General features: G+C 44.0%; 71 protein-coding genes and 2 other annotated features (1 of these 73 cut by a window edge). Of the genes, 69 read left to right on the top strand and 2 right to left on the bottom strand.

The window, feature by feature from the left end; translation table 11 throughout:
* The 68 genes from clpC to BTA30_RS17275 form a co-directional block, all read left to right on the top strand.
* Positions 1–1,637 carry the 3' portion of an ATP-dependent protease ATP-binding subunit ClpC gene (gene clpC, locus BTA30_RS17615; protein ID WP_076762611.1) on the top strand. Its footprint begins 793 nt before the window's first position, so 1,637 of the gene's 2,430 nt are visible here — the last part of the coding sequence; its start codon lies off the left edge, out of view; the stop codon is at positions 1,635–1,637.
* A 77-nt stretch (positions 1,638–1,714) separates the two neighbouring features.
* Positions 1,715–3,094 carry a DNA repair protein RadA gene (radA, locus tag BTA30_RS17610; protein ID WP_076762610.1) on the top strand — a complete coding sequence of 460 codons (1,380 nt, stop codon included), beginning with the start codon at positions 1,715–1,717 and terminating at the stop codon, positions 3,092–3,094.
* A gap of 3 nt (positions 3,095–3,097) precedes the next feature.
* The gene (gene disA / locus BTA30_RS17605) at positions 3,098–4,174 is read left to right on the top strand and encodes a DNA integrity scanning diadenylate cyclase DisA (RefSeq protein ID WP_076762609.1); all 1,077 of its coding nucleotides are present in this window, start codon (positions 3,098–3,100) and stop codon (positions 4,172–4,174) included.
* Between the two features lie 128 nt (positions 4,175–4,302).
* Positions 4,303–5,391, top strand: a complete 1,089-nt coding sequence (locus tag BTA30_RS17600; protein ID WP_076762608.1) for a PIN/TRAM domain-containing protein — start codon at positions 4,303–4,305, stop codon at positions 5,389–5,391.
* Between the two features lie 15 nt (positions 5,392–5,406).
* A complete protein-coding gene (ispD, locus tag BTA30_RS17595; RefSeq protein WP_076762607.1) occupies positions 5,407–6,102 on the top strand; it encodes a 2-C-methyl-D-erythritol 4-phosphate cytidylyltransferase in 696 nt (231 codons plus the stop codon).
* Positions 6,095–6,571, top strand: coding sequence for a 2-C-methyl-D-erythritol 2,4-cyclodiphosphate synthase (ispF, locus tag BTA30_RS17590; protein ID WP_076762606.1), 477 nt, complete (start codon positions 6,095–6,097; stop codon positions 6,569–6,571). The genes ispD and ispF overlap by 8 nt, the downstream gene beginning before the upstream one ends.
* A 79-nt stretch (positions 6,572–6,650) precedes the next feature.
* On the top strand, positions 6,651–8,108 hold the full coding sequence (gene gltX, locus BTA30_RS17585; protein WP_076762605.1) for a glutamate--tRNA ligase: 1,458 nt from the start codon (positions 6,651–6,653) through the stop codon (positions 8,106–8,108).
* Positions 8,109–8,339 (top strand) — a binding site (T-box leader).
* Positions 8,340–8,415: 76 nt separating this feature from the next.
* Positions 8,416–9,066: a serine O-acetyltransferase gene (gene cysE, locus BTA30_RS17575; RefSeq protein WP_076762603.1), complete on the top strand. Its 651-nt coding sequence runs from the start codon at positions 8,416–8,418 to the stop codon at positions 9,064–9,066.
* Entirely contained in the window at positions 9,063–10,466 is a 1,404-nt protein-coding gene (cysS, locus tag BTA30_RS17570; RefSeq protein ID WP_076762602.1) for a cysteine--tRNA ligase, read from the top strand. The genes cysE and cysS overlap by 4 nt, the downstream gene beginning before the upstream one ends.
* 2 nt (positions 10,467–10,468) lie before the next feature.
* Complete coding sequence (locus BTA30_RS17565) at positions 10,469–10,885, top strand: Mini-ribonuclease 3 (protein WP_076762601.1); 417 nt, start codon at positions 10,469–10,471, stop codon at positions 10,883–10,885.
* A complete protein-coding gene (gene rlmB, locus BTA30_RS17560) occupies positions 10,882–11,631 on the top strand; it encodes a 23S rRNA (guanosine(2251)-2'-O)-methyltransferase RlmB (RefSeq protein WP_076762600.1) in 750 nt (249 codons plus the stop codon). The genes BTA30_RS17565 and rlmB overlap by 4 nt, the downstream gene beginning before the upstream one ends.
* 6 nt (positions 11,632–11,637) lie before the next feature.
* The gene (rae1, locus tag BTA30_RS17555) at positions 11,638–12,150 is read left to right on the top strand and encodes a ribosome-dependent mRNA decay endonuclease Rae1/YacP (RefSeq protein ID WP_076762599.1); all 513 of its coding nucleotides are present in this window, start codon (positions 11,638–11,640) and stop codon (positions 12,148–12,150) included.
* Between the two features lie 63 nt (positions 12,151–12,213).
* On the top strand, positions 12,214–12,885 hold the full coding sequence (gene sigH / locus BTA30_RS17550) for an RNA polymerase sporulation sigma factor SigH (RefSeq protein ID WP_026586080.1): 672 nt from the start codon (positions 12,214–12,216) through the stop codon (positions 12,883–12,885).
* An 82-nt stretch (positions 12,886–12,967) separates the two neighbouring features.
* A complete protein-coding gene (gene rpmG / locus BTA30_RS17545) occupies positions 12,968–13,117 on the top strand; it encodes a 50S ribosomal protein L33 (RefSeq protein WP_006640304.1) in 150 nt (49 codons plus the stop codon).
* Positions 13,118–13,151: 34 nt separating this feature from the next.
* On the top strand, positions 13,152–13,322 hold the full coding sequence (gene secE, locus BTA30_RS17540) for a preprotein translocase subunit SecE (protein WP_076762598.1): 171 nt from the start codon (positions 13,152–13,154) through the stop codon (positions 13,320–13,322).
* Between the two features lie 166 nt (positions 13,323–13,488).
* Complete coding sequence (nusG, locus tag BTA30_RS17535; protein WP_076762597.1) at positions 13,489–14,022, top strand: transcription termination/antitermination protein NusG; 534 nt, start codon at positions 13,489–13,491, stop codon at positions 14,020–14,022.
* Between the two features lie 169 nt (positions 14,023–14,191).
* Positions 14,192–14,617 (top strand): 50S ribosomal protein L11, encoded by a 426-nt coding sequence (gene rplK, locus BTA30_RS17530; protein WP_003178300.1) that lies wholly within the window; start codon positions 14,192–14,194, stop codon positions 14,615–14,617.
* A gap of 102 nt (positions 14,618–14,719) precedes the next feature.
* Positions 14,720–15,418 carry a 50S ribosomal protein L1 gene (rplA, locus tag BTA30_RS17525; RefSeq protein WP_076762596.1) on the top strand — a complete coding sequence of 233 codons (699 nt, stop codon included), beginning with the start codon at positions 14,720–14,722 and terminating at the stop codon, positions 15,416–15,418.
* 47 nt (positions 15,419–15,465) lie between these two features.
* Positions 15,466–15,607, top strand: a sequence feature (ribosomal protein L10 leader region).
* 69 nt (positions 15,608–15,676) lie between these two features.
* Positions 15,677–16,177 carry a 50S ribosomal protein L10 gene (gene rplJ, locus BTA30_RS17520; RefSeq protein ID WP_076762595.1) on the top strand — a complete coding sequence of 167 codons (501 nt, stop codon included), beginning with the start codon at positions 15,677–15,679 and terminating at the stop codon, positions 16,175–16,177.
* Positions 16,178–16,220: 43 nt separating this feature from the next.
* Positions 16,221–16,592, top strand: a complete 372-nt coding sequence (rplL, locus tag BTA30_RS17515; RefSeq protein WP_076762594.1) for a 50S ribosomal protein L7/L12 — start codon at positions 16,221–16,223, stop codon at positions 16,590–16,592.
* A gap of 139 nt (positions 16,593–16,731) precedes the next feature.
* Entirely contained in the window at positions 16,732–17,337 is a 606-nt protein-coding gene (locus BTA30_RS17510) for a class I SAM-dependent methyltransferase (protein ID WP_076762593.1), read from the top strand.
* Between the two features lie 250 nt (positions 17,338–17,587).
* On the top strand, positions 17,588–21,169 hold the full coding sequence (gene rpoB / locus BTA30_RS17505) for a DNA-directed RNA polymerase subunit beta (RefSeq protein WP_076762592.1): 3,582 nt from the start codon (positions 17,588–17,590) through the stop codon (positions 21,167–21,169).
* A 60-nt stretch (positions 21,170–21,229) separates the two neighbouring features.
* Complete coding sequence (gene rpoC, locus BTA30_RS17500) at positions 21,230–24,829, top strand: DNA-directed RNA polymerase subunit beta' (protein ID WP_076762591.1); 3,600 nt, start codon at positions 21,230–21,232, stop codon at positions 24,827–24,829.
* Positions 24,830–24,950: 121 nt separating this feature from the next.
* Positions 24,951–25,199 (top strand): 50S ribosomal protein L7ae-like protein, encoded by a 249-nt coding sequence (locus BTA30_RS17495; RefSeq protein WP_076762590.1) that lies wholly within the window; start codon positions 24,951–24,953, stop codon positions 25,197–25,199.
* A 103-nt stretch (positions 25,200–25,302) separates the two neighbouring features.
* Positions 25,303–25,719, top strand: coding sequence for a 30S ribosomal protein S12 (gene rpsL, locus BTA30_RS17490; protein ID WP_076762589.1), 417 nt, complete (start codon positions 25,303–25,305; stop codon positions 25,717–25,719).
* A 124-nt stretch (positions 25,720–25,843) separates the two neighbouring features.
* The gene (gene rpsG, locus BTA30_RS17485; protein ID WP_076762588.1) at positions 25,844–26,314 is read left to right on the top strand and encodes a 30S ribosomal protein S7; all 471 of its coding nucleotides are present in this window, start codon (positions 25,844–25,846) and stop codon (positions 26,312–26,314) included.
* Positions 26,315–26,363: 49 nt separating this feature from the next.
* The gene (gene fusA, locus BTA30_RS17480; protein WP_076762587.1) at positions 26,364–28,442 is read left to right on the top strand and encodes an elongation factor G; all 2,079 of its coding nucleotides are present in this window, start codon (positions 26,364–26,366) and stop codon (positions 28,440–28,442) included.
* A gap of 120 nt (positions 28,443–28,562) precedes the next feature.
* Complete coding sequence (tuf, locus tag BTA30_RS17475; RefSeq protein WP_076762586.1) at positions 28,563–29,753, top strand: elongation factor Tu; 1,191 nt, start codon at positions 28,563–28,565, stop codon at positions 29,751–29,753.
* 350 nt (positions 29,754–30,103) lie between these two features.
* On the top strand, positions 30,104–30,412 hold the full coding sequence (gene rpsJ / locus BTA30_RS17470) for a 30S ribosomal protein S10 (protein WP_003156464.1): 309 nt from the start codon (positions 30,104–30,106) through the stop codon (positions 30,410–30,412).
* A gap of 38 nt (positions 30,413–30,450) precedes the next feature.
* Positions 30,451–31,080, top strand: a complete 630-nt coding sequence (gene rplC, locus BTA30_RS17465; RefSeq protein ID WP_076762585.1) for a 50S ribosomal protein L3 — start codon at positions 30,451–30,453, stop codon at positions 31,078–31,080.
* A 27-nt stretch (positions 31,081–31,107) separates the two neighbouring features.
* Positions 31,108–31,731: a 50S ribosomal protein L4 gene (gene rplD, locus BTA30_RS17460; protein ID WP_076762584.1), complete on the top strand. Its 624-nt coding sequence runs from the start codon at positions 31,108–31,110 to the stop codon at positions 31,729–31,731.
* A complete protein-coding gene (gene rplW / locus BTA30_RS17455) occupies positions 31,731–32,018 on the top strand; it encodes a 50S ribosomal protein L23 (RefSeq protein WP_026586066.1) in 288 nt (95 codons plus the stop codon). The genes rplD and rplW overlap by 1 nt, the downstream gene beginning before the upstream one ends.
* Before the next feature lie 31 nt (positions 32,019–32,049).
* On the top strand, positions 32,050–32,883 hold the full coding sequence (rplB, locus tag BTA30_RS17450; RefSeq protein WP_076762583.1) for a 50S ribosomal protein L2: 834 nt from the start codon (positions 32,050–32,052) through the stop codon (positions 32,881–32,883).
* A 57-nt stretch (positions 32,884–32,940) separates the two neighbouring features.
* Positions 32,941–33,219: a 30S ribosomal protein S19 gene (gene rpsS, locus BTA30_RS17445; protein ID WP_076762582.1), complete on the top strand. Its 279-nt coding sequence runs from the start codon at positions 32,941–32,943 to the stop codon at positions 33,217–33,219.
* Positions 33,220–33,236: 17 nt separating this feature from the next.
* The gene (rplV, locus tag BTA30_RS17440) at positions 33,237–33,581 is read left to right on the top strand and encodes a 50S ribosomal protein L22 (RefSeq protein ID WP_076762581.1); all 345 of its coding nucleotides are present in this window, start codon (positions 33,237–33,239) and stop codon (positions 33,579–33,581) included.
* A gap of 3 nt (positions 33,582–33,584) precedes the next feature.
* Complete coding sequence (gene rpsC, locus BTA30_RS17435) at positions 33,585–34,241, top strand: 30S ribosomal protein S3 (protein WP_076762580.1); 657 nt, start codon at positions 33,585–33,587, stop codon at positions 34,239–34,241.
* A 1-nt stretch (position 34,242) separates the two neighbouring features.
* Positions 34,243–34,677 carry a 50S ribosomal protein L16 gene (rplP, locus tag BTA30_RS17430; RefSeq protein ID WP_076762579.1) on the top strand — a complete coding sequence of 145 codons (435 nt, stop codon included), beginning with the start codon at positions 34,243–34,245 and terminating at the stop codon, positions 34,675–34,677.
* The gene (rpmC, locus tag BTA30_RS17425) at positions 34,667–34,867 is read left to right on the top strand and encodes a 50S ribosomal protein L29 (RefSeq protein WP_003178343.1); all 201 of its coding nucleotides are present in this window, start codon (positions 34,667–34,669) and stop codon (positions 34,865–34,867) included. Before rplP ends, rpmC begins: the two co-directional genes overlap by 11 nt.
* A 24-nt stretch (positions 34,868–34,891) precedes the next feature.
* Positions 34,892–35,155, top strand: coding sequence for a 30S ribosomal protein S17 (gene rpsQ / locus BTA30_RS17420; protein ID WP_003178345.1), 264 nt, complete (start codon positions 34,892–34,894; stop codon positions 35,153–35,155).
* A gap of 41 nt (positions 35,156–35,196) precedes the next feature.
* Complete coding sequence (gene rplN / locus BTA30_RS17415; protein ID WP_076762578.1) at positions 35,197–35,565, top strand: 50S ribosomal protein L14; 369 nt, start codon at positions 35,197–35,199, stop codon at positions 35,563–35,565.
* Between the two features lie 37 nt (positions 35,566–35,602).
* Positions 35,603–35,914 carry a 50S ribosomal protein L24 gene (gene rplX / locus BTA30_RS17410; RefSeq protein ID WP_076762577.1) on the top strand — a complete coding sequence of 104 codons (312 nt, stop codon included), beginning with the start codon at positions 35,603–35,605 and terminating at the stop codon, positions 35,912–35,914.
* A gap of 25 nt (positions 35,915–35,939) precedes the next feature.
* The gene (gene rplE, locus BTA30_RS17405) at positions 35,940–36,479 is read left to right on the top strand and encodes a 50S ribosomal protein L5 (protein WP_076762576.1); all 540 of its coding nucleotides are present in this window, start codon (positions 35,940–35,942) and stop codon (positions 36,477–36,479) included.
* A gap of 22 nt (positions 36,480–36,501) precedes the next feature.
* On the top strand, positions 36,502–36,687 hold the full coding sequence (rpsN, locus tag BTA30_RS17400) for a 30S ribosomal protein S14 (RefSeq protein ID WP_076762575.1): 186 nt from the start codon (positions 36,502–36,504) through the stop codon (positions 36,685–36,687).
* A gap of 31 nt (positions 36,688–36,718) precedes the next feature.
* Positions 36,719–37,117, top strand: a complete 399-nt coding sequence (rpsH, locus tag BTA30_RS17395) for a 30S ribosomal protein S8 (RefSeq protein WP_076762574.1) — start codon at positions 36,719–36,721, stop codon at positions 37,115–37,117.
* Positions 37,118–37,146: 29 nt separating this feature from the next.
* Positions 37,147–37,683, top strand: coding sequence for a 50S ribosomal protein L6 (rplF, locus tag BTA30_RS17390; protein ID WP_076762573.1), 537 nt, complete (start codon positions 37,147–37,149; stop codon positions 37,681–37,683).
* Positions 37,684–37,714: 31 nt separating this feature from the next.
* The gene (gene rplR / locus BTA30_RS17385) at positions 37,715–38,077 is read left to right on the top strand and encodes a 50S ribosomal protein L18 (RefSeq protein WP_076762572.1); all 363 of its coding nucleotides are present in this window, start codon (positions 37,715–37,717) and stop codon (positions 38,075–38,077) included.
* A gap of 24 nt (positions 38,078–38,101) precedes the next feature.
* Entirely contained in the window at positions 38,102–38,602 is a 501-nt protein-coding gene (rpsE, locus tag BTA30_RS17380) for a 30S ribosomal protein S5 (RefSeq protein WP_023855910.1), read from the top strand.
* Between the two features lie 13 nt (positions 38,603–38,615).
* Positions 38,616–38,795 carry a 50S ribosomal protein L30 gene (gene rpmD / locus BTA30_RS17375; RefSeq protein WP_006640333.1) on the top strand — a complete coding sequence of 60 codons (180 nt, stop codon included), beginning with the start codon at positions 38,616–38,618 and terminating at the stop codon, positions 38,793–38,795.
* 30 nt (positions 38,796–38,825) lie between these two features.
* Complete coding sequence (gene rplO / locus BTA30_RS17370; RefSeq protein ID WP_076762571.1) at positions 38,826–39,266, top strand: 50S ribosomal protein L15; 441 nt, start codon at positions 38,826–38,828, stop codon at positions 39,264–39,266.
* Position 39,267: 1 nt separating this feature from the next.
* A complete protein-coding gene (gene secY / locus BTA30_RS17365; protein ID WP_076762570.1) occupies positions 39,268–40,563 on the top strand; it encodes a preprotein translocase subunit SecY in 1,296 nt (431 codons plus the stop codon).
* 54 nt (positions 40,564–40,617) lie between these two features.
* Positions 40,618–41,271 carry an adenylate kinase gene (locus BTA30_RS17360; protein ID WP_076762569.1) on the top strand — a complete coding sequence of 218 codons (654 nt, stop codon included), beginning with the start codon at positions 40,618–40,620 and terminating at the stop codon, positions 41,269–41,271.
* Positions 41,268–42,014 (top strand): type I methionyl aminopeptidase, encoded by a 747-nt coding sequence (map, locus tag BTA30_RS17355; RefSeq protein ID WP_076762568.1) that lies wholly within the window; start codon positions 41,268–41,270, stop codon positions 42,012–42,014. Before BTA30_RS17360 ends, map begins: the two co-directional genes overlap by 4 nt.
* Positions 42,015–42,024: 10 nt before the next feature.
* Positions 42,025–42,354 (top strand): KOW domain-containing RNA-binding protein, encoded by a 330-nt coding sequence (locus tag BTA30_RS17350; RefSeq protein ID WP_076762567.1) that lies wholly within the window; start codon positions 42,025–42,027, stop codon positions 42,352–42,354.
* Positions 42,332–42,550, top strand: coding sequence for a translation initiation factor IF-1 (gene infA / locus BTA30_RS17345; protein ID WP_003156508.1), 219 nt, complete (start codon positions 42,332–42,334; stop codon positions 42,548–42,550). Before BTA30_RS17350 ends, infA begins: the two co-directional genes overlap by 23 nt.
* A gap of 30 nt (positions 42,551–42,580) precedes the next feature.
* Entirely contained in the window at positions 42,581–42,694 is a 114-nt protein-coding gene (gene rpmJ, locus BTA30_RS17340; protein ID WP_003156543.1) for a 50S ribosomal protein L36, read from the top strand.
* Positions 42,695–42,717: 23 nt separating this feature from the next.
* A complete protein-coding gene (rpsM, locus tag BTA30_RS17335) occupies positions 42,718–43,083 on the top strand; it encodes a 30S ribosomal protein S13 (protein WP_076762566.1) in 366 nt (121 codons plus the stop codon).
* 20 nt (positions 43,084–43,103) lie between these two features.
* The gene (gene rpsK / locus BTA30_RS17330; protein ID WP_076762565.1) at positions 43,104–43,499 is read left to right on the top strand and encodes a 30S ribosomal protein S11; all 396 of its coding nucleotides are present in this window, start codon (positions 43,104–43,106) and stop codon (positions 43,497–43,499) included.
* Positions 43,500–43,673: 174 nt separating this feature from the next.
* On the top strand, positions 43,674–44,618 hold the full coding sequence (locus BTA30_RS17325; RefSeq protein WP_076762564.1) for a DNA-directed RNA polymerase subunit alpha: 945 nt from the start codon (positions 43,674–43,676) through the stop codon (positions 44,616–44,618).
* A 76-nt stretch (positions 44,619–44,694) separates the two neighbouring features.
* A complete protein-coding gene (rplQ, locus tag BTA30_RS17320) occupies positions 44,695–45,057 on the top strand; it encodes a 50S ribosomal protein L17 (RefSeq protein ID WP_076762563.1) in 363 nt (120 codons plus the stop codon).
* Positions 45,058–45,198: 141 nt separating this feature from the next.
* Positions 45,199–46,044: an energy-coupling factor ABC transporter ATP-binding protein gene (locus BTA30_RS17315; protein WP_076762562.1), complete on the top strand. Its 846-nt coding sequence runs from the start codon at positions 45,199–45,201 to the stop codon at positions 46,042–46,044.
* Complete coding sequence (locus tag BTA30_RS17310) at positions 46,020–46,889, top strand: energy-coupling factor ABC transporter ATP-binding protein (protein ID WP_076762561.1); 870 nt, start codon at positions 46,020–46,022, stop codon at positions 46,887–46,889. The genes BTA30_RS17315 and BTA30_RS17310 overlap by 25 nt, the downstream gene beginning before the upstream one ends.
* Positions 46,886–47,683: an energy-coupling factor transporter transmembrane component T family protein gene (locus tag BTA30_RS17305; RefSeq protein ID WP_076762560.1), complete on the top strand. Its 798-nt coding sequence runs from the start codon at positions 46,886–46,888 to the stop codon at positions 47,681–47,683. The genes BTA30_RS17310 and BTA30_RS17305 overlap by 4 nt, the downstream gene beginning before the upstream one ends.
* A gap of 9 nt (positions 47,684–47,692) precedes the next feature.
* Positions 47,693–48,436, top strand: coding sequence for a tRNA pseudouridine(38-40) synthase TruA (truA, locus tag BTA30_RS17300; protein ID WP_076762559.1), 744 nt, complete (start codon positions 47,693–47,695; stop codon positions 48,434–48,436).
* Positions 48,437–48,595: 159 nt separating this feature from the next.
* Positions 48,596–49,033, top strand: coding sequence for a 50S ribosomal protein L13 (gene rplM, locus BTA30_RS17295; protein WP_026586045.1), 438 nt, complete (start codon positions 48,596–48,598; stop codon positions 49,031–49,033).
* Positions 49,034–49,053: 20 nt separating this feature from the next.
* Entirely contained in the window at positions 49,054–49,446 is a 393-nt protein-coding gene (gene rpsI / locus BTA30_RS17290) for a 30S ribosomal protein S9 (RefSeq protein ID WP_076762558.1), read from the top strand.
* A 611-nt stretch (positions 49,447–50,057) separates the two neighbouring features.
* The gene (locus BTA30_RS17285) at positions 50,058–50,501 is read left to right on the top strand and encodes a YbaK family protein (RefSeq protein ID WP_076762557.1); all 444 of its coding nucleotides are present in this window, start codon (positions 50,058–50,060) and stop codon (positions 50,499–50,501) included.
* 103 nt (positions 50,502–50,604) lie between these two features.
* A complete protein-coding gene (gene cwlD / locus BTA30_RS17280) occupies positions 50,605–51,318 on the top strand; it encodes an N-acetylmuramoyl-L-alanine amidase CwlD (protein ID WP_076762556.1) in 714 nt (237 codons plus the stop codon).
* Positions 51,319–51,405: 87 nt separating this feature from the next.
* Complete coding sequence (locus tag BTA30_RS17275; RefSeq protein ID WP_076762555.1) at positions 51,406–52,467, top strand: Mrp/NBP35 family ATP-binding protein; 1,062 nt, start codon at positions 51,406–51,408, stop codon at positions 52,465–52,467.
* A gap of 70 nt (positions 52,468–52,537) precedes the next feature.
* On the opposite strand, the gene gerD is transcribed toward BTA30_RS17275, so the two are convergent.
* Entirely contained in the window at positions 52,538–53,119 is a 582-nt protein-coding gene (gene gerD / locus BTA30_RS17270) for a spore germination lipoprotein GerD (protein ID WP_076762554.1), read from the bottom strand.
* 113 nt (positions 53,120–53,232) lie between these two features.
* On the opposite strand from gerD, the gene BTA30_RS17265 reads away from it, so the two are divergent.
* On the top strand, positions 53,233–53,832 hold the full coding sequence (locus BTA30_RS17265) for a KinB-signaling pathway activation protein (protein WP_076762553.1): 600 nt from the start codon (positions 53,233–53,235) through the stop codon (positions 53,830–53,832).
* Between the two features lie 5 nt (positions 53,833–53,837).
* Here the strand turns inward: BTA30_RS17265 and pdaB are convergent, their stop codons facing one another.
* The gene (pdaB, locus tag BTA30_RS17260) at positions 53,838–54,602 is read right to left on the bottom strand and encodes a polysaccharide deacetylase family sporulation protein PdaB (protein ID WP_076762552.1); all 765 of its coding nucleotides are present in this window, start codon (positions 54,600–54,602) and stop codon (positions 53,838–53,840) included.
* Positions 54,603–54,868 lie beyond the last annotated feature (266 nt).

The raw sequence follows: 54,868 nt of genomic DNA, 5'->3' as shown, positions 1-54,868 counted from the left end.
ATGAAATCCGTCAGGCCGGAAATATCATTCTGTTTATCGATGAACTGCATACTTTAATCGGAGCCGGCGGAGCAGAAGGCGCCATCGATGCATCCAATATCCTGAAACCGTCACTGGCACGGGGCGAGCTGCAATGCATCGGTGCTACAACCCTTGATGAATACCGTAAATATATCGAAAAAGATGCTGCCCTTGAACGGCGTTTTCAGCCGATTCAAGTCGATCAGCCGTCACCTGAAGAAAGCATTCAAATTTTAAGAGGGCTCAGGGACCGCTATGAAGCTCACCACCGCGTATCGATTACAGATGAAGCGATCGAGGCGGCTGTAAAGCTGTCAGACCGCTATATTTCAGACCGTTTCCTGCCTGACAAAGCGATCGATCTAATCGATGAGGCCGGTTCAAAAGTTCGCCTGCGTTCATTCACAACACCTCCTAATTTAAAAGAGCTTGAACAAAAATTGGATGAGGTGCGTAAAGAAAAAGATGCCGCTGTCCAAAGCCAGGAATTTGAAAAAGCAGCATCTTTACGTGATACAGAACAGCGTCTGCGGGAACAGGTGGAAGAAACAAAGAAAACATGGAAAGAAAAGCAAGGTCAAGAAAACTCCGAAGTAACGGTTGAGGATATCGCGATGGTCGTATCAAGCTGGACTGGAGTGCCGGTTTCAAAAATCGCGCAAACTGAGACAGATAAACTGCTGAACATGGAGAGCATTCTCCATTCACGGGTAATCGGCCAGGATGAAGCCGTTGTCGCGGTAGCCAAAGCTGTCAGACGTGCGCGTGCCGGATTGAAAGATCCAAAGCGTCCGATCGGCTCATTTATTTTCCTTGGTCCTACAGGGGTAGGTAAAACAGAGCTTGCCCGCGCGCTTGCCGAATCTATTTTTGGCGATGAAGAAGCGATGATTCGCATTGATATGTCAGAGTACATGGAGAAACATTCAACATCAAGACTCGTCGGTTCACCTCCGGGATATGTCGGCTATGATGAGGGAGGACAGCTGACTGAAAAAGTGAGAAGAAAACCTTATTCAGTCGTCTTGCTCGATGAGATTGAAAAAGCGCACCCTGACGTCTTCAATATTTTGCTTCAAGTGCTTGAAGACGGACGTTTGACTGATTCAAAAGGGCGCACAGTAGACTTTAGAAATACGATTCTCATCATGACATCCAATGTAGGAGCCAGCGAGCTGAGAAGAAATAAATACGTCGGGTTCAACGTGCAGGATGAAACCCAGACATACAAAGATATGAAAGATAAGGTCATGGGTGAATTAAAACGCGCTTTCAGACCAGAATTCATTAACCGGATTGATGAAATCATCGTCTTCCACTCTTTGGAGAAAAAACACTTAAAGGATATCGTCTCGCTCATGTCAGAACAATTGACAAAGCGTCTTAAAGAACAAGATCTTTCAATTGAGCTGACGGAAGCGGCAAAAGAAAAGATTGCCGAAGAAGGAGTGGACCTTGAGTACGGAGCCCGTCCACTCAGAAGAGCCATCCAAAAACATGTCGAAGACCGGCTGTCTGAGCAACTTCTGAAAGGTCAAATCGATAAAGGGCAGAACATTGTTCTCGACGTAGATAATGGAGAATTTGTCGTAAAAACAGAAGCAAAAACGAATTAATATAGAGACAAAGGACAGAGGCATACGTTTCATAAGTATGCCTCACTTTCTTATAAAGGGAGCGTTTTGAAAAACCAATGGCTAAAACAAAAACTAAATTTATCTGTCAATCATGCGGCTATGAATCTGCCAAGTGGATGGGGAAGTGTCCGGGATGCGGCGCATGGAACACGATGGTCGAAGAAACGGTTAAGAAACCGGCCGCCAACCGAAGAACCGCTTTTTCGCATTCCGTTCAAACGGTGCAGAAGCCTTCCCCTATTACATCAATTGAAACGACGGAAGAGCCGAGGATACAAACGAAATCGGGCGAATTTAACCGCGTATTGGGCAATGGCATCGTCAAAGGTTCGCTTGTGTTAATCGGCGGCGACCCCGGCATCGGAAAGTCGACTTTGCTGCTGCAGGTGTCTGCCCAGCTTGCTGATTCGAAGGAAAATGTCTTGTACATATCAGGGGAAGAGTCAGTTAAACAAACAAAGCTGAGGGCGGACCGATTAGGAATCAACAGTCCAACTCTTCACGTTTTATCTGAAACCGATATGGAGTATATTACGTCTTCTATAGAAGAGATGAATCCTTCATTTGTGGTGGTTGACTCGATTCAAACCGTTTATCAAAGCGATATCACTTCAGCCCCGGGCAGTGTGTCCCAAGTCAGAGAATGCACCGCAGAGCTGATGAGAATGGCCAAAACAAAAGGGATTCCTATATTTATCGTCGGGCATGTGACGAAAGAGGGTTCGATTGCGGGGCCGAGACTGCTGGAACATATGGTCGACACCGTCCTTTACTTTGAAGGGGAGAGACACCATACTTTCCGCATTCTGAGAGCCGTCAAAAACCGTTTCGGCTCGACAAATGAGATGGGAATTTTTGAAATGAGGGAAGAAGGTCTGACAGAGGTTCTGAACCCGTCAGAAATTTTTCTGGAAGAACGCTCGGCGGGGGCGGCCGGATCAAGTGTCGTCGCTTCAATGGAAGGCACGAGGCCGGTCTTAGTCGAAATACAGGCGCTCATCTCACCTACGAGCTTTGGAAACCCGCGCCGGATGGCAACGGGAATTGATCATAATCGCGTCTCATTGCTCATGGCGGTCTTGGAAAAAAGAGTGGGCCTTCTTCTTCAAAATCAGGATGCCTATTTAAAAGTGGCCGGCGGAGTGAAGCTGGATGAACCGGCAATTGACCTTGCCGTTGCGGTCAGCATCGCTTCAAGCTTCAGAGATACCCCGCCTCATCCGACAGATTGTTTTATCGGAGAGGTCGGCTTAACAGGAGAGGTCCGAAGAGTATCTAGAATTGAACAGAGGGTTCAGGAAGCCGCAAAGCTTGGCTTTAAGAGAATGATTATTCCTTCTGCGAATGCGGAAGGCTGGACCAAGCCGAAAGGAATTGAGATCGTCGGCGTTGAAAATGTAGCTGAGGCGCTTCGGGCTTCATTAGGAGGATCATGATAAATGGAAAAAGAAAAAAAAGGAGCGAAACAGGATCTTTCGGAAATATTGCAGTTTGTCGCCCCCGGCACGCCTCTTCGCGAAGGAATTGAAAATGTACTGCGGGCAAAAACGGGCGGATTAATTGTTGTCGGCTTTAACGATAAAGTAAAAGAAGTGGTTGACGGAGGATTTCACATTAACTCTGCTTTTTCTCCGGCCCATTTGTACGAGCTGGCTAAAATGGACGGCGCAATTATTCTCAGCGATTCAGGACAAAAGATCTTATATGCCAATACGCAGCTCATGCCCGAGGCAACGATTCCCTCTTCAGAAACAGGGATGAGACACAGGACAGCTGAACGTGTGGCCAAGCAGACCGGTTGTCTGATCATCGCAATATCTGAAAGGCGGAATGTCATTACGCTCTATCAGGAAAATATGAAATATATTCTTAAGGATATTGGCTTTATTTTGACAAAAGCCAATCAGGCTATTCAGACTCTTGAAAAATATAAATTAATTTTGGACACCGCGATTGCCACTTTGAGCGCTTTAGAGTTTGAAGAGCTTGTCACATTCGGAGACGTCATTTCCGTTATGCATCGATATGAAATGGTGCTGCGAATCAAAAATGAAATTAATATGTATATTAAAGAGCTCGGAACGGAAGGCCACCTTATCAGGCTTCAAGTAAGCGAGCTGATCACAGATATGGAGCAGGAAGCGGCGCTGTTTGTAAAAGACTATGTCAAAGAAAAAATTAAAGACCCATTCGTCCTGCTGAAACAGCTTCAAGATATGTCGAGCTTTGAATTGCTGGATGATGTCATTCTGCTGAAGCTTCTCGGTTATTCAGCTTCAACGAATATGGAGGAATACGTATTTCCTCGAGGCTTCAGACTGCTTCACAAAATTCCCCGGCTGCCTATGCCGATTGTCGAAAATGTTGTCGAAGCGTTTGGCCATTTAAAGCTCATCATCGAAGCGGATGTAAAAGAATTGGATGAAGTGGAAGGAATTGGGGCTGTTCGTGCCCAAAAGATAAAGAAGGGTTTAAAAAGACTTCAAGAAAAACATTATATTGACAGGCAGCTGTAAGAAATTTTTCTAAAAGCGATTAAAATATGCAATTTATGGGTATATTATTCTTACTTTTTGTTTTCCCTTTACAGATTGACACAGCTGCATTTATAAAAATCTAACCATAAATAAAAGGAGGTGAAGGTATGTTAAAACGAATAGTTCAATCGTTCTTTGCGATTTTGGGAGGCGTTATCGGTATTTTTCTCATACCGGAATTGTTTGTACTGTTAAATGTACAGGACATACCTTTAGTAACAAACCCGTATGCGTCCGCTTGTTTGGGAGCTATCATCTTTTTTCTTCTGGGCATCTGGTGTGCGGATCATGTCATTAACTGGGTGAAACGGATTGAGGATTCTCTAATAAAAGCTCCAGTATCAGACTTGTTGTTTGGCTCTTTGGGATTAATCTTCGGACTTATGCTAGCTTATCTTATCGTCAACGTTATTCCGTTAAAAGACTTCCCATATCAGCTGATCAGCACGGTGATTCCGATTGTGCTTGCAGCTTTCCTGGGCTACCTTGGATTCCGGGTCGGCTTTAAGAAAAAAGACGAGATGCTCACCCTTTTCTCTTCCCGAAAGAAAAAAGGCACGACTGAAGAAGAGCGTACAGAAGAAGACAAAAAGCTGAAAATTTTAGATACAAGTGTTATTATAGATGGGAGAATTGCTGATATTTGTCAGACCGGTTTTCTTGAAGGCGTCATCGTGATTCCGCAGTTTGTACTGGAGGAACTTCAGCATATCGCCGACTCTTCCGATGTCCTCAAACGCAACAGAGGACGACGAGGGCTTGATATTTTAAACCGGATCCAAAAAGAACTTGATATCAAAGTGGAAATTTACGAAGGCGATTTTGAAGACATTCAAGAAGTTGACAGCAAACTCGTCAAACTTGCAAAGCTGACTTCAGGTGTCGTCGTCACAAACGATTTCAACTTGAACAAAGTATGCGAACTTCAGAAGGTAGCCGTATTAAACATAAACGACCTTGCCAATGCCGTCAAACCTGTCGTGCTTCCGGGAGAAGAAATGAAGGTACAGGTGATTAAAGACGGAAAAGAACATAATCAGGGCGTGGCTTATTTGGACGATGGCACAATGATTGTCGTTGAAGAAGGACGAAACTATATCGGCAAACATATCGACGTGCTTGTGACCAGTGTGCTGCAGACAGCAGCCGGCAGAATGATATTCGCCAAGCCGAAACTGCTGGAAAAGGCGCTTTAAAAAGGGAGAAAGCAGATGAATTATGAAGTCGTTATTCCTGCTGCCGGACAAGGTAAACGAATGAATGCCGGGAAAAACAAACTGTTTATCAAGGCAAAAGGAATACCAGTTATTATTCATACACTAAAGGTGTTTGAAGAGCATGATGCCTGTAAAAGGATCATTCTCGTCATCAATGAACAAGAGTTCAGCGAATTCAGCACCCATTTAAAACAACATCATTTTACAACTCCGATCGAGGTCGTACCTGGCGGCAAAGAGCGCCAGCAAAGCGTATTTCAAGGCATTAAAGCTGCCGGACAAGAGGAGATGGTCCTTGTTCATGACGGAGCGAGGCCCTTTATTAAACAGAAACATATCGAACAGCTAGTTAATAAAGCCAAACAAACAGGTGCAGCCATCGTTGCTGTACCTGTTAAAGACACGATAAAACGCGTTCAAAACGATGAGGTAGCCGGAACGATTGAACGCTCAAGCTTGTGGGCCGCGCAAACCCCACAAGCTTTTCGTCTTTCTATTCTGATGAACGCTCATCTTGAAGCTGAAGCAAAGGGCTTTTTGGGAACGGATGATGCCAGTCTGGTCGAGGAAGCGGGAGGCAAGGTTTCGATCGTTGAGGGGGATTATCAAAACATCAAACTGACGACTCCCGATGATCTGCTTGTCGCCGAAGCGATATTAGAAGCGGAAAAGAGGAATGAACATGTTTAGAATTGGACAAGGGTTTGACGTTCATCAGCTTGCAGAAGGCAGGCCGCTCATTATAGGAGGGATCACGATTCCTTATGAGAAAGGCCTTCTCGGACATTCAGATGCTGATGTGCTTTTACATACGATTGCGGATGCTTGTCTCGGTGCAATTGGCGAAGGCGATATTGGAAAGCATTTTCCCGATACCGATCCGGAATTCAAAGATGCCGATTCATTCAAGCTCCTTCGCCACGTCTGGTTGCTTGTGAAAGAAAAAGGCTATACACTTGGAAATCTTGATTGTACAATCATCGCCCAAAAACCTAAGATGGCCCCATATATTGAAGACATGAGAGCCAGAATTGCCGAAGGATTGGAAGCGGAGGTTTCCCAAATTAACGTAAAAGCGACCACGACAGAAAAGCTCGGGTTTACGGGAAGAGCTGAAGGAATTGCCGCTCAGGCTTCCGTTCTGCTCCAAAAGGCATAATTCATTTTGAAGACCGATTCATTTGATGATAGAATAAGAATAAATTTGAACTCTGATTGAGACGAAAGGAAGTAGACAGATGGGAAACGAAGTTCGGGTTCGTTATGCGCCGAGTCCTACAGGCCATTTACATATCGGCAATGCAAGAACTGCACTCTTTAATTATTTGTTTGCCCGGAGCCAAGGCGGGAAATTCATCATCCGTATTGAAGATACAGACCGAAAGCGCAACATTGAAGGCGGGGAGCAAAGCCAGCTTAACTACTTAAAGTGGCTCGGCATCGACTGGGATGAAAGTGTGGATGTCGGCGGAGACTATGGACCATACCGCCAATCCGAAAGAAATGACATTTACAAAACATATTATGATGAGCTTCTTGACAAAGGTCTCGCTTATAAGTGCTACTGTACAGAAGAAGAGCTTGAGAAAGAACGGGAAGAACAGACGGCCCGCGGAGAAATGCCGCGCTACTCCGGCAAATGCCGCAGCTTGACAAAAGAAGAGCAGGACAAGCTGGAAGCTGAAGGAAGACAGCCGAGCATCCGCTTCAAAGTTCCCCAAGGAGAAGTCATCAGCTTCAACGATATCGTAAAGGATGACATTTCTTTTGAAACGGACGGTATCGGCGATTTTGTCATCGTGAAAAAAGATGGAACTCCAACTTACAATTTCGCTGTAGCTGTCGATGACTATTTAATGAAAATGACACATGTGCTTCGGGGAGAGGACCATATTTCAAACACGCCGAAGCAGATTATGATATACAATGCGTTTGGCTGGGATGTTCCGACATTTGGACACATGACACTGATCGTCAACGAAAATCGCAAAAAACTCAGCAAACGGGATGAATCCATTATTCAGTTTATTGAACAGTATGAGGAGCTTGGCTATTTGCCGGAAGCGCTCTTTAACTTTATCGCGCTGCTTGGCTGGTCCCCGGCAGGAGAAGAAGAGCTGTTTACAAAAGAACAATTTATTGAAATATTTGATGTGAAGCGTTTGTCAAAATCACCAGCTGTGTTTGACACGCATAAACTGAAATGGGTTAATAACCAGTATGTGAAAAAGCTTGACCTTGATCAGGTCATCGAACTGACTGTTCCTCATTTGCAGAAAGCCGGCAAGGTATCAAAAGAACTTTCCGGAAGCGAAAAAGAGTGGGTTGGCAAGCTGATTTCACTTTATCAGGAGCAGCTAAGCTTCGGTGCAGAAATTGTCGAGTTAACAGAGTTGTTCTTTAAAGAGGAAATCCAGTATAATCGTGAAGCAAGAACAGTTTTAGATGAAGAACAGGTTCCGGAAGTGCTGCGGGTGTTTTCTGAAAAGCTTGAACAGCTGGAGGAATTCACGGCAGACGAGATCAAAGCGTCGATCAAAGCCGTCCAAAAGGAAACGGGGCATAAAGGGAAAAAGCTGTTTATGCCGATCCGCGTGGCGACAACCGGCCAGTCCCATGGGCCTGAGCTGCCTCAGTCCATTGAGCTATTAGGAAAAGACACCGTTTTGAAACGGCTGAATAACATTAATCAATAAGATAAATCGTTGATAGGGAAAAGTATAAAGCTATGGCCTTTAAAGAGAGAGTCTTCATCGGCTGGAAAAGACTTAAGTGCCCGGCTTTAGAAATGCGCCTCTTGAGACCTTTGAAGAACGTTTGATGACAAGTATTCAAAGGCGGTATCCGCCGTTATGGATCAAAGTTGAGGAAACAGCTGTGCCGTTTTCTAAACAGAGTGGAACCGCGCGTCAAAAAGCGTCTCTGTCATCAGACAGAGGCGTTTTTTATATGGTTTGATAAAAAGATGAGAGACAGAAGGAAGCGGGGAACGGGGGGAATCATGTGTTCTTTAAAATGTTGAAAGAAGATGTAGATGTCGTTTTTGACCAAGATCCGGCTGCGAGGAGCTATATCGAAGTCATATTAACATATTCGGGTTTGCATGCTATATGGGCGCATCGAATTGCACATGCTTTATATAAAAGAAAAAGATTTTTCATGGCCAGATCAATCTCTCAAATCGCCCGCTTCTTTACGGGAATCGAAATTCATCCGGGCGCAAAGATCGGCAGGAGGTTTTTCATTGACCACGGGATGGGGGTCGTGATCGGCGAAACCTGTGAGATCGGAAACAATGTCACGGTTTTTCAGGGAGTAACGCTCGGGGGAACAGGCAAAGAAAAAGGAAAAAGGCATCCCACAATCGAGGATGATTCGCTGATATCAACGGGAGCCAAAGTGCTTGGCTCCATTACGATCGGAAAAGGGTCGAAGATCGGCGCAGGCTCCGTCGTCCTGCACGATGTGCCTGAATGCTCCACCGTTGTTGGCATCCCGGGACGCGTCGTTGTGCAAAACGGCAAGAAAATCAGGCGCGACCTGAATCATCAGGATTTGCCGGATCCGGTGGCTGACCGCTTTAAAGAATTGGAAAATGAAATCAGGCAGCTGAAACAAGAGCTCCAGAGAAAAGAAAGGGAAGATGAGCTGTGACACTTACACTGTATAATACACTCACACGAAAAAAAGAGCCGTTTGTGCCTCTTGAAGAAGGAAAGGTTAAAATGTATGTATGCGGTCCGACCGTATATAATTACATTCATATCGGAAATGCAAGGCCGGCTATCGTTTATGATACGGTCAGAAAATATTTGGAGTATAAAGGCTATGACGTTCACTACGTCTCCAATTTTACAGATGTGGACGACAAATTAATTAAAGCGGCTAACGAGCTTGGTGAAGAGGTGCCTGTCATTGCTGAACGCTTTATCAATGCATATTTCGAGGATGTCGGTTCACTTGGCTGCACAAAAGCGGACTGCCATCCGCGCGTCACTGAAAACATGGACGATATCATCGACTTTATCCGGACGCTGATTGACAAGGACTATGCTTATGAAGCGGACGGTGATGTTTATTACAAAACAAGGTCGTTTGAAGGCTATGGAAAACTATCGCATCAATCGATCGACGAGTTGAGAACAGGCGCGCGGATACAAGTAGGCGAGAAAAAAGATGACGCTCTGGATTTCGCATTATGGAAAGCGGCCAAAGATAACGAAATCTCTTGGGATAGCCCTTGGGGCAAAGGGCGCCCGGGCTGGCACATTGAGTGCTCTGCAATGGCGAGAAAATATTTGGGCGATTCAATCGACATTCATGCGGGCGGCCAGGATTTAACCTTCCCTCACCACGAAAACGAAATTGCTCAATCAGAAGCCTTAACAGGAAAGCTTTTTGCGAAGTATTGGCTTCATAACGGCTATATTAATATTGATAATGAAAAAATGTCAAAATCACTCGGCAATTTTGTGCTTGTGCATGACATTATTAAAGAGCATGATCCCCAAGTGCTGCGGTTTTTCATGCTGTCCGTTCATTACAGACATCCGATCAATTATTCGGTTGAGCTTCTGGAGAACACAAAAAACGCTTTTGGCCGCTTAAAAACCGCTTATAGCAATTTGCAGCATCGGCTGAAAAGCAGTACAAATTTAACAGAGGGCGATTCCGAGTGGCTCGAAAAAATCGACGGGCAGCGAAAAGCCTTCGAAACGGCAATGGATGATGACTTCAATACAGCGAATGCGATCTCCGTCTTGTTTGATCTGGCTAAACACGCCAACTACTATCTGCAGGAAAAGAACACCGCTGAACATGTGATTCAAGCATTCCTTCAGCTGTTTGATGAGATTTGCTCTGTGCTCGGCTTCTCACTGAAGGAGCAAGAGCTTTTGGATCAGGAAGTCGAGGAGCTTATCGAAAAGAGAAATGAAGCTCGCAGAAACAGGGACTTTGCTACATCTGACCAAATTCGCGATCAGCTGAAAAGCATGAACATCATCTTGGAGGATACTCCTCAGGGGACACGCTGGAAAAGAGGAGAATCATAAAGATGAATTTAGAAACCATAAAAGACGCCAAACAATTAAATGGTTTGGCGCTTGCTTATATGGGTGATGCCGTTTTGGAAATATACGTAAGGCATCACCTGTTAAAGAAAGGCATGACCAAGCCTAATGATCTGCACAAGCAGTCGAGCCGCTATGTCTCAGCAAAATCACAGGCAAACATGCTGTTTGCCCTTGAGGAGCAGGGATTTTTCACCGAAGAAGAGAAGGCTGTGCTAAGAAGAGGGCGGAATGCAAAATCCGGAACGGTGCCTAAAAACACGGATGTCCAAACGTACCGTTACAGCACAGCTTTTGAAGCCGTTATTGGGTATCTTTTTCTTGAGAACAAGGAAGCGAGGCTTGATGAGCTCATCAAAAAAGCGTTGGAAAAACGGGACGGCAGGGAGGAAATCAAATGAGCCAGCAGCATGATTACGTCATAGGAAAAAACGCGGTCATTGAAACGTTAAAATCCGGCCGTGAACTGTATAAGCTTTGGATGGCGGAAAACACAGTAAAGGGACAGGCTCAGCAAGTCATTGATCTCGCAGTCAAAAAAGGCATCACGATTCATTATGTCCCGAGAAAAAAACTCGATCAAATGGTCACTGGCCAGCATCAAGGTGTCGTCGCCCAAGTGGCGGCTTACGAGTATGCCGAACTGGACGACCTGTTTCAAAAGGCCGAAGACAGAAATGAACAGCCGTTTATTCTCGTGCTAGATGAAATCGAAGATCCGCATAACCTAGGATCGATCATGAGGACGGCTGACGCGGTCGGCGCCCACGGCATCATCATTCCAAAAAGGCGTGCCGTCGGCCTTACGACGACTGTCGCCAAAGCCTCGACTGGTGCGATTGAACATATTCCGGTGGTAAAAGTGACGAATCTATCGCGGACATTGGAAGAAATGAAAGAGCGGGGCGTCTGGGTCGTCGGCACAGATGCATCGGGGCAGCAGGACTACAGGTCGCTGGACGGAAACATGCCTCTTGCGCTGGTCATCGGAAGTGAAGGAAAAGGTATGGGAAGGCTGGTTAAAGAAAAATGCGACTTTCTCATCCGTCTGCCGATGGCTGGAAAAGTCACATCACTGAACGCCTCTGTCGCAGCCGGTCTGCTGATGTATGAAGTGTACCGGAAGCGAAGCCCTTTAGGGGAATAGAAAAGGATGGATATCCTGCTAGTCGACGGTTATAACATGATTGGGGCATGGCCTCAGCTGAAAGACCTAAAAGCAAACAGCTTTGAAGAAGCAAGGGACCTTTTGATTCAAAAAATGGCGGAATATCAATCATATACCGGTTTTCGTGTCATAGTTGTCTTTGATGCACATCTTGTCAAAGGGATTGAGAAAAAAAGAATCAATCATCGCGTAGAGGTGATTTTCACAAGGGAAAATGAAACGGCCGACGAACGGATTGAGAAGCTTGCGTCAGATTTAAATAATATTCAAACACAGATCCATGTTGCCACATCCGATTATACTGAGCAGTGGGCAATCTTTGGGCAGGGAGCGCTGCGCAAGTCGGCCAGGGAGCTGCTCAGGGAAGTTGAAGCGATTGAAAGGAAAATCGAAAAGAGGGTGAAAAAAATCACCTCAGAACGTCCTGCCGGGAAAATTCCTTTATCAGAAGATGTCCTGAAGATATTTGAAAAATGGCGGCGGGGCGATTTGGATTAGGTTGACGCTTTTTTGTCCATTACTGTATAATATTTCTATCTACGTGCGGTCGGGGGGATCGGAGTGAACTTACAAAACAACCAGGGAAAATTCAGCAAAGAGCAGTTCAGCAAAGAACAGTTTTGCCAGTTGGAGGACGAGCAGGTCATTGAAATGGTTCATGTCGGAGACAGTGATGCGTTAGATTATTTGATTACAAAATACCGTAATTTTGTAAGGGCAAAAGCAAGATCCTACTTTCTGATTGGGGCTGATCGGGAGGACATCGTTCAGGAAGGCATGATTGGACTCTACAAATCTATCCGCGATTTTAGAGAGGACAAGCTGACTTCATTTAAAGCTTTTGCAGAATTATGCATTACCCGCCAGATTATTACCGCTATAAAAACAGCTACTCGCCAGAAACATATTCCGCTCAATTCTTATGTGTCGCTGGACAAGCCCATTTATGACGAGGAGTCAGACCGGACGCTTCTCGACGTGATTTCAGGAGCCAAGGTCATGAATCCTGAAGAGCTGATCATCAATCAGGAAGAATTCGATGATATCGAGCTGAAAATGGGAGAATTGCTCAGCGATTTGGAAAGAAAAGTTCTTGCGCTCTATCTCGACGGAAGATCCTATCAGGAAATATCTGAAGAATTAAACCGCCATGTAAAATCAATCGATAATGCGCTCCAGCGTGTCAAAAGAAAGCTGGAAAAGTACCTGGAGCTCCGCGAAATCAGCCTGTAGCAGCTGCTTATGGCATATTGACAGTAATTTTAGGACTGTGATATGTTACTTAAGAAATGATAGTCCAGAAAAAGGTGTAAACATGAAGAAAAAAATAACGTTGGCCTGTAAAAATTGCGGGAACCGTAATTATACGACAATGAAAAGCTCCGCAGCTTTGGCTGAACGGCTCGAAGTAAAGAAATACTGCAATAACTGCAATTCACATACAGTACATCTGGAAACAAAATAGGTTTTGTTTTTGGGTTGTGGAGGTTTCTTATATTATGAAATTCTTGAAGAATGTCGGAAAAGAAATGAAAAAGGTCACATGGCCTAAAGGAAAAGACTTAACGCGCTATACGATCACTGTCATCACCACTGTTATCTTTTTCGCCATCTTTTTTGCACTAATCGATTCGGGTATTACGCAATTAATTCGTTTAATAGTTGAATAATGATCAGCATAACGTGTTATAATAGATCTAAATATGACTTGCCAAAAAACCCGTTTTACGGGTTTTTTCATTGTTTCGAAATATGAGGCTCGTATAAAAGAAGTGTCAATTTCCAATAAACTTTTAAGGTGTGGGGAGGGAAGGACTTAAAGAGTCCTGAATGAGAATGGAAAAGAAATGGTATGTTGTTCACACGTACTCCGGCTACGAAAATAAGGTAAAGGCGAATTTGGAAAAACGGGTTGAATCGATGGGAATGCAGGATAAGATTTTCCGCGTCGTTGTGCCTGAGGAAGAAGAGACAGATTTTAAAAACGGCAAGAAAAAGGTTGTCAAAAAGAAGGTATTCCCAGGCTATGTTCTTGTGGAACTGGTCATGACGGACGATTCCTGGTATGTTGTTCGGAATACGCCGGGTGTGACAGGTTTTGTCGGTTCAGCGGGATCTGGTTCAAAACCGACGGCTTTGCTTCCGGGCGAAGCAGAAAGAATTCTGAAGCGAATGGGTCTTGAAGAACGTAAAACAGAAATTGACTTTGAATTGAAAGAAACCGTTAAGGTCATTGACGGTCCGTTCGCTGATTTCACAGGGACGATTGAGGAAATCGACCATGACAAAAATAAGGTCAAAGTATTTGTTAACATGTTCGGAAGAGAGACCCCGGTTGAACTCGAATTTACTCAAGTTGACAAATTGTAATGGAAAAGCGCTTGAAATCACTATATAAAAGTGGTAATATACAAAGGTGCGTCTTGGCAAAATGGCCAAGGCAGCTAGCTTGATATTTTCATCATTCATATAAAGAATGAGACCTTGAGTGGGAGGGTTCACCCTATTACCACATCACGGACTTAAGGAGGTGTGTCTCGTGGCTAAAAAAGTAGTTAAAGTTGTAAAATTGCAAATTCCTGCTGGGAAAGCGAATCCAGCTCCGCCAGTTGGACCTGCATTAGGTCAAGCCGGTGTTAACATCATGGGATTCTGTAAGGAGTTTAACGCTCGTACATCTGACCAGGCTGGTCTTATCATTCCTGTAGAAATTTCGGTTTACGAAGACCGTTCATTTACATTTATTACAAAAACTCCGCCTGCTGCTGTATTGCTTAAAAAAGCGGCTGGGATTGAGTCGGGTTCTGGTGAGCCTAACCGTAATAAAGTCGCAACCGTTAAACGCGATAAAGTACGTGAAATCGCCGAAACAAAAATGCCTGACTTAAATGCGGCAGATGTTGAAGCGGCTATGCGTATGGTTGAAGGAACTGCCCGCAGTATGGGTATTGTGATCGAAGACTAATTTTTTGTTTCTTTGATGGGTTGCGAGTTTGGATCAGACAAGTTCGCAACCCTTATTCGTGGGAGGTTATTCCGCTAAAACCACTAAGGAGGAAATTTTCAAATGGCTAAAAAAGGTAAAAAATACGTCGAAGCTACCAAGCTTGTAGAGCGTACAAAAGCTTACGATGTAAATGAAGCGATTGAGCTTGTGAAGAAAACAAACACAGCTAAATTCGATGCTACTGTTGAAGCGGCATTTCGTTTAGGTGTTGACCCTCGTAAAAACGACCAGCAAATCCGCGGTGCAGTTGTTCTTCCAAACGGAACAGGCAAAACTCAGCGCGTCCTTGTTTTCGCTAAAGGAGAGAAAGCGAAAGAAGCAGAAGCTGCTGGTGCAGACTACGTAGGCGATGTTGATTACATCAACAAAATTCAGCAAGGCTGGTTTGACTTTGATGTCATCGTTGCGACTCCTGACATGATGGGTGAAGTCGGTAAAATCGGACGCGTGCTTGGACCAAAAGGTCTAATGCCAAACCCTAAAACAGGAACAGTTACATTCGAAGTTGAAAAAGCAGTAAAAGAAATCAAAGCCGGTAAAGTTGAATACCGCGTTGATAAAGCAGGGAACATCCATGTTCCAATCGGAAAAGTGTCATTCGAAGAAGGCAAACTTGTTGAAAACTTTGCAACAATGTATGACACAATTTTGAAAGCAAAACCTGCTGCCGCTAAAGGCGTATACGTGAAAAACGTATCTGTTACATCTACAATGGGACCTGGAATCAAAGTGGACCCATCAACTTTCAACGTAAAATAATATTGACTCTTATTATACGTTCTGATATAATTCAAAACGTTGTATAATAAAATATGTCATTTATACCGTAGACAGTAGGTGCCCCCAAGGCTTAATTTCCTACCGAGGTGTATATATATCACAGCTCTTACGTTACGTATGCTTGTATATACAGCCTCCATGTCGAATGGAGGCTTTTTATATGGACCCCGTCGTTCAAGAACGTGATCACCAAACGGTATAAGTGTTACACAGATGAATCTTACAGGAGGTGTAACCATGAGCAGCGCAATTGAAACAAAAAAAGTTGTTGTTGAAGAGATTGCTTCTAAACTGAAAGAAAGTAAATCAACGATCATCGTTGATTATCGCGGCCTTACCGTATCTGAAGTAACAGAACTTCGCAAACAGCTTCGCGAAGCTAACGTTGAGTTCAAAGTTTATAAAAACACAATGACTCGCCGTGCGGTTGAACAAGCTGAACTTGATGGTTTAAACGATTTCTTAACTGGACCGAATGCAATTGCATTCAGTACTGAAGATGTTGTTGCTCCAGCTAAAGTTCTTAACGAGTTTGCTAAAAAGCACGAAGCGCTTGAAATCAAAGCCGGTGTTATCGAAGGCACAGTTTCTACTGTTGAAGAAGTGAAAGCTCTTGCTGAACTTCCATCCCGCGATGGCTTGCTTTCTATGTTGCTTAGCGTACTTCAAGCTCCAGTTCGCAACCTTGCTCTTGCAACTAAAGCTGTTGCAGAACAAAAGGAAGAACAAGGCGCTTAATGTAATCAGTATTTAAAAAATAAACAAAATGGAGGAATTACAAATGGCTTTAAATATCGAAGAAATCATTGCTTCCGTTAAAGAAGCAACTGTACTTGAATTGAACGACTTAGTAAAAGCAATTGAAGAAGAATTTGGCGTAACTGCTGCTGCTCCTGTAGCTGTAGCTGGCGGAGCTGCTGGCGGCGGTGCTGCTGAAGAACAAACTGAATTTGATCTTGTTCTTGCTGGTGCAGGAGACCAAAAAATCAAAGTCATCAAAGTTGTTCGTGAAATCACTGGTCTTGGCTTGAAAGAAGCTAAAGAACTTGTTGACAACACTCCAAAACCTCTTAAAGAAGGTATTGCGAAAGAAGAAGCTGAAGAGCTTAAAGCTAAACTTGAAGAAGTTGGCGCTTCTGTAGAAGTTAAGTAATCTTCACCTAATCTTTAGGGGAAAGCTCGCTTTTAAAAGCGAGCTTTTTCTTTGCTAATTAATTGTAGTCCCTTCCGCATAAGAAAAGCCATCTTGTTTCAAGATATCTGGAGAGTTCACCAACTGAGGAGGTTCTGTGATGACTGACCATTATTATTCGGAAAAACCTTCAGCAAAAAGCAGCAGAAAAACGTGGACATTTCGTTTAAGAAACCGGACGTTTACTTTTATCAGCGACAGCGGGGTCTTTTCAAAAAAAGAGGTTGATTTTGGTTCAAGACTGCTGATTGAAGCTTTCCGTGAACCTGATGCAGAAGGTGATTTTTTGGATGTAGGCTGCGGCTATGGCCCGATTGGTCTTTCGCTTGCTGCGGATTTCGAAGATCGAATGGTTCACATGGTTGATGTCAATGAAAGAGCTGTCGAACTTTCGAAGGAAAACGCGTTAAATAATCAGATCGAAAATGTTGAGGTATACCAAAGCGATCTGTTTTCAAACGTCGAACCTGCAAAAAAATTCGCTTCCATTATTACAAATCCCCCCATACGAGCCGGGAAAAAAACTGTACACGCCATTTTTGAAAAAAGCGCTGAATATTTGCGGCCTTCAGGCGACTTATGGGTCGTCATTCAGAAAAAACAAGGCGGGCCTTCTGCCATTGATAAATTAAAAGAACTTTTTGCGAACGTAGAAGTCGTTCAAAAAAAGAAAGGGTACTATATCATCAAAGCAAAAAAAGTTTGACTCGGATTTTCAGCTATGTTAATATTATAAAATGCCAATGTATATATTTTGCTGACATTTTTAAGAAACGCCTTGGTTTGTATAAAATATACATTTTTGGGAAGACTAATAAAATCGGTATTTTGTTTTTGGATGTGGTTTTCTAATAAGAAACCCTTTTTTCTTTTGTCTTGTAAAAGTATTTCTTACATATTTTTAGGAAGAAATGCTTGTTACACATATATTACGCATGATTTGAGGGGTGAATCAGTTGACAGGTCAACTAGTTCAGTATGGACGACACCGCCAGCGCAGAAGCTATGCACGCATTAGCGAAGTGTTAGAATTACCAAATCTCATTGAAATTCAAACCTCTTCTTATCAGTGGTTTCTTGATGAGGGTCTTAGAGAGATGTTTCAAGACATATCGCCAATTGAGGATTTCACTGGTAACCTCTCTCTGGAATTTATTGATTACAGCTTGGGTGATCCTAAGTATCCGGTAGAAGAATCAAAAGAACGTGATGTAACCTACTCAGCTCCGCTGCGGGTTAAAGTTCGCTTAATCAACAAAGAGACCGGCGAGGTGAAGGATCAGGATGTCTTTATGGGGGATTTCCCTATCATGACAGACACTGGAACCTTTATTATCAACGGTGCAGAACGGGTCATCGTATCTCAGCTCGTTCGTTCTCCAAGTGTATATTTTAGTGGTAAAGTAGACAAAAACGGTAAAAGAGGTTTTACCGCGACTGTCATTCCAAACCGTGGCGCATGGTTAGAATACGAAACTGATGCGAAAGATGTTGTGTATGTACGCATTGATCGCACACGTAAGTTGCCGGTTACGGTTCTTTTGCGTGCTCTTGGCTTCGGATCTGATCAAGAGATCATTGATCTTGTCGGTGAAAATGAGTATTTGCGCAATACGCTTGATAAAGATAACACTGAAAACACCGATAAAGCGCTTCTTGAAATCTACGAGCGTCTTCGTCCTGGAGAACCGCCTACAGTAGAAAACGCAAAAAGCTTGCTTGATTCAAGATTCTTCGATCCGAAAAGATATGATCTTGCAAGTGTAGGACGTTATAAAATTAATAAAAAGCTTCATATCAAAAACCGTCTTTTCAATCAGCGGCTTGCCGAAACGCTTGTCGATCCTGAAACAGGGGAAATCCTTGCCGAAAAAGGCGCGATTTTGGACAGAAGAACACTTGATAAAGTGCTGCCATACTTGGAAAGCGGAATCGGATTTAAAAAGCTTTATCCAAATGGCGGAGTAGTCGAAGATGAAGTGACACTTCAATCTATCAAAATCTACTCACCTACTGATCAAGAAGGCGAGCAGACAATCAATGTGATTGGAAATGCTTTTATCGAGGAAGGCGTTAAAAATATTACACCTTCTGATATTATCTCTTCGATCAGCTATTTCTTTAATCTGCTTCACGGAGTAGGCGATACAGATGATATCGATCATCTAGGAAACCGTCGTCTTCGTTCAGTAGGAGAGCTTCTGCAGAACCAGTTCCGCATCGGTTTAAGCCGAATGGAGCGCGTTGTTCGTGAAAGAATGTCTATTCAGGATACAAACACGATCACACCGCAGCAGCTGATTAATATTCGCCCAGTCATCGCTTCAATTAAAGAGTTTTTCGGAAGCTCACAGCTTTCTCAGTTCATGGATCAGACGAATCCGCTCGCTGAGCTGACGCACAAACGTCGTCTATCAGCGCTTGGACCTGGCGGTTTGACCCGTGAGCGCGCCGGAATGGAAGTGCGTGATGTTCACTACTCCCACTACGGCCGGATGTGTCCGATCGAAACGCCTGAGGGCCCGAACATCGGATTGATCAACTCGCTTTCTTCATTCGCGAAGGTTAACCGTTTCGGTTTTATTGAAACACCGTACCGCCGTGTTGATCCTGAGACAGGAAAAGTAACGCCGAGAATCGACTATTTGACAGCTGATGAAGAAGACAACTATGTTGTTGCACAAGCGAACGCACGCCTTAATGATGACGGCTCATTTGTAGACGACAGCATTGTCGCCCGCTTCAGAGGGGAGAACACTGTTGTTCCTAAAGATCGAGTCGATTACATGGACGTTTCGCCTAAGCAAGTTGTTTCTGCCGCGACTGCATGTATTCCTTTCTTGGAAAACGATGACTCGAACCGCGCCCTGATGGGAGCGAACATGCAGCGTCAGGCTGTGCCGTTGATGCAGCCTGAGTCGCCGGTTGTCGGAACAGGAATGGAATATGTATCTGCGAAAGATTCCGGTGCAGCCGTCATCTGCCGCTATCCGGGAATCGTGGAACGGGTGGAAGCGAAGAATGTATGGGTGCGCCGCTATGAAGAAATCGACGGCCAAAAAGTAAAAGGAAACCTTGATAAATACAGCCTGCTGAAGTTTATTCGTTCCAACCAAGGAACTTGCTATAACCAGCGTCCGATCGTAAGCGTCGGAGACGAGGTTGTAAAAGGTGAAATTTTAGCTGACGGCCCATCTATGGAAAAAGGCGAGCTCGCCCTTGGACGCAACGTCATGGTCGGCTTTATGACATGGGATGGCTACAACTATGAGGATGCCATCATCATGAGCGAACGCCTTGTAAAAGACGACGTTTATACGTCTATCCATATTGAAGAATACGAATCAGAAGCCCGGGATACTAAACTCGGACCTGAAGAGATCACACGCGATATTCCGAACGTTGGTGAGGATGCGCTCCGCAATCTGGATGAACGCGGAATTATCCGTGTCGGTGCTGAAGTAAAAGACGGAGACCTTCTCGTCGGAAAAGTAACGCCAAAAGGTGTTACCGAGCTTACAGCAGAAGAACGTCTGCTTCATGCTATCTTCGGTGAAAAAGCGCGCGAAGTCCGCGATACGTCTCTCCGTGTACCGCACGGCGGCGGAGGTATTATCCTTGACGTGAAAGTCTTCAACCGCGAAGACGGCGATGAACTGCCTCCTGGCGTGAACCAGCTTGTCCGTGTGTATATCGTTCAGAAGCGTAAAATCTCTGAAGGGGACAAAATGGCCGGACGCCACGGTAACAAAGGTGTTATTTCGAAGATTCTTCCTGAAGAAGATATGCCGTATCTGCCTGACGGAACACCGATTGACATCATGTTAAACCCGCTTGGCGTTCCATCCCGTATGAACATCGGGCAGGTATTGGAGCTTCACCTTGGTATGGCTGCACGCCGCCTTGGTCTGCATGTCGCGTCACCGGTATTTGACGGTGCCCGTGAAGAAGACGTGTGGGAAACACTCGAAGAAGCCGGCATGTCAAGAGATGCGAAAACCGTTCTGTATGACGGCCGTACTGGAGAACCATTTGATAACCGGGTTTCCGTGGGAATCATGTATATGATCAAACTGGCCCACATGGTTGACGACAAACTGCATGCCCGTTCAACAGGTCCTTATTCACTCGTTACCCAGCAGCCTCTCGGTGGTAAAGCACAGTTCGGAGGACAGCGCTTTGGTGAGATGGAAGTGTGGGCGCTGGAAGCTTACGGCGCGGCATACACGCTTCAAGAAATTCTTACTGTAAAATCCGATGATGTCGTGGGTCGTGTGAAAACTTACGAAGCCATCGTAAAAGGCGACAACGTTCCAGAACCAGGTGTTCCTGAATCGTTCAAAGTATTAATCAAAGAACTTCAAAGCTTGGGTATGGACGTTAAAATTCTGTCAAGCGATGAAGAAGAAATTGAAATGAGAGACTTGGAAGACGATGAAGATACGAAACAAAACGAAGGTCTTTCTCTGTCAAATGAAGAAGAAACCGAAGAGTTTGTTTCTGCTGATATAGAACGAGATGTCGTGACAAAAGACTAAATAAATTTTTGACGCAAGTGACATGGGTATAACCCGAAGATAAAAAGGGAGGTAGGCCCCTTGCTGGATGTGAACAATTTTGAGTATATGAACATCGGTCTCGCTTCACCTGATAAAATCCGTTCATGGTCTTACGGAGAAGTGAAAAAGCCTGAAACAATCAACTACCGTACTTTGAAACCTGAAAAAGATGGTTTGTTCTGCGAGCGCATTTTCGGTCCTCAAAAGGACTGGGAATGCCATTGCGGGAAGTACAAGCGAGTTCGTTATAAGGGCGTAGTCTGTGACCGTTGTGGAGTTGAAGTAACCCGGGCTAAAGTCCGTCGTGAGAGAATGGGGCATATCGAACTGGCAGCCCCGGTTTCTCACATCTGGTATTTTAAAGGAATCCCAAGCCGCATGGGTCTTGTGCTGGATATGTCTCCGCGTGCATTGGAAGAAGTCATTTACTTCGCTTCTTATGTCGTTACAGATCCGGCAAATACGCCGCTTGAGAAAAAACAGCTTCTTTCTGAAAAAGAATATCGGGCGTATCTTGATAAATACGGCAGTAAGTTTCAAGCTTCTATGGGTGCTGAAGCGATTCATAAGCTTCTTCAGGATATCGATCTCGTAAAAGAAGTGGATATGCTTAAAGAAGAGCTTAAAACGTCTCAAGGACAGCGCCGCACACGTGCGATCAAGCGTCTTGAAGTGCTGGAAGCATTCCGTAACTCCGGAAATAAACCATCTTGGATGATCCTTGATGTTCTTCCGGTCATTCCGCCTGAACTGAGACCAATGGTACAGCTTGACGGAGGACGTTTTGCGACATCTGACCTTAACGATCTTTACCGCCGTGTCATCAACCGTAACAATCGTTTGAAGCGTCTGTTGGATCTTGGAGCGCCAAGCATTATCGTTCAAAACGAGAAGCGCATGCTTCAAGAAGCTGTAGACGCCCTGATCGATAACGGACGAAGAGGCCGTCCTGTAACAGGTCCGGGAAACAGACCGTTAAAATCCCTTTCCCACATGCTGAAAGGTAAACAAGGCCGTTTCCGTCAAAACCTTCTCGGTAAGCGTGTTGACTATTCAGGTCGTTCGGTTATCGTCGTAGGTCCGAACCTGAAAATGTACCAATGCGGTCTGCCGAAAGAAATGGCTTTGGAACTGTTTAAGCCTTTCGTCATGAAAGAGCTTGTAGAAAAAGGTCTTGCCCACAACATAAAGAGTGCGAAGCGTAAAATTGAACGCGTTCAGCCTGAAGTATGGGATGTGCTTGAATCAGTCATCAAGGAACACCCGGTTCTTCTAAACCGTGCACCTACGCTTCACAGACTGGGAATCCAGGCGTTTGAACCAACGCTTGTTGAAGGCCGTGCCATCCGTCTTCACCCGCTTGTATGTACTGCATACAACGCTGACTTCGACGGTGACCAAATGGCGGTTCACGTACCTTTATCTGCCGAGGCGCAAGCTGAAGCGCGCATTCTCATGCTCGCTGCGCAAAACATCCTGAACCCTAAGGACGGAAAACCGGTTGTTACGCCGTCTCAGGATATGGTACTTGGAAACTACTACTTGACGCTTGAACGCCCTGGCGCAGTCGGCGAAGGCATGGTTTTCAAAGATACGGATGAAGCGCTGCTTGCTTATCAAAACGGATATGTTCATTTGCATACGAGAGTGGCCGTTGCGGTTAACTCCTTGAAAAATGAAACATTTACAGAAGAACAGCGTTCCAAGCTGCTCATTACAACTGTAGGAAAACTGATCTTCAACGAAATTCTTCCGCCGTCGTTCCCATACATGAACGAACCGACGAAGAGCAACATTGAAGAAAAAACGCCTGACCGTTTCTTCTTGGATTACGGTACAGATGTTAAAGAAGCCATTAAGAACCAGGAAATCAACGCACCGTTCAAAAAAGGCATCCTTGGTAAAGTCATTGCGGAGATCTTCAAAAGATTCCACATCACAGAAACGTCAAAAATGCTTGACCGCATGAAGAATCTCGGCTTTAAGTATTCAACAAAAGCCGGAATCACGGTCGGTGTTTCCGATATCGTCGTTTTGGATGACAAAAAGAAAATCCTTGAAGAAGCGCAAGGGAAAGTCGATAACGTTCTGAAGCAGTTCAGACGCGGTCTGATCACTGAAGAAGAGCGCTATGAACGCGTTATTTCCATTTGGAGTGCGGCTAAAGATACAATCCAAGGCAAGCTGATGAAGTCCCTGGATGAAGTTAACCCAATCTACATGATGAGTGATTCAGGAGCCCGGGGTAACGCATCAAACTTTACACAGCTTGCGGGTATGCGCGGTCTGATGGCCAACCCGGCCGGACGAATCATCGAACTTCCAATCAAATCAAGCTTCCGTGAAGGTTTAACGGTTCTGGAGTACTTTATCTCCACCCACGGTGCTCGTAAAGGTCTTGCCGATACAGCACTGAAGACAGCTGACTCAGGCTACCTGACACGCCGTCTCGTAGATGTTGCTCAAGATGTTATCATTCGTGAGACAGATTGCGGCACTGACCGGGGAATTCTTGCAGAATCTATCACAGAAGGCACAGAAGTGATCGAGCGTCTTGAAGAACGTCTCATCGGCCGTTTTGCGAGAAAACCAGTTAAACATCCGGAAACCGGCGAAATTCTCGTTAAAGAAAACGAGCTGATCGACGAAGACAAAGCATTAGAAATCGTTGAAGCCGGTATCGAGGAAGTGTGGATCCGTTCTGCATTTACATGTAATACGTCACATGGAGTATGTAAACGATGCTACGGCCGAAACCTGGCAACGGGAACCGATGTTGAAGTCGGAGAAGCGGTCGGAATCATCGCTGCCCAATCCATCGGTGAGCCTGGTACACAGCTGACAATGCGTACCTTCCATACGGGCGGGGTTGCCGGAGACGATATTACACAAGGTTTGCCGCGTATCCAGGAATTATTCGAAGCGCGTAACCCTAAAGGTCAGGCCACGATTTCTGAAATTGACGGTGTCGTAGCTGAAATCAACGAAGTGCGTGATAAACAGCAGGAAATCGTTGTACAGGGTGAAGTTGAAAGCCGTTCATATACGGCCCCATACAACGCCCGCCTAAAAGTATCTGAAGGAGATAAAATCTACCGCGGCCAGGTGCTGACGGAAGGTTCAGTCGATCCGAAAGAGCTTCTGAAAGTAACAGACATCACGACGGTTCAAGAATATCTTCTACATGAAGTGCAGAAGGTTTACCGTATGCAGGGTGTTGAAATCGGGGATAAACACGTCGAGGTTATGGTCCGCCAGATGCTTCGCAAAGTGCGTGTGATCGATGCCGGCGATACAGAAGTACTGCCTGGCACACTTCTCGATATTCATCAGTTTACTCAAGCAAACAAAAAAGTGTTGCTTAAAGGACAACGACCTGCTACAGGCCGTCCGGTGCTGCTCGGTATTACAAAAGCATCTCTTGAAACGGATTCCTTCTTGTCTGCCGCATCATTCCAGGAAACAACACGCGTCCTGACAGATGCAGCAATCAAAGGAAAACGGGATGAGCTTCTCGGTCTGAAAGAGAATGTCATCATCGGTAAGCTTGTTCCGGCTGGAACAGGAATGCTCAACTACCGCAAAGTGAAGCCGGTATTGCAAGTTCAATCTTCGGATGAAATGGTTCCGGCAGAATAAATTTAAAATGTCCTAAAGAAGGATGTCACTAAAAATTGTCATACTGTGTTGACATCCTTCTTTCAGGATGATAATATAACCAAGGTGCTCAATTTAAACCTGTTACTTTGGAGGATGTATGATGTCTTATGATAAAGTATCACAGGCTCAATCCATTATTATCGGTACGAAGCAGACAGTTAAAGCACTCAAACGCAACTCTGTAAAGGAAGTTGTCGTAGCAAAAGACGCAGATCCTTGTCTGACGGCTGGTGTCATTAACCTGGCGAATGAACAAGGCGTTCCCGTCACATTGGCAGAGTCAATGAAAAAGCTCGGCAAAGCTTGCGGAATTGAGGTCGGTGCGGCAGCTGTTGCCATTATTCAATAACGTACTCGTTGTTTTTGCTTCCATGCAAAGGCATTGTTTTTTGCTTTTAAATGAACCACCTGGGTATGTGGGTTATAAAACATGATGAAGGGAGGAATACAACATGCCTACAATTAATCAGTTGATACGCAAGGGACGCGTGAACAAAGTTGAAGCTTCTAAGTCCCCTGCACTTAACAAAGGATACAACAGCTTTAAGAAAGAGCACACTAACGTATCTTCACCACAAAAACGCGGGGTATGTACTCGTGTTGGTACAATGACACCGAAGAAACCGAACTCAGCGCTTCGTAAATATGCCCGTGTTCGCTTAACAAACGGAATCGAGGTTACGGCTTACATTCCTGGTATCGGACACAACCTGCAAGAGCACAGTGTCGTATTGATCCGCGGCGGACGTGTTAAAGACTTACCGGGGGTACGCTACCACATCGTGCGTGGCGCGCTTGATACTGCCGGAGTTGAAAACCGTGCACAAGGCCGTTCAAAATACGGTACAAAACGTCCTAAGAAAAAATAAGTCAGTTTAAATACAAATAAAAGGGTTTTTAAAAGCAAGGAGTTCTGGCAATGCTGATAAAGGCATGAGCTGCGAAATCCCTCTGCTTGTTTAAACCCGTAACAAGAGAAGGGAGGATAATCAGATGCCACGTAAAGGTCCTGTAACAAAAAGAGACGTTTTACCTGATCCGCTTTACAACTCTAAGCTTGTAACTCGTTTGATCAACAAAATGATGATCGACGGTAAAAAAGGTAAAGCTCAAACAATCCTATACAAGTCATTCGATATCATTAAAGAACGTACCGGCAACGATGCAATGGAGGTTTTCGAACAAGCATTGAAAAACATCATGCCAGTACTTGAAGTTAAAGCACGCCGTGTAGGTGGTGCGAACTACCAAGTGCCTGTAGAGGTTCGTCCTGAAAGACGTACGACTCTTGGTCTTCGCTGGTTAGTAAACTACGCTCGTCTTCGCGGAGAAAAAACGATGGAAGAGCGTTTAGCCAACGAAATTCTTGATGCAGCTAACAACACTGGTGCTGCTGTTAAGAAACGTGAAGATACGCATAAGATGGCTGAAGCAAACAAAGCGTTCGCTCACTATCGCTGGTAATCTTGTACGACAAAATATTATTCCCTAAGAAGGAAGGAGAAAAGACCCAATGGCAAGAGAGTTCTCCTTAGAAAAAACTCGTAATATCGGAATCATGGCTCACATCGATGCCGGTAAAACGACGACAACTGAACGTATCTTGTTCTACACAGGCCGTATCCACAAAATTGGTGAAACTCATGAAGGAGCTTCCCAAATGGACTGGATGGAACAGGAACAAGAACGTGGTATCACAATCACATCTGCTGCAACAACTGCACAATGGAAAGGATACCGCGTTAACATCATCGATACACCAGGACACGTAGACTTCACAGTTGAGGTTGAACGTTCCCTGCGCGTACTTGATGGTGCCGTTGCCGTCCTTGACGCACAATCAGGCGTTGAGCCTCAAACAGAAACAGTATGGCGCCAAGCAACAACTTACGGAGTTCCGCGTGTCGTATTTGTCAACAAAATGGACAAAATCGGCGCAGACTTCCTTTACTCTGTAGGTACTTTAAGAGACCGTCTTCAAGCTAACGCCCATGCAATCCAATTGCCAATCGGTGCTGAAGACAACTTCGAAGGTATCATCGACCTTGTAGAAAACGTTGCGTATTTCTACGAAGATGATCTTGGAACTCGTTCTGATGCGAAAGAAATCCCTGAAGAGTACAAAGAACAAGCCGAAGAGCTTCGTAACAGCTTAATTGAAGCTGTCGCAGAGCTTGATGAAGAGCTTATGGAAAAGTACCTCGAAGGTGAAGAAATCACAATCGACGAGTTGAAAGCTGCAATCCGTAAAGGTACTTTGAATGTTGAATTCTATCCAGTACTAGTCGGTTCTGCTTTCAAAAACAAAGGTGTTCAGCTTGTACTTGATGCAGTTCTTGACTACCTTCCTGCACCAACTGATGTTGCTGCAATCAAAGGTGTACGCCCGGAAACTGATGAAGAGATCGTTCGTCATTCTTCTGATGAAGAGCCATTCTCTGCACTTGCATTTAAAGTAATGACTGACCCTTATGTTGGTAAGCTGACGTTCTTCCGTGTGTACTCTGGAACTCTTGATTCCGGTTCATACGTGAAAAACTCAACGAAAGGCAAACGTGAGCGTGTCGGACGTATCTTGCAAATGCATGCCAACAGCCGTGAAGAGATCGCTACTGTTTACGCAGGAGATATCGCAGCTGCTGTAGGCCTAAAAGATACATCTACTGGAGATACTCTATGTGATGAAAAGGATCTTGTAATCCTTGAATCAATGGAATTCCCAGAGCCGGTTATCGATGTAGCGATTGAGCCTAAATCAAAAGCTGACCAAGATAAAATGGGTATCGCTTTAGCTAAACTTGCTGAAGAAGATCCTACATTCCGTACTCAAACAAATCCGGAAACTGGTCAGACGATCATCTCTGGTATGGGTGAACTTCACCTTGATATCATTGTTGACCGTATGAAGCGTGAATTCAAAGTAGAAGCTAACGTAGGTGCTCCTCAAGTTGCGTACCGTGAAACATTCCGTACAGGTGCAAAAGTTGAAGGTAAATTCGTACGTCAATCTGGTGGACGCGGTCAGTTCGGACACGTTTGGATTGAATTCCAACCTAATGAAGAAGGCGCTGGATTTGAATTCGAAAACGCAATTGTCGGTGGTGTTGTTCCTCGTGAATACATCCCAGCCGTACAAGCAGGTCTTGAAGACTCTCTTGAAAATGGTGTCTTAGCAGGATTCCCTCTAATTGACATCAAGGCAAAACTTTTTGATGGATCTTACCATGACGTTGACTCAAACGAAATGGCGTTTAAAGTCGCTGCTTCAATGGCATTGAAAAATGCAGTCAGCAAATGTAACCCTGTTCTTCTTGAACCAATTATGAAAGTTGAAGTTGTTATTCCTGAAGAATACATGGGAGATATCATGGGTGATGTTACTTCTCGTCGCGGACGCGTAGAAGGTATGGAAGCTCGCGGTAACGCACAAGTTGTTCGCGCGATGGTTCCTCTTGCTGAAATGTTCGGTTACGCTACTGCACTTCGTTCTAATACGCAAGGTCGCGGTACGTTCACTATGTTCATGGATCACTACGAAGAAGTACCGAAGAGCATCTCTGAAGAGATCATCAAAAAAAATAAAGGCGAATAATTGATTTTGCCTCTTCATTAAAGTATAACTACTATTGTAAGATGAGAAAGTGAAACAAAGCTTTCACTTTCTATCACTCTATATAATCAAAAATAAACCTTTTTAAGGAGGATTTTCAGAATGGCTAAAGAAAAATTCGACCGTTCCAAATCACATGCCAACATTGGTACAATTGGACACGTTGACCATGGTAAAACTACATTAACAGCTGCTATCACTACAGTACTTCATAAGAAATCTGGTAAAGGTACTGCTATGGCATACGACCAAATCGACGGTGCTCCAGAAGAACGTGAGCGTGGAATCACAATCTCTACTGCGCACGTTGAGTACGAAACTGATACTCGTCACTATGCACACGTTGACTGCCCAGGACACGCTGACTATGTTAAAAACATGATCACTGGTGCTGCGCAAATGGACGGAGCTATCCTTGTTGTTTCTGCTGCTGACGGCCCAATGCCGCAAACTCGTGAGCACATCCTTCTTTCTCGTAACGTAGGTGTGCCTTACATCGTAGTATTCTTGAACAAATGCGACATGGTAGACGACGAAGAGCTTCTTGAACTAGTTGAAATGGAAGTTCGCGATCTTCTTTCTGAGTACGAATTCCCTGGTGATGATGTACCAGTAATCAAAGGTTCTGCTCTTAAAGCTCTTGAAGGTGATGCTGATTACGAAGCTAAAATCTTCGAACTGATGGACGCGGTTGACGAATACATCCCAACTCCAGAACGTGACACTGAAAAGCCATTCATGATGCCAGTTGAGGACGTATTCTCAATCACTGGTCGTGGAACAGTTGCTACTGGACGTGTAGAGCGCGGACAAGTTAAAGTCGGTGACGAAGTTGAAATCATCGGTCTTCAAGAAGAAAACAAGAAAACAACTGTTACAGGTGTTGAAATGTTCCGTAAGCTTCTTGATTATGCTGAAGCTGGTGACAACATCGGTGCACTTCTTCGCGGTGTATCTCGTGAAGATATCCAACGTGGTCAAGTACTTGCTAAACCAGGTACAATCACTCCACACCAAAAATTCAAAGCTGAAGTTTACGTTCTTTCTAAAGAAGAAGGCGGACGTCACACTCCATTCTTCTCTAACTACCGTCCTCAGTTCTACTTCCGTACAACTGACGTAACTGGTATCATTCAGCTTCCTGAAGGCGTAGAAATGGTTATGCCTGGAGACAACATCGAAATGACTGTTGAATTGATTTCAACAATCGCGATCGAAGACGGAACTCGCTTCTCTATCCGTGAAGGCGGACGTACAGTTGGTTCTGGCGTTGTTTCTTCTATCACTGAATAATACTTATAAAATAAAAAAACGAGATCCAGCCGGGTCTCGTTTTTTATGTGCGGTCTGATTCTGGTGTTCTTCTTTTCTAAGAGGGTTTGATACAGGGATTTATTTTCCGGCTGTAAATCCTTGATTAACAATGTCTGAATCTGTATAATAAGAAAAGTGTGCAAAACCGGGTAATATTCAATATTGCCTTGCATTATGCCTATAAATTTTGTATAATAGTGCATGTTGGTCTTTGACTGCGATGAAGTGAGAGGTTGCTGACACACCCGGCCGCTTTGCCATGGCAAGGTGAATCAGGTTTTTCTCACGGAGAACTGTCTAATGTAAGTAGGCGAAAAGGAGGGAAAATAATGGCAAAACAAAAAATTCGTATTCGATTAAAAGCGTATGATCATAGAATCCTTGATCAATCTGCTGAGAAGATTGTTGAAACGGCAAAACGTTCTGGTGCCAGCGTGTCTGGTCCGATTCCGTTGCCAACTGAGAAATCAGTATACACAATTCTTCGTGCGGTGCATAAATACAAAGATTCTCGTGAGCAATTTGAAATGCGTACACATAAACGCTTAATCGACATTGTGAACCCAACACCGCAAACTGTCGATGCTTTAATGCGATTAGATTTACCATCTGGTGTCGATATCGAAATCAAACTTTAATCTAAAATATAGAATGATCTTTATAGGAGGTGTGACGAATGACCAAAGGAATCTTAGGAAGAAAAATTGGTATGACGCAAGTTTTCGCAGAAAACGGTGATCTTATTCCGGTAACTGTTATCGAAGCTGCAGCTAACGTTGTACTTCAAAAGAAAACGGCTGAAAACGAAGGCTATGAAGCGATTCAGATCGGTTTTGACGACAAGCGCGATAAGCTTGCCAACAAGCCGGAAAAAGGCCACGTCGCAAAAGCGGAAACTGCACCTAAGCGCTTCGTTAAAGAATTACGCGGAGTGGAAATGGATGCGTATGAAGTTGGTCAGGAAGTCAAAGTTGATATTTTCTCTAACGGAGAAATCGTAGATGTAACAGGAACATCGAAAGGTAAAGGTTTCCAAGGTGCAATCAAGCGCCACGGACAATCTCGCGGACCTATGTCTCACGGTTCCCGCTACCATCGCCGTCCTGGTTCAATGGGACCGGTAGACCCTAACCGTGTATTCAAAGGAAAGCTATTGCCTGGACGTATGGGCGGAGAGCAAATCACTGTTCAAAACCTTGAAATCGTAAAAGTTGATGCTGAGCGCAATCTTCTTTTAGTTAAAGGAAATGTTCCTGGTGCAAAAAAATCACTAGTCACTATTAAAAGTGCTGTTAAATCTAAATAATTCTCTTAGGAAAGGAGGAAATTGATCATGCCAAAAGTAGCATTATATAACCAAAACGGTTCTACTGCTGGCGATATCGAATTAAACGACTCTGTATTTGGAATCGAGCCAAATGAGAGCGTAGTATTCGACGCTATTTTAATGCAAAGAGCTTCCTTGCGACAAGGAACTCATAAAGTAAAAAATCGTTCTGAAGTTCGTGGCGGAGGTCGCAAACCTTGGCGTCAAAAAGGTACTGGCCGTGCGCGTCAGGGATCTATCCGTTCACCGCAATGGCGCGGAGGTGGTATCGTATTCGGTCCTACACCACGCAGCTATTCTTATAAATTACCGAAAAAAGTTCGCCGCTTGGCAATCAAATCAGCATTGTCTTCAAAAGTGAATGACAACAACTTGATCGTTCTTGAAGATCTTTCTCTTGATACGGTTAAAACAAAAGAAATGGCAGCTGTTATTAAAGGGCTGTCTATCGAGAAAAAAGCTTTAATCGTAACTGCGGATCAAAACGAAACAGTTGCATTATCTGCACGTAATCTTCCTGGAGTTACAGTTGTTGAAGCAAACGGAATCAACGTACTCGATGTTGTCGGTCACGAGAAGCTTGTGATGACGAAAGCAGCGGTTGAAAAAGTAGAGGAGGTGCTTGCATAATGAAAGATCCTCGTGATGTTCTTAAGCGCCCCGTCATTACTGAACGTTCTGCTGATTTAATGGCTGAAAAAAAATATACGTTTGAAGTAGATGTAAGAGCTAATAAAACAGAAGTGAAAGATGCAGTTGAAGAAATCTTTGGAGTGAAAGTTGAAAAAGTCAACATTATGAACTACAAAGGGAAATTCAAACGTGTCGGCCGCTACTCTGGTATGACGAACAAACGCAGAAAAGCAATTGTCAAGCTTACTGCAGACAGTAAAGAAATCGAAATTTTTGAAGCTTAATTACTTGTAAAAAGAAGGAGGGAAATTCAAAATGGCGATTAAAAAGTACAAACCGACCTCTAACGGACGTCGCGGCATGACATCTTCTGATTTTGCTGAAATCACGACAGATCAGCCGGAAAAATCCTTGCTTGCCCCGCTTCACAAAAAAGGCGGACGCAACAACCAAGGTAGATTAACTGTACGTCATCAAGGCGGCGGACATAAACGCCAATACCGCATTATCGACTTCAAACGCGATAAAGATGGTATACCTGGACGCGTTGCTACAGTTGAGTACGACCCAAACCGTTCAGCTAACATTGCTCTAATTAACTATGTAGACGGAGAAAAACGCTACATCCTGGCTCCTAAGGGGCTTCAAGTAGGCACTGAAATCATGTCAGGTCCAGAATCCGACATTAAAGTAGGGAATGCACTGCCACTGATCAACATCCCAGTTGGTACAGTTGTGCACAACATTGAAATGAAACCTGGAAAAGGCGGACAGCTTGTACGTTCAGCTGGTACATCTGCTCAGGTTCTTGGTAAAGAAGGTAAATACGTTCTTGTACGTCTTAACTCTGGTGAAGTTCGCATGATTCTTTCTGCTTGCCGCGCTACAATCGGTCAAGTAGGTAACGAGCAGCACGAACTGATCAACATCGGTAAAGCAGGACGTTCACGCTGGAAAGGCGTTCGCCCTACAGTTCGCGGTTCTGTTATGAACCCTAACGATCACCCGCACGGCGGTGGTGAAGGACGCGCTCCTATCGGACGTAAATCACCTATGTCTCCATGGGGTAAACCAACTCTTGGATTCAAGACTCGTAAGAAAAAGAACAATTCAGATAAATTCATCGTACGTCGTCGCAAAAATAAATAACGGGGTTGTCTACGGTTCATATCGGACCGTAGTGCAATCACGAAGGGAGGTTCCAAAATGGCTCGCAGCTTAAAAAAAGGACCATTTGTCGATGGACATCTAATGACAAAAATCGAGAAATTAAATGAAACGGATAAGAAACAAGTTGTGAAAACTTGGTCTCGCCGTTCCACTATTTTCCCACAATTTATCGGTCACACAATCGCAGTCTATGACGGACGCAAACATGTGCCTGTTTACATCTCTGAAGATATGGTAGGCCACAAGTTGGGTGAATTCGCACCAACTCGTACTTACAAAGGTCATGCTAGTGATGACAAAAAAACAAGACGCTAATGAGAGGAGGCTTTTAAATGCAACAAGCTAAAGCTGTCGCAAGAACAGTCCGTATTGCTCCTCGTAAGGCACGTCTAGTAATGGACCTGATTCGAGGCAAGCAAGTAGGTGAAGCAGTATCGATCTTAAATCTCACGCCAAAAGCTGCTTCCCCGATTATTGAAAAAGTTTTAAAATCTGCTGTCGCTAATGCTGAGCACAACTATGAAATGGATGCAAACAACCTGGTTGTTACTCAAGCTTACGTGAACGAAGGCCCTACGTTGAAAAGATTCCGTCCACGCGCTATGGGACGTGCAAGCCAAATCAACAAACGTACGAGCCACATTACTATCGTTGTATCAGAAAAGAAGGAGGGATAACTCGTGGGTCAAAAGGTAAATCCAGTCGGTCTTCGTATTGGGGTTATACGTGATTGGGAATCTAAGTGGTACGCTGGCAAAGATTACGCTGACTTCCTTCACGAAGATCTAAAAATCCGTGAATTTATTAATCAACGCCTGTCTGACGCTTCTGTTTCTAAAGTAGAAATCGAGCGTGCGGCAAACCGTGTAAATATTTCGATCCACACAGCTAAGCCTGGTATGGTTATCGGTAAAGGCGGTTCTGAAGTCGAAGCGCTTCGCAAAGCCCTTAACAGCCTTACTGGCAAGCGTGTACACATTAACATTCTTGAAATCAAAAGAGCTGATCTTGATGCTCAGCTAGTTGCAGATAACATTGCTCGTCAATTGGAAAACCGTATTTCATTCCGTCGTGCACAAAAGCAACAAATCCAACGCACAATGCGCGCTGGTGCACAAGGTGTGAAAACAATGGTATCCGGTCGTCTTGGCGGCGCTGACATCGCTCGTTCTGAATACTACAGTGAAGGAACTGTTCCATTGCACACATTGCGTGCTGACATCGACTATGCTACATCTGAAGCTGACACTACTTACGGTAAGCTTGGTGTGAAAGTCTGGATCTATCGTGGAGAGGTTCTTCCTACTAAGAAGAAAACTGAGGAAGGAGGAAAATAATATGTTAATGCCAAAACGCGTTAAATATCGCAGAGAGCATCGCGGAAAAATGCGCGGCCGTGCGAAAGGCGGCACTGAAGTGCATTTCGGTGAATACGGTATCCAGGCGCAAGAAGCTTCTTGGATTACAAACCGCCAAATTGAAGCTGCACGTATTGCGATGACTCGTTACATGAAACGTGGCGGTAAAGTTTGGATCAAAATTTTCCCTTCTAAGCCTTACACAGCTAAGCCTCTAGAGGTTCGGATGGGTTCCGGTAAAGGTGCTCCTGAAGGATGGGTAGCTGTTGTAAAACCGGGCAAAGTTTTATTTGAAATTTCTGGTGTGTCTGAGGAAGTCGCTCGTGAAGCTCTTCGTCTTGCATCTCACAAATTGCCAATTAAAACGAAGCTCGTAAAACGTGAAGAAATTGGTGGTGAATCAAATGAAAGCTAATGAAATTCGTGACCTTACCACTGCTGAAATTGAACAAAAAGTAAAGTCTCTTAAAGAAGAACTTTTCAATCTTCGCTTTCAATTAGCGACAGGACAACTTGAAAATACTGCTCGCATTCGTGAAGTGCGCAAGTCAATCGCGCGCATGAAAACTGTGATTCGGGAAAGAGAAATTGCTGCCAACAAATAATTCCGGAGGGAGGTTCTCTAAAACATGAGCGAACGCAATCAGCGTAAAGTCTACCAAGGACGTGTTGTTTCTGACAAAATGGATAAAACCATTACTGTCGTTGTAGAAACGTACAAAAAACATTCACTCTACGGTAAACGCGTAAAGTACTCTAAAAAATTCAAAGCACATGATGAAAATAATCAAGCTAAAATCGGTGACATCGTAAAGATCATGGAAACTCGTCCATTATCTGCGACTAAACGTTTTCGTCTAGTTGAAGTTGTCGAAGAAGCTGTTATTATCTAATAAAGTTCGGAAATCCTTTTTCCGAAGGGAGGTAACAAATAATGATTCAACAAGAGACTCGTTTAAAAGTAGCTGATAATTCTGGCGCCCGTGAAGTTCTTACGATCAAGGTGCTTGGCGGTTCCGGTCGCAAAACAGCTAACATTGGTGATGTCATTGTTTGCACGGTTAAACAAGCAACACCAGGAGGCGTTGTCAAAAAAGGTGAAGTCGTAAAAGCTGTTATCGTTCGTTCTAAGAGCGGAGCGCGCAGAAATGACGGATCTTACATCAAATTCGATGAGAATGCATGTGTTATCATCCGTGACGACAAAAGCCCGCGCGGAACTCGTATCTTCGGACCTGTTGCACGTGAACTTCGTGACAACAACTTTATGAAAATTGTTTCTTTAGCTCCAGAAGTACTTTAATGATATCAATGCCGGACTTGAAGGAGGTGCGATCAGGATGCATGTTAAAAAAGGCGATAAAGTAATGGTTATCTCTGGTAAAGATAAAGGGAAACAAGGATTGATCCTTGCAGCATTCCCTAAAAAAGACCGTGTACTTGTTGAGGGTGTCAACATGGTGAAGAAGCACGCTAAGCCGACACAAGCAAACCCTCAAGGCGGAATCTTAAACCAAGAGGCGCCAATTCATGTGTCAAACGTAATGCCGCTCGATCCTAAAACAGGTGAAGTGACTCGCGTAGGATACAAAGCAGAAAATGGAAAAAAAGTTCGTATTGCAAAAAAATCTGGGCAAGTTCTAGATAACTAGTAATAAAGGAAGGGAGGTCTATCTCATGAACCGCCTTAAAGAAAAGTACAATAAAGAAATTTCACCTGCATTAATGTCTAAGTTTGACTACAATTCTGTGATGCAAGTGCCAAAAATCGAAAAAATCGTAATCAACATGGGTGTTGGTGACGCTGTTCAAAACGCTAAAGCGATCGATAGCGCAGTTGAAGAACTAACGTTTATCGCTGGTCAGAAACCTGTCGTTACTCGTGCGAAGAAATCTATTGCTGGATTCCGTCTTCGTGAAGGAATGCCGATCGGTGCGAAAGTAACTCTTCGCGGAGAGCGCATGTACGATTTCCTTGATAAACTTATTTCTGTTTCTTTACCGCGTGTACGTGACTTCCGCGGAATTTCTAAAAAGTCTTTTGACGGACGCGGAAACTACACTCTAGGAATTAAAGAACAGCTGATCTTCCCTGAAATTGACTATGATAAGGTTACTAAGGTTCGCGGTATGGATATCGTTATTGTAACGACTGCCAATACGGATGAAGAAGCTCGTGAACTATTAACTCAATTAGGTATGCCATTCCAGAAATAATCAATGAAAGGGAGGCGAAATCGTGGCTAAAAAGTCAATGATTGCGAAACAAAAACGCTCACCGAAGTTTAAAGTACAAGAGTACACTCGCTGCGAACGCTGCGGACGTCCACACTCAGTTATTCGTAAATTTAAACTTTGCCGTATTTGTTTCCGTGAACTTGCATATAAAGGACAAATTCCTGGCGTTAAAAAAGCTAGCTGGTAATCCCCATTTATGGGAAGGAGGTTATTAAATAATGGTTATGACAGATCCGATTGCAGATATGCTGACTCGTATTCGTAATGCAAACATGGTACGTCATGAGAAGCTTGAAATCCCTGCTTCTAAGTTGAAAAGAGAAATCGCTGAAATCTTGAAAAGAGAAGGTTTCGTCCGTGACGTAGAATTTATTGAAGATAACAAACAAGGCATCATCCGTGTTTTCTTGAAATACGGACAAAACAACGAGCGTGTCATCACTGGCCTTAAAAGAATCAGCAAACCTGGTCTGCGCGTTTACGCTAAGTCAAACGAAGTGCCTCGCGTACTGAACGGACTTGGAATCGCAATTCTTTCTACATCACAAGGTGTGTTAACAGATAAAGAAGCCCGCGCTAAACAGGCTGGCGGAGAAGTATTAGCATACGTTTGGTAAGAAGTTTAACATGAATGGAGGTGTTTGGTATGTCTCGTGTAGGTAAGAAGCTACTTGAGATTCCTTCAGGCGTTACAGTTACATTGAACGACAACACTGTAACCGTGAAAGGACCAAAAGGAGAATTAACTCGTACGTTTCATCCTGATATGAAGATTAAAATTGAGGACAATGTACTGACTGTAGAACGTCCTTCTGATAATAAAGAACATCGTGCGCTGCATGGCACAACTCGCAGCATCGTCGGAAACATGGTTGAAGGTGTATCTAAAGGTTTTGAAAGAGGTTTGGAATTAGTCGGTGTCGGTTACCGTGCTTCTAAATCCGGAAACAAACTTGTTTTAAACGTTGGATACTCTCATCCAGTAGAAATCGTTCCTGAAAACGGAATCGAAATCGAAGTTCCATCTCAAACAAAAATAGTTGTTAAAGGTACAGATAAAGAACGCGTCGGTGCTACTGCTGCCAACATTCGCGCTGTACGTTCTCCAGAACCTTACAAAGGTAAAGGGATCCGCTATGAAGGAGAAATGGTTCGTCGTAAAGAAGGTAAATCTGCTAAGTAAAACCGCTTAAAGTGAGAAAGGAGTGACCCAGATGATTACGAAAACAAGCAAGAATGCTGCACGTCTTAAAAGACACGCTCGTGTTCGTGCGAAGCTTTCAGGAACGCCTGAAAGACCTCGTCTAAATGTTTTCCGTTCAAACAAACATATTTACGCACAAGTGATCGATGACGTGAACGGTGTTACACTTGTGAGTGCATCTACTCTTGATAAAGACTTTAACGCCGAAAGTAACGGCGATACGTCTGCGGCTGCAAAAGTTGGAGAGCTTGTTGCAAAACGCGCTTCTGAAAAAGGTATCACAAACGTCGTGTTCGACCGTGGCGGTTACCTTTATCATGGACGTGTAAAAGCATTGGCTGATGCTGCACGCGAGGCTGGATTAGAATTTTAATAAAAGAAGGAGGGACATATGAATATGCGTCGTATTGACCCAAGCAAATTAGAGTTAGAAGAACGCTTAGTTACCGTTAACCGCGTAGCGAAAGTTGTTAAAGGTGGTCGTCGTTTCCGTTTCGCAGCTCTAGTCGTTGTCGGTGACAAAAACGGTCACGTTGGATTCGGAACTGGTAAAGCACAAGAAGTGCCGGAAGCGATCCGCAAAGCTGTTGAAGATGCGAAAAAGAATTTGATTGAAGTACCAATGGTTGGAACTACAATTCCACACGAAATCATCGGACGTTTCGGTGCAGGCAACATCTTGTTAAAACCTGCTTCTGAAGGTACGGGAGTTATCGCTGGAGGCCCAGTACGTGCGGTACTTGAGCTTGCCGGTGTAGCTGATATCCTTTCTAAGTCTTTAGGTTCTAACACTCCGATCAACATGATCCGTGCAACAGTCCAAGGTTTAAGCGAACTGAAACGCGCTGAGGATGTTGCTAAGCTTCGTGGAAAATCTGTAGAAGAACTGTTAGGATAAGGAGGGAACATTAATGGCTAAATTAGAAATTACCCTCAAACGCAGTGTAATCGGACGCCCGGAAGACCAGCGCATCACTGTTAGAACGCTTGGTTTAAAGAAAACAAACCAAACAGTCGTTCATGAAGACAACGCTGCAATCCGCGGTATGATTAACAAAGTATCTCATTTAGTTTCTGTTAAAGAACAATAAAAATAAACGATAAGCTAAGGAGGTGTCCTAATGAAACTTCATGAATTAAAGTCCGCAGAAGGTTCACGCAAAACGCGCAACCGCGTAGGTCGTGGTATTGGTTCTGGCAACGGTAAAACAGCTGGTAAAGGTCATAAAGGTCAAAACGCTCGTTCTGGCGGCGGTGTACGTCCTGGATTCGAGGGTGGACAAATGCCTTTATTCCAACGTCTTCCTAAACGCGGTTTTACAAACATCAACCGCAAGGACTTCGCTGTAGTCAACCTAGACAAACTCAACAGCTTTGCAGAAGGGACGGAAGTTACTCCTGAACTTCTTTTAGAAACAGGTGTAATTAGCAAGTTGAAATCTGGAGTTAAGATTCTTGGCGACGGTAAATTAGAAAAAAAATTAACTGTTAAGGCCAATAAATTCTCCGCTTCTGCTAAACAAGCAATTGAGGCTGCTGGCGGTACAGCTGAGGTGATCTAACTTGTTTAAGACAATCTCCAATTTTATGCGTGTGAAGGATATTCGGAATAAGATTATCTTCACTCTTTTAATGCTTATCGTCTTTCGTCTCGGTTCATTCATTCCTGTGCCGCACGTAAACACAGAGGCTTTGAAGGCACAGGATCAAATGAGTGTATTTGGAATCCTAAACACATTTGGCGGCGGTGCATTATTCAACTTCTCCATTCTTGCGATGGGGATCATGCCTTACATCACAGCTTCAATCATCATCCAGCTTCTGCAGATGGATGTTGTGCCGAAGTTTACTGAGTGGTCGAAGCAGGGGGAAGTTGGTCGCCGAAAAATAGCTCAGTTCACAAGGTACTTCACAATTATTCTTGGATTTATCCAAGCTTTAGGTATGTCTTACGGGTTTAATAACATGGCCGGTGGCGCGTTAATCAATGACCCGGGAGCCGGTACTTATTTGATCATTGCGATTGTACTGACCGCTGGAACTGCTTTTTTAATGTGGCTTGGTGAACAAATTACGTCCCATGGAGTTGGCAACGGAATCTCGATTATCATCTTTGCTGGTATCGTTGCCGGTATTCCGCAGACGATTAATCAGATCTACGCTCAGCAGTTTGTAGATGCTGGAGATCAGTTATTCATGCAAATCTTAAAGGTTGTCATCATATTGTTTGCGATTTTGGCGATTGTCGTGGGTGTTATTTTCATTCAAGAGGCAGTAAGAAAAATCTCAATTCAATATGCGAAAGGTTCAGGCCGTTCACCTGTTCCTGGCGGTCAGTCAACACACTTGCCGCTGAAGGTTAACCCGGCGGGTGTTATTCCAGTCATCTTTGCTGTTTCGTTTATCATTACACCGCGGACTGTGGCTTCGTTCTTTGGTTCCAATGACGTTACAAATTGGATTCAAAAGACATTTGATTACACCCATCCCGTTGGAATGGCAATCTATGCAGCATTGATTATTGCCTTTACCTATTTCTATGCATTTGTCCAGGTAAACCCTGAACAAATGGCCGATAATCTTAAAAAACAAGGCGGCTATATTCCGGGAGTTCGTCCAGGAAAAATGACTCAAGATAGAATTACGAGCATTTTGTATCGACTTACATTTGTAGGCTCCATATTCTTGGCCGTGATTGCCATACTTCCTGTCTTGTTTGTTAATATTGCTGGGCTGCCTTCTTCCGCACAAATTGGCGGAACAAGTTTGCTGATTGTTATCGGTGTCGCACTTGAAACAATGAAGCAGCTTGAAAGCCAGCTGGTGAAACGAAATTATCGTGGATTTATGAAGCACTAGAGGAAATGGGGTGCGCCCATTCCCTCTTAAAATAGAGAGGACGGGGAATCCGAAATGAACTTAGTCTTAATGGGACTGCCTGGAGCCGGTAAAGGAACTCAGGCTGAACGGATTGTTGACGATTTTGGGATACCTCATATCTCAACAGGAGACATGTTCCGCGCTGCGATGAAAGAAGAAACGGATCTGGGACTCGAAGCCAAATCATATATTGATAAAGGCGAGCTTGTTCCGGATGAAGTAACAATTGGTATTGTCAGGGAGAGACTTGGCAAGAATGATTGTGACCGGGGTTTTCTTCTGGACGGATTTCCGAGAACAGTCGCTCAAGCTGAAGCACTTGAGGAAATTCTTGAAGGACTTGGCAAGTCGATAGACCATGTCATCAACATTCAAGTCGATAAAGATGCATTGATGGAACGTCTTACAGGACGCAGAATCTGCAAAAACTGCGGTGCAACATATCATTTAGTCTTTAATCCGCCTGCAAAAGAAAATGTATGCGATAAGTGTGGAGGAGAACTCTATCAGCGTGAAGATGATAACGAGGCTACTGTATCCACACGCCTTGAGGTCAACTTGAAGCAAACCCAGCCTTTACTCGATTTTTATGCGGATAAAGGGTATCTTGTAAACATTGACGGGCAAAAGCACATCAATGAAGTATACAGCGATATTAAGGAGCTTCTCGGAGGCCTGGACAAATGATTATTTGTAAAACTCCCCGAGAAATCGAAATCATGCGGGAAGCGGGACGGATTGTTGCTTTAACTCATCAGGAGCTAAAAAAACACATTAAACCCGGTATCTCGACAAAAGAATTGGATCAAATTGCCGAACGTTTTATTACAAAGCAAGGTGCAATCCCATCTTTTAAAGGGTATAATGGTTTTCGCGGGAGCATTTGCGTTTCTGTCAACGAAGAGCTGGTTCACGGGATACCGGGAAGCCGGGTGCTTCGTGACGGTGACATCATCAGCATCGATATCGGTGCAAAGCTAAACGGTTATCATGGCGACTCTGCATGGACTTATCCAGTGGGGACGGTCAGCGCTGATGATCAAAAGCTGCTGGAAGTGACAGAGGAGTCTTTATATAGAGGCTTGCAGGAAGCAAAACCGGGAGAACGTTTGTCGAATATTTCCCACGCCATACAAACGTATGTCGAAAGCGAACATTACTCAGTTGTCAGGGAATATGTAGGGCATGGGGTCGGCCAGGATTTGCACGAGGATCCGCAAATTCCTCACTACGGTCCGCCGAACAAAGGCCCGCGGTTAAAGCCCGGCATGGTCTTGGCTATTGAGCCGATGGTCAATGCAGGCACCCGGTATGTCAAAACATTGGCTGATAACTGGACGGTTGTAACAGTGGACGGGAAAAAATGTGCTCATTTTGAACACACGATCGCGATTACGGAGACGGGTTTTGATATACTGACAAAAGCCTAGGTGGAATGAGATGAATCGGAAAACGCCTGAAATTGGACAGTTCGTACGTGTTACGCGAGGAAGCGAATTGGATCAATACGCAGTTGTCATTGATATATTCGATCATCAATATGTGCTGGTAGCAGACGGAGAAAAGCGTAAATTTCATTCTCCTAAGAAAAAGAATATCAATCATTTAACCTTTTATGATTGCGTATCTCCGGAAGTTCAGAACAGTATAAATGAAACTGGGCGTGTGACAAACGGAAAATTGAGATTTTCTCTTTTGAAATTTGTCAGAAAGCAAGTTACTGATTTGAAGAAGGGAGAACACTTGAATGGCGAAAGACGATGTAATTGAAGTGGAAGGTACTATAGTCGAAACGCTGCCCAACGCAATGTTCAAAGTTGAACTTGAAAATGGCCACACGGTTTTGGCTCATGTATCTGGTAAAATCCGCATGCACTTCATTCGCATTTTACCTGGAGACAAAGTTACGGTAGAATTATCTCCATATGACTTAACTCGTGGTAGAATTACGTACCGTTACAAATAAAGCACTCCGGAAGAAGGAGGTTGGAAACACATGAAAGTGAGACCATCAGTTAAACCGATCTGTGAAAAGTGCAAGGTCATTCGCAGAAAAGGAAAAGTAATGGTGATCTGTGAGAATCCAAAGCATAAACAAAAACAAGGATAATTTTTAAGGAGGTGCCAGAGAGAATGGCTCGTATTGCTGGTGTAGATATTCCACGTGATAAGCGTGTTGTTATTTCTTTAACATACATCTTTGGAATCGGCCGTACAACGGCTCAGCAAGTTCTAACAGAAGCTGGTGTTTCTGAAGATACTCGCGTTCGCGATTTGACTGAAGAAGAACTTGGTAAAATCCGTGATGCGATCGACAAATTGAAAGTTGAAGGTGACCTTCGCCGTGAAGTGTCTCTTAACATTAAACGTCTGATCGAAATCGGAAGCTACCGCGGAATTCGTCATCGTCGCGGATTGCCTGTTCGCGGTCAAAATACTAAAAATAATGCGCGTACTCGTAAAGGTCCGCGTCGTACTGTAGCTAACAAGAAAAAATAAGTAAGGGAGGTAACTAAACTATGGCTGCTGCTCGTAAATCAAACACGCGTAAACGCCGCGTAAAAAAGAATATTGAAGCTGGAATCGCTCATATTCGTTCAACTTTTAACAACACCATCGTTACTATTACAGATGTTCATGGCAATGCTCTTTCTTGGTCAAGTGCCGGAGCTTTAGGATTTAGAGGTTCTCGTAAATCCACTCCATTCGCTGCACAAATGGCTGCTGAAACAGCTGCTAAAGGTTCTATCGAACATGGACTGAAAACTCTAGAAGTTACTGTTAAAGGACCTGGTTCTGGCCGTGAAGCTGCTATTCGTGCTCTTCAAGCTGCCGGACTTGAAGTTACAGCAATCAGAGACGTAACTCCTGTTCCTCATAACGGATGCCGTCCGCCAAAACGTCGCCGCGTGTAATTTGTTTGTATAGATTTTGTGTCCCTGTCAATAATGGGTTATGATACAGTTAATTTATAAAACGAATGCACACTCGTTGCCTGAGCACATACGGGACTAAACAATGGGGAATTTCGGATAGAATGAGAGACATTCTTTCCGGGGTTTCGACGTTTTGAAGGAGGGTTTTATGAAATGATCGAGATTGAAAAACCAAAAATCGAAACGGTTGAAATCAGCGACGATGCCAAGTATGGTAAATTTGTCGTAGAGCCACTTGAGCGTGGATATGGTACAACTTTGGGTAACTCCTTACGTCGTATCCTTTTATCCTCACTCCCTGGTGCCGCTGTAACATCGATCCAGATAGATGGTGTACTGCATGAATTCTCGACGATCGAAGGCGTTGTTGAAGATGTTACAACGATTATCTTAAACATTAAAAAACTTGCACTGAAAATCTACTCTGAAGAAGAGAAGACGCTTGAGATTGATGTACAGGGTGAAGGAGTTGTAACAGCTGCTGATATTACCCACGACAGTGATGTTGAGATTTTGAATCCTGATCTTCACATTGCGACTCTTGGCCAAAATGCGAGTTTTCGAGTTCGCCTTACCGCTCAAAGAGGTCGCGGGTATACACCAGCTGATGCGAATAAAAGAGACGATCAGCCGATTGGCGTCATCCCGATTGATTCCATCTTTACACCTGTTTCTCGTGTATCTTATCAAGTTGAGAATACTCGTGTGGGTCAGATTACAAACTATGACAAACTTACGCTTGACGTATGGACAGATGGAAGCAATGGACCAAAAGAAGCAATTGCGCTTGGTTCAAAGATTTTGACTGAACACCTTAATATTTTTGTCGGTTTGACTGACGAAGCTCAGCATGCTGAAATCATGGTTGAAAAAGAAGAGGACCAAAAAGAAAAAGTTCTGGAAATGACCATCGAAGAACTTGATCTTTCTGTCCGTTCTTACAACTGCTTGAAACGTGCGGGCATCAATACGGTTCAAGAGCTTGCGAACAAGACAGAAGAAGATATGATGAAAGTTCGCAACCTGGGTCGCAAATCACTTGAAGAAGTAAAAGCGAAACTTGAAGAACTTGGACTTGGCCTTCGCAAAGACGATTGACTAGTTTCCATGTGAACTAGGGTTTCGTGTGTTTTTTATTTCAGATAGAGTATTTCAATAAAGGAGGGGACACCACATGTCATACAGAAAACTAGGACGCACTAGTGCACAGCGCAAAGCAATGCTGCGTGATCTTACAACAGACTTGATCATCAACGAAAGAATTGAAACAACAGAAGCTCGTGCGAAAGAACTTCGCTCTGTTGTAGAAAAAATGATTACACTTGGCAAGCGCGGTGATTTACACGCACGCCGCCAAGCATCTGCATACATCCGCAATGAGGTAGCGGACGCAGAGAAAGACCAAGATGCACTTCAAAAACTTTTCTCTGATGTAGCACCTCGTTATGAAGAGCGCCAAGGCGGATACACTCGTATTATGAAGCTTGGTCCTCGCCGTGGTGACGGAGCACCAATGGCTATCATCGAATTGGTTTAATCACATATTTTGTGTGTCTAAAGAAGGGCGGGACAGTTTTTAACTGGATCTATGCCCTTTTTTTAGATACTGGAAAAATTTCCATTATAAAAGAACAGTCAGATCAGTTGAGCTTTAGAGGAGAGGAGGCCGGATGGGCAAATGAATCAAGAACGATTAATTGCTGTAGAGGATATTACTTTCCGCTACCAAAAAGACGCAGACAGACCTGCGCTTGATCATGTATCTTTCCATGTTTCAAAGGGAGAATGGCTTGCGGTTGTCGGTCATAATGGTTCAGGGAAATCGACGCTTGCCAGGGCTTTAAACGGTCTGATTATGCCTGATGAAGGATCGATTGAAGTCGGAGGCATCGAGCTGAAAGAAGAGACGGTCTGGGATATCAGAAAAAAAGTCGGCATGGTCTTTCAAAATCCCGATAATCAATTTGTCGGGACAACCGTTCGCGATGATGTGGCTTTTGGTTTAGAAAACAACGGAATTCCAAGAGAAGACATGGTGGAAAGGGTTGATTGGGCTGTTCAACAAGTGAACATGCAAGAATTTCTCGATCAAGAGCCGCACCATCTCTCAGGAGGACAAAAGCAGCGCGTTGCGATTGCGGGAGTGCTTGCCGCCCGGCCGGATATCATGATTCTTGATGAAGCGACTTCAATGCTTGACCCGATGGGAAGAGAAGAAGTGCTCGAAACGGTCAGACGGCTAAAAGACCAAGGAATGGTTACCGTCATTTCGATTACGCATGATTTAAATGAAGCGGCAAAAGCTGACCGGATCATTGTCATGAATAGCGGAAAGAAATATGCCGAGGGTCTTCCTGAAGAAGTCTTTCGTCTCAACAAGGACCTCATTGATATCGGACTCGATTTGCCTTTTTCTTTTCAGCTGAGCCAATTGTTGAAAGAAAACGGCCTGGGTGTGAAGGGCGATCATCTGACACAAGAAGGATTGGTGAGTGAGCTATGGACATTGAGATCAAAGATGTAGAACACCGATACCAGATGAAAACGCCTTTTGAACGCTTGGCGATTTACGATGTCAATGCTGTGATCAAGGAAGAAAGCTATGTCGCCGTTATCGGTCATACAGGATCGGGAAAGTCAACATTGCTTCAGCACTTGAACGGGCTGTTAAAGCCGACAAAAGGACAGATTCGCCTTGGCAAAGATGTGCTTGAACCAGGCAAAAAGAATAAACATTTAAAAGCCTTGCGCAAGAAGGTCGGCATTGTTTTTCAGTTTCCCGAACATCAGCTGTTTGAAGAGACGATCTTAAAGGACATTGCCTTTGGGCCCATCAATTTTGGGATGAGCCAGGAGAAAGCCAAAGAAAAGGCCAGAGAAATGCTGAAGCTTGTTGGGTTGGATGAAGAATTGTCAGACCGTTCTCCATTTGAGCTGAGCGGAGGACAGATGCGCCGAGTGGCAATCGCTGGAGTGCTGGCGATGGAGCCGGAGGTTCTTGTTCTTGATGAACCGACGGCAGGTCTTGATCCGAGAGGACGCAAAGAGATCATGGACATGTTCTACCGTCTTCACAAGCAAAGGAATTTGACGACGATTCTCGTCACACACAGCATGGAGGATGCGGCCGCTTATGCAGATGAGCTGATCGTGATGCACAAAGGCACTGTAAAAGCAAAAGGATCGCCGCGCGGGATCTTTTCAAAGAGTGATGAATTAGCCGCTTTAGGCCTTGACCTGCCGGAAACGATTAAATTTCAGAAGCGGCTGGAAGAGGCGCTCGGCGTTACATTCAAAGAGCCCATCCTGACGATTGAAGAGGCAGCCTCTGAAATAAAAGCGCTCTTTCAGGAGGAAAATGCCTTATGATAGACAGTATCATTATCGGCAAGTATGTACCCGGTTCCTCGTTCATTCATCGTCTTGACCCGCGCGCTAAGCTGTTGACCATTTTCCTTTTTGTCTTTATCGTTTTTTTCGCGAACAATACAGAAACATATGCACTTCTCGGCGTATTTACGCTTCTGACAGCCGCTTTGTCAGGCGTTCCGGCCCGTTTCCTTTTGAAAGGAATGAAGCCGGTTATCTGGATTGTGCTGTTTACTTTTCTGCTGCATATTTTTATGACCCGGGAAGGGCCTGTGATCGCCGAGCTCGGTCTATTTAAGATTTATGAGCAGGGGCTCGTACAAGGAATTTTTATTTCGCTTCGTTTTATTTATTTGATCATGATCACAACACTTTTGACATTAACAACCACTCCGATCGAAGTAACCGATGGGCTCGAGACTTTGCTCGGTCCGTTTAAAAAACTGAAGCTGCCCGTTCATGAACTCGCTTTAATGATGTCCATTTCACTAAGATTTATTCCGACGCTTATAGAAGAAACGGACAAGATCATGAAGGCGCAAATGGCGAGAGGTGTAGATTTTACAAACGGTCCTGTCAAAGAACGCGTCAAGGCGGTCGTCCCCCTTCTCGTGCCTCTGTTTGTCAGTGCGTTTAAGAGAGCTGAAGAGCTCGCAACCGCAATGGAAGCACGCGGGTACCGGGGAGGAGAGGGCCGCACGAAGTACAGGCAGCTGACGTGGAAATGGAAGGATACTTCCGTGCTCCTGATGTTAGGTGTTCTTGCAGTTTTACTAATCCTTTTGCGGACTTAGGTGATAGACATGAGAATAAAGTGCACCATTTCATATGACGGACACCTTTTTTTCGGCTACCAGGTTCAGCCTGGGCAAAGAACTGTTCAAAACGAGCTGGAAAAGGCGCTAAAGACCCTTCATAAAGCGAAGGAATGTATTCCCGTTGTTTCATCCGGCAGAACCGACAGCGGCGTTCACGCGGTCGGACAGACGATTCATTTTGACAGCACGCTCTCCATCCCGGAAGCAAAATGGCCTTATGCTTTAAATGCCCTGCTTCCTGATGATATAGCTGTAAACAAAGCGGAAGCCGTCGATGATCAATTTCACGCGAGGTTTTTTGCGAAGAAAAAAGAATATCGCTATATGATTTACAAAGGCAGATTTCCAGATGTCTTTAAACGATATTATGCATACCATGTTCCGTATGAGCTTGATATGGAGAAGGTGAAAGAGGCATCCCGTTATTTGGTCGGCACCCATGATTTCACAAGTTTTTGCACGGCCAAAACCGAGGTGAAGGATAAGGTCAGAACGATTTACGAACTGGAATGGTCTGAAACCGAAGAAGGTCTGCAAATGAGGATTGTGGGGAGCGGATTTTTGTATAATATGGTCAGAATTATCGTCGGAACACTGCTTGATGTCGGGACTGGGAAATTTTATCCGGATGATATCAAAAAGATGATCGCCGCCCAAAATCGCGATGCCGCGGGGCGCACTGCACCGGCTCATGGACTATACCTATGGAACGTAATCTATGACAACTAAACCAGGTGTAACATTTTCTTGACAGAGAGTACAGAAAGTTATAAGATATCATATGGTATGTATTTCAACCCCACGATAAGCCCCGGAACTTATTGTGTTGTGAAATAGAACGTAATCAAAGTTTATTGAAATTGACAGATCTTTTAGGAGGGAAATTCAATGCGTACAACACCTATGGCTAACGCAAGCACTATTGAACGCAAGTGGTTAGTTGTTGATGCTGCTGGAAAGACTCTAGGACGTCTTTCTACAGAAGTTGCATCTATCCTTCGCGGAAAACACAAACCGACTTACACACCACACGTTGATACTGGAGATCATGTGATCATCATCAACGCTGAAAAAATCGAGTTAACTGGTAAAAAGTTAACTGACAAAATCTACTACCGTCACACTCAACATCCAGGCGGATTAAAATCAAGAACTGCTCTTGAAATGCGTACAAACTACCCTGAGAAAATGCTTGAGCTTGCTATCAAAGGCATGCTTCCAAAAGGTTCTCTAGGTCGTCAAATGTTCAAAAAATTGAACGTATACCGTGGTTCTGAGCATCCACATGCAGCACAAAAACCTGAAGTTTACGAACTTCGCGGTTAATTAAAAAGGAGGTTACCAATTTGGCACAGGTTCAATATTACGGTACTGGCCGTCGTAAAAGTTCTGTAGCGCGTGTGCGTTTAGTTCCAGGAGAAGGTCGTATCGTCGTTAATAATCGTGAAATCAGCGAACACATCCCGTCTGCAGCTCTAATCGAAGATATCAAACAACCATTAACTTTGACTGAAACAGCTGGAACATATGATGTTTTAGTAAACGTACATGGAGGCGGCTTATCTGGTCAATCAGGAGCAATCCGTCACGGTATCGCTCGTGCTTTGCTTGAAGCAGATCCAGAATACCGTTCAACTCTTAAACGCGCTGGTCTTCTGACTCGTGACGCTCGTATGAAAGAACGTAAAAAATACGGACTTAAAGGCGCACGCCGTGCACCTCAGTTCTCAAAACGTTAATTATTGGCGTTTCAAAGACTCTCAATCCTTTGGATTGGGGGTCTTTTTTTCGGCTTTTGAGATGTTGCTGATAAAAGGTCTTCATTTAAAATGATTCAGGCCGGGGTGTCTTCCCCTGTCTAATGCAGTATGCCGGCGAAGTACATTTGGAATCTGCTCAACCGTTCACCAGGATAAAAGGGTGCTGTGCTGCTGGGGCTGTAAAAGCTGGTGAAGTAAAAGGCTGACAGCTCTGTTTACATTCATATTCATAAAATCCGCCGACACCTTTGCTCTACTAAGGACAATCCGTATAAGAATCGGCTGTTGAAGGAGAAATCATAATCCTTTCTGCTGTAAGGCGGAAGATGGTCAAGGCAAATCGCTTCTTATCATCGTTTTCATTCAAGATCGTTTATTCTGCTGTCTAAGTCCTAGATGATTGTCTGTTATTGATTTGAAGGGGGATTTAATTTGTACAATATCAGCCGTTGGGAACAAACAGGGCCGCACGGTTGCTCCTATAACATCTCCTTCTAATATTTTCGGCTTCTTCCTCCGTTTCCCTTCTATAGACAAGCATGATTTCCGCCCCCTGACTGCACAATACAGGGTAAAAAGGAGGCGGTGTTATGGGGACGGTATTATCCTTCATTAATGAAAAACAAAAGAAGCAGGTGAATTTGGAAAAGAAGCTGCTTCGTGAACTCTCTTTAGAAAAAATGATGACAACGGCAGAGGAATGCTTTGCTCCTCTTTTTCATTATTTTTCAAAACATACCGACATCTTATATGACGGCTGTATTGATTTTGCGATTGAAGCCTACTTGCTGGGCGCTGAATACGGAAAGTTCGGCTATCACGGGGAATCTGTACAAAAAGCAATGGTTCGCTCAGAGAAGGAAGAAAAGCTGCTTTTGCATGAGCTTTATGAATATGCTGTCAGCTGGTCGGAGGCATTCAATAATACAATCGCCCACGAACTGCTGTATGATGCTTGTGAACACTTTATTCAAGGCTGGTGGAAGGAAGGCTTCAGCCAACGGGAAAAACGCTTTAAGCTCCGTCTCAAATAATCGGCGTCCGCACAAAAAGTTTTGTCCAAAAGGCGGCCAAGCCGAATCATATTTCCCTTCCTTGTCCCATATCTTGTAGTAAGGACAAGCGGGAGGGAAAGGGATGAAGAAAAAAATAAAATGGCTCGGGTTTTTACTTGGCTTTGTCGTTTTATTATGTTTATTTCAGTATCAATTCCATAATGATGATTCATGGAAATCATGGAATCTGCCATTAAGCGGAAAGATCATTTACATTGATCCGGGTCATGGAGGCGCTGACGGAGGCGCTTCAGGGGGAGACCTTCTCGAAAAAGACGTGGCGCTCGAGGTTTCTTTGAGAATCAGGGACTATCTTCAGGAGCAGGGAGCTCTGGTGATGCTGACCCGGGAAGACGATCATGATCTTGCTCCAGAAGAAACGAGAGGGCTGAGCAGAAGGAAAGCGGAAGACTTGCGTAAGCGGGTGGATATGATCAATAACTCAGAAGCCGACCTTTACCTCAGCATTCATTTGAATGCTATTCCTTCTGCAAGGTGGAGCGGAGCGCAAAGCTTTTTCTACGGGCAGTATGAAGAAAATGAACGAGTGGCCAAATTTATTCAGGATGAACTAAGGCATAACCTTGAGAACACAAAACGAAAAGCAAAGCGGATTCACGGAGTTTACCTGATGCAAAATGTGAAAAAGCCGGGTGCGCTTGTTGAAATCGGGTTTTTATCTAACCCTGAAGAAGCGAAACAGCTGGGCAAGCCCAAATATCAGGACAAAATTGCCGCATCCGTTTATAAAGGTGTATTACGCTATTTTACAGAAGACAAAGAACCTCCTGAATAAGGAGGGTTTCTTTTTGTGTCAAAGACACTATAAGGAAAGATATGCTATACTTATTTTGTAAACGAATACAACAAAGGGTGAGATTCAATGATGCGAGAAGACGATGTAAAAAAAATAGTCGGCGATTTGTACGAGCCTTTTCTTCATAAGCCGCTCAGCGAGCTGGGTGCTGTCAAAGACATTAAAATAAAGCCTGAAAAACAGCATGTCAGCGTAAAAGTGGCGCTCGCAAAAATGGGATCTGCCGAACAGATGCAGCTGCAGCAGGAAATCGTCACACGGCTCAAGGAAGCCGGTGCAGAGACGGTGGGACTGCGTTTTGAAGAGCTTCCGGAAGAAGTCGTGATGAAATATCAAGAGCCTGCTCCAGATCAAAGGACATCAATGTTAAACAGCGAAAAACAACCCGTTTTTTTAGCGGTTGCAAGCGGCAAAGGCGGAGTGGGCAAATCAACGGTTTCGGTTAATTTGGCTGTTTCTCTTGCACGTCTTGGGAAAAAAGTCGGTTTAATTGATGCCGATATTTATGGTTTCAGTGTGCCTGACATGATGGGAATTACCGTTCGGCCGACAATCGAAGGCGAAAAAGTTATTCCTGTTGAACGGTTTGGAGTCAAGGTGATTTCCATGGGATTTTTCGTTGAAGACAATGCACCTGTCATTTGGAGAGGCCCGATGCTTGGAAAAATGCTCAATAATTTCTTTCATGAGGTCGAATGGGGAGATGTAGATTATATTATTTTAGATCTTCCTCCGGGTACCGGTGATGTGGCGCTCGATGTCCATTCAATGCTTCCAAGCTGCAAGGAAGTGATTGTTTCGACTCCGCATCCGACTGCTGCCTTTGTCGCCGCCAGAGCAGGGGCAATGGCCTTGAAGACCGACCATGAAATCGTGGGTATTGTGGAAAATATGGCGTACTATGAAAGTGTCAAAACAGGAGAAAAAGAATATGTTTTCGGCAAAGGCGGGGGAGAAAAGCTCGCTGAAGAACTGAGTGTTCCTATATTGGGAAAAATTCCGCTAAAGCAGCCTGATTGGGACGATGACGATTTTGCACCATCTGTCTATGATCAAGACCATCCGACAGGCGTCATCTATTTGGATATAGCTAAAAAAATCGATGAATCGATCAGTCAAAAAGCCTGAAAAGCACGGCAGCATGAAGAAAAGCTTCTTCAGGTGAAGAAGCTTTGGTGAGGAGGACAGGCGTAGCGTCTTAGCTTTGTTTCTCCTCGCCCCCCTTTATTTCTTCTTTCATGCTTTCGGCAGCCGCTTTTTTCAGCTCTTCTTCAAACTTCTTTTTATATAGAGGGCTTGTCAGGGTATCGGTTATCACTTCTTGAAGGTGGGTTCGAAATTCCTGGCTCTTGACCAGTTCGCCGTATTTTTTTGCCATTTCCGGATCCTGCATAACCTGCATCATCATTTTTTGATATTCCGGATCCTTCATCAGTTTCTTCAATACCTTTTCATGTTCATTTTGAAGCGTTTTGGCAAAGCCTTCTGCGAACTTAGGGTCTTCAAATACCTTCTTCCAAAATTCCGTTCCTTTTTTGGAAGTGAGTGTTTTTTCAACCGTTTCTTTGACGGTCTTTTCATCCATGACCAGTGTTTCATTCAATTTGTCATCATTTAAAATTTCTTGAATCGCTTTTTTTCCGTCATCTGTTTTTAATATATCGACAACCATTTTTTTTGTTTCATCATAGTCCATCTCAGCTGCTTGGTCCTTGGGAGCACAAGCTGTTACAGATAGAAACAGAAAACAGCTTATCCATAGCATTGTGGTTTTTAACATGCTTAAGCTCCTTTCGATAACTCGTCTTACCTTTAATATGAATGTCTTTAATAAATTTATACATAACAAAATATCGCTGCTGAAGCGGCAACATAGGGGTTGGGAAGTCTACAATGAAAAGCCGTAATCTTGTCCGATTTTTCTTTTCTGTGTTGGGTGTTGGAGCTTTGACTACAAGTATTGTCGGTTTTGCTATAGAGTGGGGAAGATACAAGGAGCTGTTTCTGTCCTTCGAGGTTCTTGAAATTCTTTCTGTTTTATTTTGGTTTATTGGAGTAGGGATGATTTTTAGCGTCATTGCCCAAATGGGATTTGTGATTTTTTTAACGGTTCACCGTTTTGCACTTGAGATATTCAGATCTCATTCTTTGTGGAATTCGATCCAGCTGTTTCTCATTATATTTGTCACGTTTGACTTGATTTATTTACGCTATTTGTTTTTTGCAGAAGACGGGGGGCCGTTCATCCCGTATATTTGGCTGCCCTTGTTTATATTGGCGTTTGGACTTGCGGCCGCTTATATGAAGCAAAGACAGTCCTCAAAAAAAACGTTTGTTTCCGCATTGTTTCTAATGATCGTTTTTACGATCATGGAATGGTTTCCGGCGTTAAGAGTGAATGAAGAGGACTGGCTCTACTTGATGCTGCTGCCATTATTAAGCTGTAATGCTTTTCAGCTTTTAATGCTGCCGAAATATCAGAGTCATGCATAAAATTTTTATTTCACCTCAGAAGATTTAGCGTCAGTATTGGCGATTAATTCGCTGACGGTTACATTTTTGAGCCCTTTGCTTCGCAGATGATGAACGATCTCAGGCAGGGCTTCTTTTGTCTGCTTCGCCGAATCTGAAGCGTGAAAAAGAACGATATCACCGGCATTGACTGTCTCGTTGACGTTTTGAACAATTTTCTGAACGCCCGGATTTGTCCAGTCATCGGAATTGATACTATAATGAACAATTGTGTAGCCATACTGTTTTGCGACATCAAGTACATCTTTATTGAACTGGCCGGTCGGCGGTCTGAGCAGAGTGAGGTCGTCAATCCCTAGTTTTTGAAAGGAATTTTGCGCTTTTACCAGGTCTTTTTTGATCTCGCTTTTCTTCATTTGCGAATAGTTTTTGTAAGCATAGCCCATACTGCCGATTTGATGGCCGTCTTTTTGGATTCTTTCCACAACATCCGGATGACGCTCTGCCCATGAAGCGGAAAGAAAGAATGTAGCATCCTTTATTCCATTTGCTTTTAATGTATTTAAAATCGGCATCGCTTTTTGATCTCCCCAGCTAATGTTAAATGTAAGGGAAACTTCATTGGAATTCGCGTCTCCTCTATATACTGCTTTTGACCCGCTTTCTGTTGAAAACACAGGAAGAGGGAGCAGGTTTTGCATATAAAAAAAGCTTGCTGTAGCAAAAGCGGCAATCACAATAATGATTAGCTGCTTAATCCGTTTTATATGCCACACATAAAAATGATTCACAGAAAAACTCCTCCTTGTCCATGCTGCTTTGTTTTCATCCTATGCTTGTTTAAAATAGAACATAACAATAATTCATCATTAGAAATAATTTAAAAAGATGGTTGACTTCATTTGATCAATCGTGATATATTATTATTCGTCGCTGATGAACAGCCGACATGAAAAAGCTCCAGAAAATAATTTTTAAAAAGTTATTGACAATAAAGTGGGCTCAATGTTATATTATTAAAGCCGCTGAACAAAGCGGAAATGATCTTTGAAAACTA

The sequence above is a fragment of the Bacillus swezeyi genome, from assembly GCF_001969815.1.
Taxonomy (GTDB): Bacteria; Bacillota; Bacilli; order Bacillales; family Bacillaceae; genus Bacillus; species Bacillus swezeyi.
Note: the sequence above shows the minus strand (reverse complement) of the source record. Positions and strands in the feature narration are given on the sequence as shown.

What these genes read in the sequence shown, in the direction of transcription:
- BTA30_RS17360 (WP_076762569.1), top strand. Translation starts at nt 40,618, where the DNA reads ATGAACTTAGTCTTAATGGGACTGCCTGGAGCCGGTAAAGGAACTCAG.
- rpsJ (WP_003156464.1), top strand. Translation starts at nt 30,104, where the DNA reads ATGGCAAAACAAAAAATTCGTATTCGATTAAAAGCGTATGATCATAGA.
- radA (WP_076762610.1), top strand. Translation starts at nt 1,715, where the DNA reads ATGGCTAAAACAAAAACTAAATTTATCTGTCAATCATGCGGCTATGAA.
- rplE (WP_076762576.1), top strand. Translation starts at nt 35,940, where the DNA reads ATGAACCGCCTTAAAGAAAAGTACAATAAAGAAATTTCACCTGCATTA.
- rplX (WP_076762577.1), top strand. Translation starts at nt 35,603, where the DNA reads ATGCATGTTAAAAAAGGCGATAAAGTAATGGTTATCTCTGGTAAAGAT.
- rpsE (WP_023855910.1), top strand. Translation starts at nt 38,102, where the DNA reads ATGCGTCGTATTGACCCAAGCAAATTAGAGTTAGAAGAACGCTTAGTT.
- ispD (WP_076762607.1), top strand. Translation starts at nt 5,407, where the DNA reads ATGAATTATGAAGTCGTTATTCCTGCTGCCGGACAAGGTAAACGAATG.
- rpmG (WP_006640304.1), top strand. Translation starts at nt 12,968, where the DNA reads ATGAAGAAAAAAATAACGTTGGCCTGTAAAAATTGCGGGAACCGTAAT.
- rpsL (WP_076762589.1), top strand. Translation starts at nt 25,303, where the DNA reads ATGCCTACAATTAATCAGTTGATACGCAAGGGACGCGTGAACAAAGTT.
- rplA (WP_076762596.1), top strand. Translation starts at nt 14,720, where the DNA reads ATGGCTAAAAAAGGTAAAAAATACGTCGAAGCTACCAAGCTTGTAGAG.
- rplO (WP_076762571.1), top strand. Translation starts at nt 38,826, where the DNA reads ATGAAACTTCATGAATTAAAGTCCGCAGAAGGTTCACGCAAAACGCGC.
- BTA30_RS17495 (WP_076762590.1), top strand. Translation starts at nt 24,951, where the DNA reads ATGTCTTATGATAAAGTATCACAGGCTCAATCCATTATTATCGGTACG.
- ispF (WP_076762606.1), top strand. Translation starts at nt 6,095, where the DNA reads ATGTTTAGAATTGGACAAGGGTTTGACGTTCATCAGCTTGCAGAAGGC.
- fusA (WP_076762587.1), top strand. Translation starts at nt 26,364, where the DNA reads ATGGCAAGAGAGTTCTCCTTAGAAAAAACTCGTAATATCGGAATCATG.
- rpsQ (WP_003178345.1), top strand. Translation starts at nt 34,892, where the DNA reads ATGAGCGAACGCAATCAGCGTAAAGTCTACCAAGGACGTGTTGTTTCT.
- rpsK (WP_076762565.1), top strand. Translation starts at nt 43,104, where the DNA reads ATGGCTGCTGCTCGTAAATCAAACACGCGTAAACGCCGCGTAAAAAAG.
- gltX (WP_076762605.1), top strand. Translation starts at nt 6,651, where the DNA reads ATGGGAAACGAAGTTCGGGTTCGTTATGCGCCGAGTCCTACAGGCCAT.
- rplP (WP_076762579.1), top strand. Translation starts at nt 34,243, where the DNA reads ATGTTAATGCCAAAACGCGTTAAATATCGCAGAGAGCATCGCGGAAAA.
- BTA30_RS17325 (WP_076762564.1), top strand. Translation starts at nt 43,674, where the DNA reads ATGATCGAGATTGAAAAACCAAAAATCGAAACGGTTGAAATCAGCGAC.
- rplR (WP_076762572.1), top strand. Translation starts at nt 37,715, where the DNA reads ATGATTACGAAAACAAGCAAGAATGCTGCACGTCTTAAAAGACACGCT.
- gerD (WP_076762554.1), bottom strand. Translation starts at nt 53,119, where the DNA reads ATGTTAAAAACCACAATGCTATGGATAAGCTGTTTTCTGTTTCTATCT.
- rlmB (WP_076762600.1), top strand. Translation starts at nt 10,882, where the DNA reads ATGAGCCAGCAGCATGATTACGTCATAGGAAAAAACGCGGTCATTGAA.
- rplL (WP_076762594.1), top strand. Translation starts at nt 16,221, where the DNA reads ATGGCTTTAAATATCGAAGAAATCATTGCTTCCGTTAAAGAAGCAACT.
- BTA30_RS17305 (WP_076762560.1), top strand. Translation starts at nt 46,886, where the DNA reads ATGATAGACAGTATCATTATCGGCAAGTATGTACCCGGTTCCTCGTTC.
- cwlD (WP_076762556.1), top strand. Translation starts at nt 50,605, where the DNA reads ATGAAGAAAAAAATAAAATGGCTCGGGTTTTTACTTGGCTTTGTCGTT.
- BTA30_RS17565 (WP_076762601.1), top strand. Translation starts at nt 10,469, where the DNA reads ATGAATTTAGAAACCATAAAAGACGCCAAACAATTAAATGGTTTGGCG.
- rpmD (WP_006640333.1), top strand. Translation starts at nt 38,616, where the DNA reads ATGGCTAAATTAGAAATTACCCTCAAACGCAGTGTAATCGGACGCCCG.
- nusG (WP_076762597.1), top strand. Translation starts at nt 13,489, where the DNA reads ATGGAAAAGAAATGGTATGTTGTTCACACGTACTCCGGCTACGAAAAT.
- rplB (WP_076762583.1), top strand. Translation starts at nt 32,050, where the DNA reads ATGGCGATTAAAAAGTACAAACCGACCTCTAACGGACGTCGCGGCATG.
- rpsM (WP_076762566.1), top strand. Translation starts at nt 42,718, where the DNA reads ATGGCTCGTATTGCTGGTGTAGATATTCCACGTGATAAGCGTGTTGTT.
- BTA30_RS17600 (WP_076762608.1), top strand. Translation starts at nt 4,303, where the DNA reads ATGTTAAAACGAATAGTTCAATCGTTCTTTGCGATTTTGGGAGGCGTT.
- BTA30_RS17265 (WP_076762553.1), top strand. Translation starts at nt 53,233, where the DNA reads ATGAAAAGCCGTAATCTTGTCCGATTTTTCTTTTCTGTGTTGGGTGTT.
- BTA30_RS17315 (WP_076762562.1), top strand. Translation starts at nt 45,199, where the DNA reads ATGAATCAAGAACGATTAATTGCTGTAGAGGATATTACTTTCCGCTAC.
- BTA30_RS17275 (WP_076762555.1), top strand. Translation starts at nt 51,406, where the DNA reads ATGATGCGAGAAGACGATGTAAAAAAAATAGTCGGCGATTTGTACGAG.
- secE (WP_076762598.1), top strand. Translation starts at nt 13,152, where the DNA reads ATGAAATTCTTGAAGAATGTCGGAAAAGAAATGAAAAAGGTCACATGG.
- BTA30_RS17510 (WP_076762593.1), top strand. Translation starts at nt 16,732, where the DNA reads ATGACTGACCATTATTATTCGGAAAAACCTTCAGCAAAAAGCAGCAGA.
- infA (WP_003156508.1), top strand. Translation starts at nt 42,332, where the DNA reads ATGGCGAAAGACGATGTAATTGAAGTGGAAGGTACTATAGTCGAAACG.
- BTA30_RS17285 (WP_076762557.1), top strand. Translation starts at nt 50,058, where the DNA reads ATGGGGACGGTATTATCCTTCATTAATGAAAAACAAAAGAAGCAGGTG.
- rpmC (WP_003178343.1), top strand. Translation starts at nt 34,667, where the DNA reads ATGAAAGCTAATGAAATTCGTGACCTTACCACTGCTGAAATTGAACAA.
- rae1 (WP_076762599.1), top strand. Translation starts at nt 11,638, where the DNA reads ATGGATATCCTGCTAGTCGACGGTTATAACATGATTGGGGCATGGCCT.
- rplM (WP_026586045.1), top strand. Translation starts at nt 48,596, where the DNA reads ATGCGTACAACACCTATGGCTAACGCAAGCACTATTGAACGCAAGTGG.
- rplQ (WP_076762563.1), top strand. Translation starts at nt 44,695, where the DNA reads ATGTCATACAGAAAACTAGGACGCACTAGTGCACAGCGCAAAGCAATG.
- map (WP_076762568.1), top strand. Translation starts at nt 41,268, where the DNA reads ATGATTATTTGTAAAACTCCCCGAGAAATCGAAATCATGCGGGAAGCG.
- rplF (WP_076762573.1), top strand. Translation starts at nt 37,147, where the DNA reads ATGTCTCGTGTAGGTAAGAAGCTACTTGAGATTCCTTCAGGCGTTACA.
- rplW (WP_026586066.1), top strand. Translation starts at nt 31,731, where the DNA reads ATGAAAGATCCTCGTGATGTTCTTAAGCGCCCCGTCATTACTGAACGT.
- rplD (WP_076762584.1), top strand. Translation starts at nt 31,108, where the DNA reads ATGCCAAAAGTAGCATTATATAACCAAAACGGTTCTACTGCTGGCGAT.
- rplN (WP_076762578.1), top strand. Translation starts at nt 35,197, where the DNA reads ATGATTCAACAAGAGACTCGTTTAAAAGTAGCTGATAATTCTGGCGCC.
- tuf (WP_076762586.1), top strand. Translation starts at nt 28,563, where the DNA reads ATGGCTAAAGAAAAATTCGACCGTTCCAAATCACATGCCAACATTGGT.
- rpmJ (WP_003156543.1), top strand. Translation starts at nt 42,581, where the DNA reads ATGAAAGTGAGACCATCAGTTAAACCGATCTGTGAAAAGTGCAAGGTC.
- BTA30_RS17350 (WP_076762567.1), top strand. Translation starts at nt 42,025, where the DNA reads ATGAATCGGAAAACGCCTGAAATTGGACAGTTCGTACGTGTTACGCGA.
- rpsH (WP_076762574.1), top strand. Translation starts at nt 36,719, where the DNA reads ATGGTTATGACAGATCCGATTGCAGATATGCTGACTCGTATTCGTAAT.
- rpsS (WP_076762582.1), top strand. Translation starts at nt 32,941, where the DNA reads ATGGCTCGCAGCTTAAAAAAAGGACCATTTGTCGATGGACATCTAATG.
- truA (WP_076762559.1), top strand. Translation starts at nt 47,693, where the DNA reads ATGAGAATAAAGTGCACCATTTCATATGACGGACACCTTTTTTTCGGC.
- BTA30_RS17310 (WP_076762561.1), top strand. Translation starts at nt 46,020, where the DNA reads ATGGACATTGAGATCAAAGATGTAGAACACCGATACCAGATGAAAACG.
- disA (WP_076762609.1), top strand. Translation starts at nt 3,098, where the DNA reads ATGGAAAAAGAAAAAAAAGGAGCGAAACAGGATCTTTCGGAAATATTG.
- rplJ (WP_076762595.1), top strand. Translation starts at nt 15,677, where the DNA reads ATGAGCAGCGCAATTGAAACAAAAAAAGTTGTTGTTGAAGAGATTGCT.
- rplV (WP_076762581.1), top strand. Translation starts at nt 33,237, where the DNA reads ATGCAACAAGCTAAAGCTGTCGCAAGAACAGTCCGTATTGCTCCTCGT.
- rplC (WP_076762585.1), top strand. Translation starts at nt 30,451, where the DNA reads ATGACCAAAGGAATCTTAGGAAGAAAAATTGGTATGACGCAAGTTTTC.
- rpsG (WP_076762588.1), top strand. Translation starts at nt 25,844, where the DNA reads ATGCCACGTAAAGGTCCTGTAACAAAAAGAGACGTTTTACCTGATCCG.